Annotated in this window: 52 protein-coding genes, 1 tRNA gene, 1 other RNA gene and 6 pseudogenes (2 of these 60 cut by a window edge); 35 read left to right on the forward strand and 25 right to left on the reverse strand. The window is 66.6% G+C overall.

Annotation, left to right across the window (positions count from 1 at the left end):
* Positions 1-835, reverse strand: the start of a protein-coding gene (aceE, locus tag G6N59_RS25090; RefSeq protein WP_235678697.1) for a pyruvate dehydrogenase (acetyl-transferring), homodimeric type. 1310 nt of this gene lie to the left of the window's left edge; the window shows 835 of its 2145 coding nt (coding positions 1-835); it begins with the start codon at positions 833-835; its stop codon lies beyond the left edge, outside the window.
* A complete protein-coding gene (locus G6N59_RS31260; protein ID WP_235678698.1) occupies positions 835-1476 on the reverse strand; it encodes a pyruvate dehydrogenase E1 component-related protein in 642 nt (213 codons plus the stop codon). The genes aceE and G6N59_RS31260 overlap by 1 nt, the downstream gene beginning before the upstream one ends.
* Before the next feature lie 116 nt (positions 1477-1592).
* On the opposite strand from G6N59_RS31260, the gene G6N59_RS25095 reads away from it, so the two are divergent.
* The 4 genes from G6N59_RS25095 to G6N59_RS25110 all read left to right on the forward strand — a co-directional run bounded on the left by G6N59_RS25095 (position 1593) and on the right by G6N59_RS25110 (position 3375).
* Positions 1593-2168, forward strand: a complete 576-nt coding sequence (locus G6N59_RS25095; protein ID WP_138229611.1) for an Rv2240c family protein — start codon at positions 1593-1595, stop codon at positions 2166-2168.
* Positions 2169-2286: 118 nt separating this feature from the next.
* A complete protein-coding gene (locus tag G6N59_RS25100) occupies positions 2287-2709 on the forward strand; it encodes a DUF3052 domain-containing protein (protein WP_138229612.1) in 423 nt (140 codons plus the stop codon).
* A gap of 97 nt (positions 2710-2806) precedes the next feature.
* Positions 2807-3259 (forward strand): peroxiredoxin, encoded by a 453-nt coding sequence (locus G6N59_RS25105; RefSeq protein WP_163911718.1) that lies wholly within the window; start codon positions 2807-2809, stop codon positions 3257-3259.
* 41 nt (positions 3260-3300) lie between these two features.
* A tRNA-Val gene (locus G6N59_RS25110) sits at positions 3301-3375 on the forward strand.
* Positions 3376-3607: 232 nt separating this feature from the next.
* Here G6N59_RS25110 and G6N59_RS25115 read toward each other — a convergent pair.
* The 8 genes and pseudogenes from G6N59_RS25115 to G6N59_RS25150 form a co-directional block, all read right to left on the reverse strand.
* Complete coding sequence (locus tag G6N59_RS25115) at positions 3608-4483, reverse strand: TIGR03560 family F420-dependent LLM class oxidoreductase (RefSeq protein WP_163911722.1); 876 nt, start codon at positions 4481-4483, stop codon at positions 3608-3610.
* A 58-nt stretch (positions 4484-4541) separates the two neighbouring features.
* Positions 4542-4977, reverse strand: a pseudogene (locus G6N59_RS25120) (MarR family winged helix-turn-helix transcriptional regulator).
* 126 nt (positions 4978-5103) lie between these two features.
* Complete coding sequence (locus G6N59_RS25125) at positions 5104-5442, reverse strand: nitrile hydratase subunit beta (RefSeq protein WP_138229616.1); 339 nt, start codon at positions 5440-5442, stop codon at positions 5104-5106.
* Positions 5439-5534: pseudogene (locus G6N59_RS31265) on the reverse strand (thiocyanate hydrolase subunit gamma); the annotation flags it as partial. The pseudogene G6N59_RS31265 and the gene G6N59_RS25125, both read right to left, overlap by 4 nt.
* A 59-nt stretch (positions 5535-5593) precedes the next feature.
* Positions 5594-6827 (reverse strand): annotated as a pseudogene (locus tag G6N59_RS25135) (IS256 family transposase).
* A gap of 133 nt (positions 6828-6960) precedes the next feature.
* Positions 6961-7407, reverse strand: a pseudogene (locus tag G6N59_RS25140) (nitrile hydratase subunit alpha); the annotation flags it as partial.
* A 30-nt stretch (positions 7408-7437) separates the two neighbouring features.
* Positions 7438-8273: pseudogene (locus tag G6N59_RS25145) on the reverse strand (SH3-like domain-containing protein).
* A gap of 221 nt (positions 8274-8494) precedes the next feature.
* Positions 8495-9277 (reverse strand): cupin domain-containing protein, encoded by a 783-nt coding sequence (locus tag G6N59_RS25150; protein WP_138229619.1) that lies wholly within the window; start codon positions 9275-9277, stop codon positions 8495-8497.
* 192 nt (positions 9278-9469) lie between these two features.
* Here G6N59_RS25150 and G6N59_RS25155 point away from each other — a divergent pair, with 192 nt between their 5' ends.
* The gene (locus G6N59_RS25155) at positions 9470-10189 is read left to right on the forward strand and encodes a DUF5666 domain-containing protein (protein ID WP_138229620.1); all 720 of its coding nucleotides are present in this window, start codon (positions 9470-9472) and stop codon (positions 10187-10189) included.
* 1 nt (position 10190) lies between these two features.
* On the opposite strand, the gene G6N59_RS25160 is transcribed toward G6N59_RS25155, so the two are convergent.
* Both G6N59_RS25160 and G6N59_RS25165 read right to left on the reverse strand, forming a co-directional pair.
* Complete coding sequence (locus tag G6N59_RS25160; protein ID WP_163911725.1) at positions 10191-10616, reverse strand: VOC family protein; 426 nt, start codon at positions 10614-10616, stop codon at positions 10191-10193.
* A complete protein-coding gene (locus tag G6N59_RS25165) occupies positions 10613-11440 on the reverse strand; it encodes an oxygenase MpaB family protein (protein ID WP_138229622.1) in 828 nt (275 codons plus the stop codon). Before G6N59_RS25165 ends, G6N59_RS25160 begins: the two co-directional genes overlap by 4 nt.
* 37 nt (positions 11441-11477) lie before the next feature.
* Between G6N59_RS25165 and G6N59_RS25170 the strand changes: the two genes are divergently transcribed.
* The gene (locus G6N59_RS25170; protein WP_138229623.1) at positions 11478-12422 is read left to right on the forward strand and encodes a cobalamin biosynthesis protein; all 945 of its coding nucleotides are present in this window, start codon (positions 11478-11480) and stop codon (positions 12420-12422) included.
* On the opposite strand, the pseudogene G6N59_RS25175 reads toward G6N59_RS25170, so the two are convergent.
* The 4 genes and pseudogenes from G6N59_RS25175 to G6N59_RS25190 form a co-directional block, all read right to left on the reverse strand.
* A pseudogene (locus tag G6N59_RS25175) lies at positions 12423-13458 on the reverse strand (ABC transporter ATP-binding protein). It lies immediately after the preceding gene.
* A gap of 295 nt (positions 13459-13753) precedes the next feature.
* Entirely contained in the window at positions 13754-14599 is an 846-nt protein-coding gene (locus G6N59_RS25180; RefSeq protein WP_138229625.1) for an SURF1 family cytochrome oxidase biogenesis protein, read from the reverse strand.
* A complete protein-coding gene (locus G6N59_RS25185; RefSeq protein ID WP_275938276.1) occupies positions 14599-15123 on the reverse strand; it encodes a low molecular weight protein-tyrosine-phosphatase in 525 nt (174 codons plus the stop codon). The genes G6N59_RS25180 and G6N59_RS25185 overlap by 1 nt, the downstream gene beginning before the upstream one ends.
* A complete protein-coding gene (locus tag G6N59_RS25190) occupies positions 15116-15769 on the reverse strand; it encodes an HAD-IA family hydrolase (protein ID WP_138229627.1) in 654 nt (217 codons plus the stop codon). Before G6N59_RS25190 ends, G6N59_RS25185 begins: the two co-directional genes overlap by 8 nt.
* 55 nt (positions 15770-15824) lie before the next feature.
* Between G6N59_RS25190 and cobC the strand changes: the two genes are divergently transcribed.
* Genes cobC through G6N59_RS25210 form a run of 4 tightly spaced genes read left to right on the forward strand, consistent with a single transcriptional unit; the run spans position 15825 to position 19822 of the window.
* Positions 15825-16835, forward strand: coding sequence for an Rv2231c family histidinol phosphate aminotransferase CobC (cobC, locus tag G6N59_RS25195; RefSeq protein ID WP_138229628.1), 1011 nt, complete (start codon positions 15825-15827; stop codon positions 16833-16835).
* A complete protein-coding gene (locus tag G6N59_RS25200) occupies positions 16832-17956 on the forward strand; it encodes a Nif3-like dinuclear metal center hexameric protein (protein ID WP_138229629.1) in 1125 nt (374 codons plus the stop codon). The genes cobC and G6N59_RS25200 overlap by 4 nt, the downstream gene beginning before the upstream one ends.
* A gap of 11 nt (positions 17957-17967) precedes the next feature.
* Positions 17968-18720 carry a zinc ribbon domain-containing protein gene (locus G6N59_RS25205; RefSeq protein ID WP_138229696.1) on the forward strand — a complete coding sequence of 251 codons (753 nt, stop codon included), beginning with the start codon at positions 17968-17970 and terminating at the stop codon, positions 18718-18720.
* Between the two features lie 10 nt (positions 18721-18730).
* Positions 18731-19822, forward strand: a complete 1092-nt coding sequence (locus tag G6N59_RS25210; RefSeq protein WP_138229630.1) for a bifunctional RNase H/acid phosphatase — start codon at positions 18731-18733, stop codon at positions 19820-19822.
* Positions 19823-20179: 357 nt separating this feature from the next.
* On the opposite strand, the gene G6N59_RS25215 is transcribed toward G6N59_RS25210, so the two are convergent.
* Entirely contained in the window at positions 20180-20377 is a 198-nt protein-coding gene (locus tag G6N59_RS25215; RefSeq protein WP_163911728.1) for a hypothetical protein, read from the reverse strand.
* Between G6N59_RS25215 and G6N59_RS25220 the strand changes: the two genes are divergently transcribed.
* The 14 genes from G6N59_RS25220 to G6N59_RS25285 all read left to right on the forward strand — a co-directional run bounded on the left by G6N59_RS25220 (position 20360) and on the right by G6N59_RS25285 (position 34291).
* The gene (locus tag G6N59_RS25220) at positions 20360-21178 is read left to right on the forward strand and encodes a LuxR C-terminal-related transcriptional regulator (protein ID WP_163911732.1); all 819 of its coding nucleotides are present in this window, start codon (positions 20360-20362) and stop codon (positions 21176-21178) included. The genes G6N59_RS25215 and G6N59_RS25220 overlap by 18 nt on opposite strands.
* Positions 21175-22245, forward strand: coding sequence for a response regulator transcription factor (locus G6N59_RS25225; protein ID WP_138229632.1), 1071 nt, complete (start codon positions 21175-21177; stop codon positions 22243-22245). The genes G6N59_RS25220 and G6N59_RS25225 overlap by 4 nt, the downstream gene beginning before the upstream one ends.
* Before the next feature lie 347 nt (positions 22246-22592).
* Positions 22593-23366 carry an MlaE family ABC transporter permease gene (locus G6N59_RS25230; protein ID WP_138229633.1) on the forward strand — a complete coding sequence of 258 codons (774 nt, stop codon included), beginning with the start codon at positions 22593-22595 and terminating at the stop codon, positions 23364-23366.
* Positions 23367-23373: 7 nt separating this feature from the next.
* Positions 23374-24228, forward strand: coding sequence for an ABC transporter permease (locus G6N59_RS25235; RefSeq protein WP_138229634.1), 855 nt, complete (start codon positions 23374-23376; stop codon positions 24226-24228).
* A 3-nt stretch (positions 24229-24231) separates the two neighbouring features.
* Entirely contained in the window at positions 24232-25674 is a 1443-nt protein-coding gene (locus tag G6N59_RS25240) for an MCE family protein (protein ID WP_138229635.1), read from the forward strand.
* Between the two features lie 39 nt (positions 25675-25713).
* Complete coding sequence (locus tag G6N59_RS25245) at positions 25714-26739, forward strand: MCE family protein (protein WP_138229636.1); 1026 nt, start codon at positions 25714-25716, stop codon at positions 26737-26739.
* Positions 26736-28088: an MCE family protein gene (locus G6N59_RS25250; protein ID WP_138229637.1), complete on the forward strand. Its 1353-nt coding sequence runs from the start codon at positions 26736-26738 to the stop codon at positions 28086-28088. The genes G6N59_RS25245 and G6N59_RS25250 overlap by 4 nt, the downstream gene beginning before the upstream one ends.
* A complete protein-coding gene (locus G6N59_RS25255) occupies positions 28085-29398 on the forward strand; it encodes an MCE family protein (RefSeq protein WP_138229638.1) in 1314 nt (437 codons plus the stop codon). Before G6N59_RS25250 ends, G6N59_RS25255 begins: the two co-directional genes overlap by 4 nt.
* Positions 29395-30549 (forward strand): MCE family protein, encoded by a 1155-nt coding sequence (locus G6N59_RS25260; protein WP_138229639.1) that lies wholly within the window; start codon positions 29395-29397, stop codon positions 30547-30549. The genes G6N59_RS25255 and G6N59_RS25260 overlap by 4 nt, the downstream gene beginning before the upstream one ends.
* Positions 30550-32001 (forward strand): MCE family protein, encoded by a 1452-nt coding sequence (locus G6N59_RS25265; RefSeq protein ID WP_138229640.1) that lies wholly within the window; start codon positions 30550-30552, stop codon positions 31999-32001. It abuts the gene before it with no gap.
* Positions 31965-32603, forward strand: a complete 639-nt coding sequence (locus G6N59_RS25270) for an Rv1363c family protein (RefSeq protein WP_138229641.1) — start codon at positions 31965-31967, stop codon at positions 32601-32603. Before G6N59_RS25265 ends, G6N59_RS25270 begins: the two co-directional genes overlap by 37 nt.
* Entirely contained in the window at positions 32600-33241 is a 642-nt protein-coding gene (locus tag G6N59_RS25275; RefSeq protein ID WP_138229642.1) for a hypothetical protein, read from the forward strand. Before G6N59_RS25270 ends, G6N59_RS25275 begins: the two co-directional genes overlap by 4 nt.
* A 5-nt stretch (positions 33242-33246) precedes the next feature.
* Positions 33247-33612, forward strand: a complete 366-nt coding sequence (locus G6N59_RS25280) for a DUF732 domain-containing protein (RefSeq protein WP_138229643.1) — start codon at positions 33247-33249, stop codon at positions 33610-33612.
* 16 nt (positions 33613-33628) lie between these two features.
* A complete protein-coding gene (locus G6N59_RS25285) occupies positions 33629-34291 on the forward strand; it encodes a CAP domain-containing protein (protein ID WP_179970234.1) in 663 nt (220 codons plus the stop codon).
* Positions 34292-34297: 6 nt separating this feature from the next.
* Here G6N59_RS25285 and G6N59_RS25290 read toward each other — a convergent pair whose 3' ends face one another.
* The 3 genes from G6N59_RS25290 to G6N59_RS25300 are packed head-to-tail and all read right to left on the reverse strand — an operon-like array spanning position 34298 to position 37242.
* Positions 34298-35122, reverse strand: coding sequence for a carbohydrate ABC transporter permease (locus tag G6N59_RS25290; RefSeq protein ID WP_197907892.1), 825 nt, complete (start codon positions 35120-35122; stop codon positions 34298-34300).
* A complete protein-coding gene (locus tag G6N59_RS25295; protein ID WP_197907893.1) occupies positions 35119-36003 on the reverse strand; it encodes a carbohydrate ABC transporter permease in 885 nt (294 codons plus the stop codon). Before G6N59_RS25295 ends, G6N59_RS25290 begins: the two co-directional genes overlap by 4 nt.
* Entirely contained in the window at positions 36004-37242 is a 1239-nt protein-coding gene (locus G6N59_RS25300) for an extracellular solute-binding protein (RefSeq protein ID WP_138229645.1), read from the reverse strand.
* A 623-nt stretch (positions 37243-37865) separates the two neighbouring features.
* On the opposite strand from G6N59_RS25300, the gene G6N59_RS25310 reads away from it, so the two are divergent.
* Entirely contained in the window at positions 37866-39107 is a 1242-nt protein-coding gene (locus G6N59_RS25310) for an HNH endonuclease (protein ID WP_138229647.1), read from the forward strand.
* A gap of 142 nt (positions 39108-39249) precedes the next feature.
* On the opposite strand, the gene G6N59_RS25315 is transcribed toward G6N59_RS25310, so the two are convergent.
* Complete coding sequence (locus G6N59_RS25315) at positions 39250-39828, reverse strand: helix-turn-helix domain-containing protein (protein WP_138229648.1); 579 nt, start codon at positions 39826-39828, stop codon at positions 39250-39252.
* Positions 39829-39875: 47 nt separating this feature from the next.
* On the opposite strand from G6N59_RS25315, the gene G6N59_RS25320 reads away from it, so the two are divergent.
* The 4 genes from G6N59_RS25320 (at position 39876) to rnpB (ending at position 42253) form a co-directional block, all read left to right on the forward strand.
* The gene (locus tag G6N59_RS25320) at positions 39876-40841 is read left to right on the forward strand and encodes an NAD(P)/FAD-dependent oxidoreductase (protein ID WP_138229649.1); all 966 of its coding nucleotides are present in this window, start codon (positions 39876-39878) and stop codon (positions 40839-40841) included.
* Position 40842: 1 nt separating this feature from the next.
* On the forward strand, positions 40843-41472 hold the full coding sequence (locus G6N59_RS25325) for a class I SAM-dependent methyltransferase (RefSeq protein WP_138229650.1): 630 nt from the start codon (positions 40843-40845) through the stop codon (positions 41470-41472).
* 14 nt (positions 41473-41486) lie between these two features.
* A complete protein-coding gene (locus G6N59_RS25330) occupies positions 41487-41837 on the forward strand; it encodes a hypothetical protein (RefSeq protein ID WP_138229651.1) in 351 nt (116 codons plus the stop codon).
* Positions 41838-41863: 26 nt separating this feature from the next.
* An RNA gene (gene rnpB, locus G6N59_RS25335) (RNase P RNA component class A) lies at positions 41864-42253 on the forward strand.
* A gap of 5 nt (positions 42254-42258) precedes the next feature.
* Here the strand turns inward: rnpB and G6N59_RS25340 are convergent.
* Positions 42259-43755, reverse strand: a complete 1497-nt coding sequence (locus G6N59_RS25340) for a CYTH and CHAD domain-containing protein (RefSeq protein ID WP_170212372.1) — start codon at positions 43753-43755, stop codon at positions 42259-42261.
* Between the two features lie 97 nt (positions 43756-43852).
* Here G6N59_RS25340 and G6N59_RS25345 point away from each other — a divergent pair, with 97 nt between their 5' ends.
* A complete protein-coding gene (locus G6N59_RS25345) occupies positions 43853-44632 on the forward strand; it encodes an enoyl-CoA hydratase/isomerase family protein (protein ID WP_138229653.1) in 780 nt (259 codons plus the stop codon).
* Between the two features lie 61 nt (positions 44633-44693).
* On the opposite strand, the gene panB is transcribed toward G6N59_RS25345, so the two are convergent.
* Complete coding sequence (gene panB, locus G6N59_RS25350) at positions 44694-45539, reverse strand: 3-methyl-2-oxobutanoate hydroxymethyltransferase (RefSeq protein ID WP_138229654.1); 846 nt, start codon at positions 45537-45539, stop codon at positions 44694-44696.
* A 161-nt stretch (positions 45540-45700) separates the two neighbouring features.
* Here panB and G6N59_RS25355 point away from each other — a divergent pair, with 161 nt between their 5' ends.
* From G6N59_RS25355 to G6N59_RS25365, 3 genes are all read left to right on the forward strand, one after another.
* Complete coding sequence (locus G6N59_RS25355) at positions 45701-47104, forward strand: WS/DGAT/MGAT family O-acyltransferase (RefSeq protein ID WP_138229655.1); 1404 nt, start codon at positions 45701-45703, stop codon at positions 47102-47104.
* Between the two features lie 58 nt (positions 47105-47162).
* The gene (locus G6N59_RS25360) at positions 47163-48689 is read left to right on the forward strand and encodes an alpha/beta hydrolase (RefSeq protein ID WP_138229656.1); all 1527 of its coding nucleotides are present in this window, start codon (positions 47163-47165) and stop codon (positions 48687-48689) included.
* 108 nt (positions 48690-48797) lie between these two features.
* Complete coding sequence (locus G6N59_RS25365; protein WP_407665784.1) at positions 48798-50339, forward strand: alpha/beta hydrolase; 1542 nt, start codon at positions 48798-48800, stop codon at positions 50337-50339.
* A gap of 19 nt (positions 50340-50358) precedes the next feature.
* Here the strand turns inward: G6N59_RS25365 and hsaA are convergent, their stop codons facing one another.
* The gene (gene hsaA / locus G6N59_RS25370) at positions 50359-51561 is read right to left on the reverse strand and encodes a 3-hydroxy-9,10-secoandrosta-1,3,5(10)-triene-9,17-dione monooxygenase oxygenase subunit (protein WP_138229658.1); all 1203 of its coding nucleotides are present in this window, start codon (positions 51559-51561) and stop codon (positions 50359-50361) included.
* Complete coding sequence (locus G6N59_RS25375) at positions 51558-52751, reverse strand: 3-ketosteroid-9-alpha-monooxygenase, oxygenase component (protein ID WP_138229659.1); 1194 nt, start codon at positions 52749-52751, stop codon at positions 51558-51560. The genes hsaA and G6N59_RS25375 overlap by 4 nt, the downstream gene beginning before the upstream one ends.
* Before the next feature lie 299 nt (positions 52752-53050).
* Here G6N59_RS25375 and glnA point away from each other — a divergent pair, with 299 nt between their 5' ends.
* Positions 53051-54394: a type I glutamate--ammonia ligase gene (gene glnA, locus G6N59_RS25380; RefSeq protein ID WP_138229660.1), complete on the forward strand. Its 1344-nt coding sequence runs from the start codon at positions 53051-53053 to the stop codon at positions 54392-54394.
* Between the two features lie 28 nt (positions 54395-54422).
* Positions 54423-56812: the 5' portion of a bifunctional [glutamine synthetase] adenylyltransferase/[glutamine synthetase]-adenylyl-L-tyrosine phosphorylase gene (locus G6N59_RS25385; RefSeq protein ID WP_138229661.1), read on the forward strand. It continues 577 nt past the right edge of the window; only the first 2390 of its 2967 coding nucleotides appear in the window; it begins with the start codon at positions 54423-54425; the stop codon falls past the right edge of the window.

Consider the following 56812-nt stretch of genomic DNA (forward strand, 5'->3'; position numbering starts at 1 on the left):
CGAGCGCCCGGCGCCGGTCGAGCATGTACCGGATTTCCGGCGACTCGGAGCCCGGGTGGTAGTACGGCGGCAGGTACGGGTTCTCCTCGAGCTGGGCGTCGGTGATCGGCACCCGGGTGGCGTCGCGGAACTTCTTGAGGTCGTCGAGCGCCAGCTTCTTCATCTGGTGCGTCGCGTTGCGGCCCTCGAAGTGGCTGCCCAGGGTGTAGCCCTTGATGGTCTTGGCCAAAATGATCGTCGGCTGGCCCTTGTGCTCCAAGGCCGCGCGGTAGGCGGCGTACAGCTTGCGGTAGTCGTGGCCGCCGCGCTTGAGGTTCCAGATCTCCTGGTCGGTCATCGATTCGACCAGGGCCTTGCGCGGGTCGCGGCCGAAGAAGTGGTCGCGGACGTACGCGCCGTCGTTGGCCTTGTAGGTCTGGTAATCACCGTCTGGCGTGACGTTCATCAGGTTGACCAGGGCGCCGTCCTTGTCGGCGTGTAGCAGGGCGTCCCATTCGCGGCCCCACACCACCTTGATGACGTTCCAGCCGGCACCGCGGAAGAACGACTCCAGCTCCTGGATGATCTTGCCGTTACCGCGGACCGGGCCGTCGAGGCGCTGCAGGTTGCAGTTGACCACGAACGTCAGGTTGTCCAGCGCCTCGTTGGCGGCGACCTGGATCAGGCCGCGGCTCGGCTCGTCCATCTCGCCGTCGCCGAGGAAGGCCCACACATGCTGATCGCTGGTGTCCTTGAGGCCGCGGTCGTGCAGGTAGTGGTTGAAGCGCGCCTGGTAGATGGCGTTCATGGGCCCCAAACCCATTGACACCGTGGGGAATTCCCAGAAGTCGGGCATCAGTCGCGGGTGCGGGTACGACGGCAGGCCGCCGCCCAGCCCGGCATGCGAGTGCTCTGGCGGAAGCCGTCCAAGCGGTGTTCGTCGATCCGGCCCTCGAGGAAGGCGCGGGCGTAGATGCCGGGGGAGGCGTGGCCCTGGATGAAGATCTGGTCGCCGCCGCCGGGGTGGTTCTTGCCGCGGAAGAAGTGGTTGAACCCGACCTCGTACAGCGAGGCGGAGGACGCATAGGTCGAAATATGGCCGCCCACACCGACTCCCGGCCGCTGCGCGCGGTGCACCATGATGGCGGCGTTCCAGCGGATCCAGCGGCGGAAGCGGCGCTCCACCTCTTCGTCACCGGGGAACCACGGCTCCAGGTCGGTGGGGATGGTGTTGACGTAGTCGGTGGATGTCAATGCGGGAATCGACACGCGCATCTCGCGCGAGCGCTCCAACAGCCGCAGCATCAGGTAGCGGGCGCGCGCGGGCCCCGACCGTGCCAGCAGGTCGTCGAACGATTCCAGCCACTCGGCGGTCTCGTCAGGGTCGATGTCGGGTAGGTACGACGCGACGCCATCACGGATCACCCGGACCCGGTCGGGTTCGGCTGAGGTACTGGAGTTTTGAGCCAGGTCTTGGCGCACGAACTCAGTGGTCAACTGCCACTCCTTGGTATTCGATTTTGGGGATGCTTTTGGCACTACCCATCGTCCCCCCATCGTTCCGCAGATTAGGCGTTGGGGTGGGCTACCGGCGAGTACGCGTTCGGATGGCCGTGATTGACCTATTCACCCTGTACGGTCAGCTGATGATGACCAGCGCGGCAAGTGCCTCGCGGCTTCGCGCAGCCGCTCTTTCGTTCGGGGGCATGGCGGTCTCCGCCATGGTGATCGTCGGCTGCAGTAAGGCCGTCGACGGCAGCTCCACGGTCGATCAACCCGGTGCAGCGGCGTACCGGACCTCGGTGTCGCTGTCGGCGGCAGCATCGGCCAGTTCGAGTTCGTCGAGCGCCTCGGTGGCGGCAACCGAGGCTGCCTGCAAGGTGTTCGTCGACACCGGCAAGCCGTCGATGGAAGCGGTGAATGCCTACGTCGACGCCGAGAACGCCGGCGGTACCGACACCGCCAAGCAGCAGGCCGCCATCGACGCGCTGCACCGCGCGGCCGACTCGGTGACCAAGAGCGCGGCCACCGTGCAGTCGCCGGCCCTCAAGGCTGCGCTGGCCGGCTGGGCGGCGGCGGCTCAGACGCTGGCGACGGCAATCAGCACCAATGCGTCGACCTCTGACTTCAACGCGGCGGTCGACTCGTTCAATACGGCCAAGTCGGCGACCGAGACGGCATGCTCGTAGGGCACGCACTGATCTTGTCGACCAAAGATGTGTCTTGCGTCGATTGAATCGTCGCCTCGTGCGACTATTGGGTTTCATACACACAGGCTGCAAACCAGCAGGTTAGAGGAGGACACCGGTGGCCGCGGCGGACGCGCCGAACTACGCCCAGAGACTGGGCATTCATAAAGATCAGATCGTCCAAGAGCTGGGCTGGGACGAGGACTCCGACGATGACATCCGCGCTGACATCGAAGATGCCTGCGGTGACGAGCTGCTCGATGAGGATTCCGACGAAGTCGTAGACGTCGTGCTGCTCTGGTGGCGCGATGACGACGGCGACCTGGTGGACCGCTTGATGGACGCGATCACCCCGCTGGCCGAGGACGGTGTGATCTGGGTGGTCACCCCGAAGACGGGCAAGAGTGGTCACGTCCAGCCCGCCGAGATCGCCGAGTCGGCGCCGACGGCCGGGCTGGTGGTCACCTCGTCGGCCAACCTCGGGGACTGGATCGCCAGCCGGTTGGTGCAGCCGAAGTCGAAGGCTGCGGGCCGGCACTAGTGCGGTTAGGTTTGCTTCCGCAGGTTTGGTGTGCCGCGAGCCTGACCGGGTGGCGGAATTTCGGCCCCTTGCTCGCCATGTCGTCAGGTTCGCGACTGTGATCGACGTCGGGTCCGTTGCTCCGGACTTCACCCTGAAAGACCAGCACGGCCGGGCAGTGACGCTGTCGGCGTTGCGTGGCCGGTCCGTGCTGCTGGTCTTCTTCCCGCTGGCGTTCACCCCGGTGTGCGGGGAGCTCGGCGAGATTCAGGAGAACCTGGACCGGTACCGCAATTCGTCGGTGGAGACGCTGGCCATCTCGGTCGGCCCGTCGGCCACCCACAAGGTGTGGGCCCGGGAATCGGGCTTCGAGTTTCCGATCCTGTCGGACTTCTGGCCGCACGGCGCGGTGTCCCAGCTCTACGGGGTTTTCAACGCCGATGCCGGGTATCCCGACCGGGGGACATTCCTGGTCGATCGCGATGGCATCGTGCGGTTCGCCGAGTGCACGTCACCGGGCGAGGCGCGGGACCAGTCGGTCTGGGTTTCGGCGCTGAACGCGCTGGAGTGATTTTCCCTGACCCGCCATCGGCGTGTAGCGTGCCCGAGGCGGGGCGCGTAGCTCAGTGGTAGAGCTCTGGTTTTACACACCAGCGGTCGGCGGTTCGATACCGTCCGCGCCCACCAAGTAAGTACTGCTAAACGGCTTGCAGCCGAGAGCAAGGCCGAATTTCGAAATCACCGTTGTGCCAAGAATGTGCCGCAAGATTTTCGAATGGCAGAGCCTCAACAGGTATGGCCTATCCCGACACTGAGGTTCGACATGCCAGCTTGGGCGGCAGGTTCCCGGCCGCCACATTCGAATGATTGTCAACGAGTTCGCGGCTGGCGGTCGGCTCGCGCCGATGTGGAGACGTCGCTAGCCCAGTGACGTCAATCGGGGGATGACCTCCTCGCCGATGCGGGCCATGTAGCCAACGGGATCCGGGATTCCAGTGAAGATGCCGATGTTGACCATGTCGATGCCAAGTGCGGCATAGCTTTCCATGTCGCGCATGAACGCAGCGGGATCGGTGAAGGGTTCGGTGTGGTGGCCGAGGCCCAAGGTCATGCGAATCTCACGCGGATCACGCCCAGTGGCGTCGCAATGCCGACGAAGGACGTCGATCTTGTGCTTCAACACCTCGGCGTCCTCAGTGACGCTATTCCACACATCGGCGTACTGGGCAACGAGACGCAACGTCTTCTTCTCACCGTCCCCGCCGATGACGATGGGCGGACGCCGGATCGGTTGGGGTTGGCAAATCGTCTCCGCGAGCTGGTAATGCCGACCTCGGTAGGGTCCGTCGTCGGCGCTCCACATTTGTGCGCAGATCTGGAGGGTTTCTTCGAGCATTTCGAATCGTCGCGCCAGCGGGGATAGGCACACCGAGCCCCAGATGTTCGCGCTCGTACCACGCCGCGCCAATGCCGAACATGGAACGTCCTGCGAGAGCACATCCAATGTGGCAACGATCTTGGCGAGAATTCCTGGATACCGGTAGGTCACGCCGGTCACCAACAAGCTGAGGTCGATCGTCTCGGTCTGTGCGGCCAGGAAGCCCAGCGATGTGTATCCCTCCAGGAAGGGATTCTCCGCCGGAGCGTCGACGGCCTCCATCTGAAAGAAGTGATCGGCGAGAGTGAACATCGTCGCGCCGGCCTGTTCGGCGGTCCTGGCCACGGCCGCCAGTGTTGGGCCCAGCTTCTCCGGTGCGCCGGGCAGGAAGTCGACGAAATGTATCCCTGTTTCCATGACTACTCTTGTCCCTGTCTTCGTTGTCGGTACTCGGCTGCGGCCCATGGGGCACGTGTCAGATCCGGTCCCCCAGGCGTTCGATCAGCGGCGCTGCTCGCGCAAGCACGCGCAACTCCGTGTCGGTGAACTCCTCGGCCAGAATTTTGGCGAACAGCCGTGCCCGCGCATCGCGCTTGTGCCGCACCAATTCGACACCGGATGCGGTTAACGACATGACTACTCGCCGGCCGTCATTGGGATCAGGTTGACGCTGCACCAGTCCCCGCGACTCAAGGTCACCTAGCGTGACCCTCATCGCCTGCGGACTGATCTGCTCGACCCGCGCCAACTCCGCTGCCGAGGCCGGGCCGCCGCGGTCCAGTCGCGAGTGCCGCGCGTTCGGGCACGGTGAGCTCACCCGGCGCCTGCAAATGCCTGACTCGACGTGTGATCAGCGCGATCCCGCTGAACAACGCCGCGCCGAGCTCGTCGGCATTCAAGTCCTGAACCATATACGCAACGTAAGTTGCGCAATTTCGGTTGTCAAGTTTCTATGATTTGGCCGGTCAGGGGAATCGAAGGCTTCCGCGAGTTCCGGCAACCAAGAACATTCGCGTCAAGCTGTCCTGATCAGCGCGTCAGGCCTCCAGCCTGGCTCGGACATTCGCGAGTCGTTCCTGAAGTTCGGCTTCGCTGATGACCCCACGGCTGACGAGCGAGTGCGCGAGTGAGACGAGTTGGCTCTCCGGGTAGGGCAGGCCGGCGTACAGGGTTGCCGAGAGGGCGTCTTCGTCGTCGCGGCGTTCTTTGAAGCCGAGCACTTCCGTGTCACACGCCGAATGGTCGAGTGCGTCGCATAGGCCGTCGAGGCTGGTTTTCCATGGGGGAACCGGGTTTTCCACGCCCCATTTGGCGGCTATGCGGGACCAGACCTGGTCACGGGTCACGATGTCCCGCAGCGGCGCGATCTCGCTCATCCGGCCGTCCCCGGGTGCCTGGCCGGGCGGGTATTCACGATCACGTTGGTTGTCACGCCCGGCTTGGGGAGCGCCACACCGATCAGGCAGTCGGGTCAAGTCCAGGGACGTGGTGTATGACGTCGTCGTGTGATTCTTCGAGGTAGTTGGGTCAGGCGGGCAGTGCCGCGGGGGTAGCCTCCTGTTCGGTTGGGGTGTCGTTGACGGTGCGTGATTTGCTCAGAACGTCGAGGCCGAGGTAGCGCCGCGACTCGGCCCATTCGTCGTGTTGTTCGGCCAGCACTGCTCCGACGAGACGGATCAGGGCCGCGCGGTCGGGGAAGATGCCCACGACGTCGGTGCGCCGGCGGATCTCCTTGTTGAGTCGTTCCTGGGGATTGTTGCTCCAGATCTGGCGCCAGATCTGCTTGGGGAACGCGGTGAACGCCAGCAGATCCGGCCGCGCCGCTTCGAGGTGATCGGCGACATTGGGCAGCTTGTCGGACAATGCGTCGATGATCCGATCATATTGAGCAGCAACGGATTCAGCGTCAGGTTGGTCGAACACCGAGTGCAGCAGGGTGCGCACCCAGGGCCACGAACTCTTGGGAGTGACGGACATCAGGTTGGTCGTGTAGTGGGTTCTGCAGCGCTGCCACGCCGCTCCGGGCAGGGTGGCCCCGATGGCGGCGACCAGCCCGGCGTGGGCGTCGCTGGTGACCAGTTTGACCCCGGACAGGCCGCGGGCGGTCAACGACCGCCAGAACGTCAACCAGCCCGCCCCGTCCTCAGCGGTCGTGACATCGATTCCCAGGATCTCGCGGTAGCCCTCGGCGTTGACCCCGACGGCGATCAGGGCGTGCACGTTGACCACCCGGCCGGCTTCACGCACCTTGAGCACCAGAGCGTCCGCAGCGACGAACGTATACGGGCCGGCATCGAGCGGCCGGGTCCGGAACGCCTCCACGGCGGCGTCGAGTTCCTGGCCATCACCGACACCTGCGACTTCGACAACGACGTGATGCCCAGGGTCTCGACCAGCTTGTCCATCCGCCGCGTCGAGACACCAAGCAGGTAACACGTCGCCACCACCGTGGTCAGGGCCCGCTCGGCGCGTTTACGGCGCTCCAGCAGCCAGTCCGGGAAGTAGGATCCTTGCCGCAGCTTCGGGATCGCAAGATCCAAAGTCCCTGCACGGGTGTCGAATTGACGGTGTCGGTAGCCGTTGCGGGAATTGGTGCGCTCAGCCGAGCGTTCGCCGTAGCCGGCACCGCATAGGGCGTCGGCTTCGGCGCCCATCAGGTGTGGATGAACGTGGCCAGCAGCTCGCGCAGCACGTCGGGATGGGCAGTGGTGAGTCGTTCGGCCAGCACAGTGGGCAGATCGATATTGTGGGCAGTGGTCATCGCGTCGATTCCTTTGCTCGAGTGACTTTGGACGGTCTCTCGAAGAATCACGCGATGACCTTCAATCACTCGGCTACGACACGCCGGTACCGCTGATCAGGTCCGACTCGTACACCACCTTGATGGACGCAACCCGCCGGTAGTTGGGCGTGCGATACCACTCCGGCGAATTTCCGAGAATCGGCCGGGGGTAGCACGAGCACAACGCGCAGACGATGACGTGATGCACCGTCGGCGTATCGGCGAGGATCTGGAACGCGACGAAATCGCTTGGCGTGCCGAAGCCGGTGGGCTCCAGCCAGTCGACACCGACGGCCTTGCTGGCGGCCAGTGAATCGTTGATGGCGAGTTCCTTGAACTCGGGATCCAGCCAGGCGCGCGCGACCAGCCGGGCGGCGGGTGTCGGCCCGATCTGTTCGGCGAATTCGGTGAAGCGCCGATGCTCCTCGGCGGTGAAAATGCCCTTCTCGATACACAATTCGCGCAGCGCGATCTCGAGCACCTCGAAGTCGGTGATCTCGTCGACCATGGGCTTCACCGTGCGGTCGTGGTCGTGGTCATGATCGTGGTGATCCGACATGCAAATCCTTTCTGGCAACAGTGGATTGAGTTAGGTGGCGGCTTCCAGCCAGCGTTCGGGGATTTCGGTACGCAAGGTGTCTGTCGTCGTCCCGGTGTAGTCGTGCCACAACTCCGACTGGTTGAACTCGACGACGTAGAACCACTCGGGGGGCGCATCAGGAATGTCCCAGGTCTCATCCTCGGGTGCGGGACTCTCGTAGGCCAGGACGGCGATCGTGCCCGTCGCGCCGCGTGCGTATTCGGGCGTGCGGGTGTAGAAGATCACCGGTAGCTCTCGCACCGTCACCTTGTCGCCGACCGTGAACTTCGGCGCCCCGGCCTTGCCGGCGTAGATCTGCGGATCGCCGATGCCGACGGCGTCGATGTGGTGCTTGTTGCGTTTGACGTTCGAACCGTCACCAACCGACTTGGGTTGGGCGTCCAGCGTCTTCCCCTCGAGCCCGCCCTCGTACCGGCCCTTGACCTCGGCCATGCGCTCCATGAGCTCGCCGAGGCTGATGTGGTGTTTCTCGATCAGCACCCGGGCGACCGACAGCAACCACCGGCCGTAATAGGGGCCCAGGTACTCCGCGCGGCCGACGTCGACATTGCCGATGCGACGACGCTCCTCAGACAGCCAGATTCCGCGCCAGGCCAGCACCTCGCAGATCACGTACGTCAGGTGTTCCCACAGCTCGTATTGCTTGTTGACGTACTCCATGGGTGCATCGGGCTCGCCGCCCACGTCGTGGACCGGCTTCAGATAGCCGCGATGCGGGCGGAATCCAGCATGTCGGGGTAGGGGGCGTCCGGGAGTTCCGGATAGGACGATTTCAGTCGGGACACCAAGCCCAGTTGGGCTGCGCGCTCGGCCGCTGTGCTCATGGCAGCTCCTCGTGTTGTGCAGACGCAACAAACTCACGCGAGGGCCGACTAGGCATCAACACATGCTGCGGATCGAACGCACCCCCGCGTCCTCGCTCACATGACTACGCAACCGACCTTAAGCCTGCTGTCGCCGTTCGGGGTCGCTTTGGTTGAATCAGGAAAAATCGTTGCCGCACAGCGATATTCACGCCGGGCGCCATCGGTGGACACGGTCTGTTCTAGTTGACCGGGGTATTGGCGGGGCTGCCTTGCGGCCACATCGTCATCACCAAGGCGTGCGAGGTCTCCGTCGTCGCTGCGTTGCGCAGCTGATACACGGCCCCGCCCGGCAGGTAGCCCGCCCCCCCGGCAGTGATGGCTGTATCGGTCCCACCCGATTGGTGGAGCACGTCGGATCCGTCGAGGACGTAGATCAGCGTCGGGCCGGTCTGCTTTACCTCAGGCGACTGACCTGCGCCGTGCAGGGTGAACTTGTCCAGGCGCATCTCGTAGTGGCCGCCCTCGGTGAGGGGTGGGAGATCGGCGGAGTTGAGCACCGTCCGGGCCGTCGGGCTGGGCAGGGGTTTGTCGCGGGTTGCGGCCGGGCGCACACCGAGGAACAGCCAGTTGTTCGGCGTGTTGCCAGGGTTGGAATGGCTGTGATGGACGAACGGCGGGGCGAAGAGCGCTTCGCCGGGCTGCACCGACAGGTGGGTCCCGTCGTCCAGGTTCACCTGCGTCGTCCCCGATATCACGTACACGAAGCCGGACGGGTGCGCATGCCCACCGGCCGGAGCGTTCTCGCCGGCCGCCTGCGGAAAGTCGACGACGCTGGCGTACAGCGGCGTCGTGGGGGTGTAGTCCGGGTGGCCGGGATCGGCGTACTCGACGTTGGCGAACACCCCGTCTGCGAGCGTCGTGGTTTCGAAGGCCGGGGCGACGGGGGTGCCTCCCGTGCTGCTGCACCCGGTGACGACGAGGGCGGTGACGGCAGCCGTCACGTTCAGCGCGCGAACGGACATCGGTAAACCTCTCGGCGGTGCGACCTCACTTCGGCGGTGCGAAAAACTCTAGCGCGGTGCGGACGGGATCGAGGCCGGTCCGGAATTCGCCGAACTGGCCGGTTCGATCGGCATGGAGCGCGTGGCGCCGCGCCTAGCATCTTCACATCAATCTCTGAGCTGATTCATTGCCCCGGCAGCCACTGTGGACTCATGCCCACTACATCCCGTGCCCGGCGCTACGCCGTTGCCACCGTCACCGGTTTCGCCGCGCTTTCCCTGGCGGCCTGCGGATCATCGAGTACCCCGTCGGCCACCTCCTCGACCGCCGGCAGTTCGTCGCCGTCATCCGCCAGCCCGGCACCTGGCGGTAAGGACCGAGTGTCGGGCCTGGTCAACTCGGTGTCGGGCGGCACCGTATCGGTGACCGGCAAGGACGGGCCGGGCACCGTCAACATCATGTCGTCGACGCGTATCACTCAAGTAGGCCCCGGCCAGCTGACCGACGTCACGGCCGGCGAGTGCATCGCCGTCCGTCCGATCAAGAGCGGCAACGACACCGGTTCCGCCGTCACGGCCGCCGGTGTCCTCGTCGGCCAACCGCGCAACGCGCAATGCGGTCAGAAGGGTGATCAGAAGAGCGACAAACACGAACACGGCATCAACGGCACGGTCGCGTCGGTCAACGGCAACACGATCGTGGTCACTGCGGCCGACAACAGCCAAACCACGGTGACGGTGACACCGGATACCCACTACACCAAGAGCGCCGACGCAGACGCGAAGGTGATCGCGGCCGGGATGTGTCTGGGCGCGCGCGGTACCAAGGACGGCAACGGCGTACTGCAGGCCACGTTCGCGATGGTGCGGCCGGCGGTCAACGGAGCGTGTGGCGGCGGTGGTGGCGGGGGCGGCGACCACCAGCACCACTGACTCACTCCGGCGGCGCGAAGAACTCCAGGGCGATGCCGTCGGGGTCGCGGAAGCTCAGGCCGGAGCCGTAGGGGGCGTCGACCACGCCGCCGTGCGTGATGCCGAGTTCCTCGAGCCGGGTGGCCCAGTTGACCAGGTCGGCCCGCGAGGCGCAGCCGAAGCCGACGTGGTCGAGCCCGGCCCGGAACTCGCTGAACCGGCCGGGCTCGATGGCACGGTCGTGGTGGTGGATGCCGAACAGCGTGCCGCCGTCGAGCGCCCACACCAGATGTCGGTAGCCCGCGTCGGTGTGCTCGTCGAGCACCGGGTCGGCGCCGATCAGAGCGCGGTACCAGGGACCGCTGACCGCCATGTCGCTGACGGTGACCGCGACATGGTTCAGAGCTGAACGCCATGAGATGCCTCCTGATCGTGAATGTTGCGTCATACCACCGGTTTTCCGCGCCGCGCGCGGGCGCGCATGTCCCACAGGTACAGCTGGTAGCCGAACAGCCACACGTCGCGCGGGATCACCCGGTCGGCCAGCCGCAGCGCCGTGATCAGCCGGTCGAACCAGCGCTGATGCATGGGTGTCCACGCCAGCTTCATGTGGGCGCGGAACTCCGCGGGCAGGAAGCCCGTCGTCGCGAACAGGTTGAAGGAACCAGCCAGCTGCCGCAGCGGGGTGGGCAGGAACGCCAGTGACGCCACACCGTGCAGGTGTTCGCGGACGCGTTCGTCGATCTGCAGCTCGTCGAGCGTACGTTTCCAGTACTCGTCGAAGGTGACGCGGTCGGCCGGCCACATGCCCTCGTGCACCTGCAGCGTGGTGCCCAGAGTGCGGGCGTCCTGATAGATGGCATCGGCAGCGTCGGGGCTGAGCGGTCCGTAGAGGAACTCGTGCTGGTCGACGTAGTAGCGGTAGAGGCACGAGGCCACCCACAGCTGCAGCTTCGGGTCGAACGCGTGGTACCGGACCGGGCTGGACGCCGTCGACCGCACCCGGGCGTGCACCCGGTCCACCTCGTGTCGGATCAGCGCCCGGTCGTCGTCGGTGCCGTACACCGCGGCTGCGAGATAGGTGCCTGTGGTGCGGGCGCGTTTGAACGGGTGCTTGTAGACGTTTCCGCTGTCGACGGGGCTTTCCAGCACGCCGTAGCCCACCCCGGGCAGGGCCAACTGCATGATCACGTTGGCCGCCGGCGCCAGTGCCGCCGCGGGGTTGATGAGGTCGACAACCCGCCTGGGATGCCGAGGTGGACCGAGCCGCATGATCGGAGAGTAAACACCCTGTGAGACGCTGCCCGGCGTGTTTGACAGAAGCGACCCGCGGGCGGTCGGCTTGGCGCTCGGCTACCTGGCCGACGTGTGCTGGGCCGATCCGCGCCGCGGCCATCCGGTAGCGCTGTTCGGATCGGCGGCCGCCGCCCTGGAACGGCGTACCTACAGCGACAACCGGCCGGCCGGAGCCGGTCATACCGCGGCACTACTGGTGGGGCTGGGGGCACTGGGCTTCGGTCTGGAGCGCGCCGCCCGGGGTCCGGTCGCGAAGACATTGGTCACCGCCGCGGCGACCTACACGGTGCTGGGTGGGACGTCGTTAGCGCGTACCGGCGCGGACATGGCGGCGCGGCTGGAGCGCGGCGATGTGGCGGCGGCCCGTGAACTGCTGCCGTCGCTGTGCGGCCGGGATCCGTCGGCACTCGACGCGGACGGACTGGCGCGGGCCGCGCTGGAATCGGTGGCGGAGAACACCTCTGACGCGCAGGTCGCTCCGATCCTGTGGGGCGCCGTCGCTGGGGTACCCGGACTGTTGGTGTACCGCGGCGCCAACACCCTGGACGCGATGATCGGGCACCTCAACCCGCGCTATCGCCGGTTCGGTTGGGCGGCAGCTCGATTCGACGACGTCCTGAACTATGTGCCGGCCCGCGTGACGGGGCTGTGTGTGATGGTGGCGTCCCGTCAACCCGGCGCGGCCTGGCGCGCCTGGCGCAGTGACGCACACAAGCACCCGAGCCCCAATGCCGGTGTGGCGGAAGCGTCATTCGCCGGCGCCCTCGGCGTGCAGCTCGGGGGGCCCACGCAGTACGCGCACCGACTGGAGATGCGGCCGACGCTGGGCGATGGGCCGGCGCCGGCCGCGGCGGATCTGAAAAGCGCGGTGCGGCTGACTCGCCGGGTTCAGGCGCTGGCGGCGGCCGTTGCGGTAGGCCTCAATGTTGCTTGCGTTTTCCGTGCGCGAATCGGATGACTACATCAGGCCCAAGGGATCTACGCGGTCACCCGGCGCGTCGGCACCCGGAGACATAGCAGCCTTGTCCAGCTCCCTCCGGATGACGGCCTGGGCGGCCGGGGGCAGGGTGTGCAGGATCGAACGCACCCGAGCCTGACGACGCGCCACCGCCCGACGCACCGGCATCCCCGGGGTCACCTCGATCTGCGGCGGCACCCCCTCGATCTCCTCGACACCACCATCGGGATGACCCGCATCGACCTCCGCCTGCTCCGCGACCGCGGTCGCGCTGTCCTTCTCCTCGGACATCCCGATCGGGCCGATACGACGACCGCAGAGGAACTGTTTGACCGCCGGCTCCTCACTGGTCAGCAGCACCTCGCGGGGCCCGAACATGACCAGGTGCTTGCGGTAGAACATGCCGATGTTGTCCGGCACCGTACGCACCACATTGATGTTGTGCGTCACGATCAGGACCGTGGCGTCGATCTGGGCGTTGATGTCGATCAACAACTGCGACAGATAGGCGGTACGCACCGGGTCCAGACCCGAGTCCGGCTCGTCGACCTGGATGATCTGCGGGTCCAACACCAGGGCGCGAGCCAGGCCGGCACGCTTGCGCATACCACCGGAAATCTCACCCGGGAACTTGTTCCCGTCGTCGGGCATACCCACGATCGCGAGCTTTTCCATGACGATCTTGCGGATCTCGGACTCGGACTTCTTAGTGTGCTCGCGCAGCGGGAAGGCCGTGTTGTCGTAGATGGTCATCGAGCCGAACAGCGCGCCGTCCTGGAACATCACCCCGAACAGCCGGCGGATCTCGTAGAGCTCCCGATCCGAACACTCGAGGACGTTGGTGCCGTCGATCACGATCGAGCCGCGCTCCGGGCGCAGCAAACCGATCAACGACTTCAAGAACACCGACTTACCGGTACCGGACGGGCCCAGCAGCACACTGACCTCACCGGCGGGAATGGTCAGCGTGACGTCTTCCCACGGTTGCGGAACCAAAGGACATACTCAGCCCGGACACATCAATTTGGAGACCCATGGTGATCGCCTCCCAAAGAGCGTCGTCGAGATGTCGTGCACCAGCGGAACCGCGCGCCGTGGCGCGACAGGTCCTACGTGCGACTGGCTGTTCAAGCCGTCTCCGCCCGATCGGGCAAAGATGGCCGGTGCCGCCGACTTCGCGATCTCGCGGACGCCGCGACCGGTACCGCCGAGCTCACGAATGCGCCCAGCGATTGTCCAGCCGATAACTTCGGAATTTACGCTCAGGAAATCCCTGGTGCGCTGCTTTCGCAGTTTGTGGTCTGGTCTACCGCGCCCCGGGTCCGGGAAAGCTAGCGCCGCCGGCCGTAGCGGTCGGCGAGTTTCTCCTCGGCCGTGCGCGGTGTGGCGGGCTCGTCGGGATCAGGACCGCCGGATGTTTCTGGGCCGGAACCGGATTGGGCCTTCTCCAGCCTGCGCTGCCGGATCTCGGCCACCACGAAGTAGCCCAGGCCGATGGGCGCCACGATCCCGAACGCAATCCATTGGATGCCGTACGACAGGAACGGACCCGCATCCAGATGGGGAAGCGCGATCACGCCGAGACCGCCCGGCTGGCCGTCCACCAGCTGCAGGTAATCGCCGGTCAGCGGGACCCCGGTCACCTGTGAGATCTGGGTCAGGTTGATCGAGTACACCTGCCGGATGCCGTTCTGCGTGAACGGCTCCTTACCCGCCATGAGCGGTTCGGAGTCCCGCAGCCGCCCGATGATCGTGACGGTGCCCGGCGGCGGCGCCGCGAAAGGTGGCACCCCTTCGCCGGCCTTGATGTACCCGCGGTTGACGAGCACCGTGGGGCCGCCGTCGACCGCGAACGGCGTCAGCACCTCGTAGGACGGGTCACCGTCGTCGGTCCGCAGTCGGACCAGCACCTCGCCCTCCGGGCGGTAGTGGCCCGTGGCCGTCAGCCGTCGCCACTGCGCGTCCGGTGCCGACGAATCCTGGTGCGGCAGAACCGAAGTCAGGGGCACGGGTTCGGTGTTCAGTGACGACGCGATCTGGTTGTTCTCCCGGGAGGTACGGGTGTTCTTACCCAGCTGCCACGGCGCGAGCACGGTGAAACACAGATAGGCGAACGCGATCACCACGACGAACAGCGCCAGCCACTGCGGCCGGAAGAGAAACGCGAAGCGGCGCATCAGTCGCCTCGTTCCGCCAGCTGCTTGTCGACCCAGTCGTGCAGACCCGGCAGCGAGGCCTCGATCACCACGAAGGTCTCCTCGAAGTCGTCGATGCTGCCGTAGTACGGGTCCTCGACGTCGAGCGCGTGGGCGCCCGAACGTGGGTCGAACGAGCGCATCATGCGGACCCGGTCCGGGTCGGCGCCCAGATCACCCAGGATGCGGGTGTGGTTGCGCCCCATGGCGACGACCATGTCGGCGGCCAAATGGTCGGCATCGATGGCCGCGGCGGCGTGCGCGGTGGGGTAGCCGTGCGCGCGCAGCACCCGCTCGGCCCGGCTGTCGGCAGGGTCACCCGCATGCCAGCCGCCGGTGCCGGCGCTGGTCACCCGGACCAGGTGGGCCAGCCCGCGCTCGCTGATCTGGTGGGCGAACATCTTCTCGGCCATCGGGGACCGGCAGATGTTGCCCGAACAGATGAACGTCACGTGCACGGACTGGGTCTGAATCCCGGGTCGCTCCGCTCCTGCGCTCCTAGACACCCAGCACCTCCCGTAGCTCATCGACGGTGGCGACGCGCCGGACTGTCGAGTCCTCAGTGAAGTCGGCCGCGCCGTAACCCCAGTCGACGACGACGGTGTCGATGCCGTGATGCGCCGCGCCGTGGACGTCATGCGACCGGTCACCGACCATCAGGACCCGTTCGGGCACCGGGGCCAGCTGGGCCAGCGCGTGCGCGACGACGTCGGCCTTGGCCGAGCGGACGCCGTCGATGCTGGCGCCGGCGACGACCTCGAAGTGTTCGTCGATACCGAAGTGCTCGACGATGCGCTGTGCCGTCGGCTCGGCCTTCGACGTCGCGACGGCCAGACGTACCCCGGCGGCCCGCAGGTCGGCCAGCAGGTCTTCGATGCCGTCGAACATGCGGTTCATGGACCAGCCGCGGGTGGTGTAGTCGGCACGGTAGGCGGCGATGGCGTCGTCGGCCTTCTCGCCCAGGCCCAGCGAGCCCAGCGTCACATGCATCGGCGGGCCGACGATCTTTCTGGCCAAGTCGTCGTCGGGCAGTGCGCCACACATCTGGGCGGCGCCGATCGAGTCGAGCGCGTGGCGGAAGCTGGCGACGATGCCCGCGGCGGAGTCGGTCAGCGTCCCGTCGAGGTCGAATAGCACCAACTGCGGGGTCACGGTGTCATTGTCCCTGATGTGTCTGGGCGCCTGCGCCGCGCATTAGGGTCTACCTGTGGAACCCGGGGCGCGCTATCACGGCGATCAGGCTGTGACCCCCGGCATGCTCGACTTCGCGGTGAACGTCCGTGGCGCCGGCCCGGCCTCGTGGCTGGCCGCCCGGCTCGCCGTCCGGCTGGCGGATCTGGGTAGCTACCCGACCTCTTCAGATGTGGACGCGGCCCGCGCGGCCGTGGCGGCTCGACATGGCCGTGACCTGGGCGAAGTGGCGCTGCTCGCAGGTGGCGCCGAGGGGTTCGCGCTGCTGCCGCTGCTGCAGCCACGCCTGGCGGCGCTCATCGCGCCGTCGTTCACCGAACCCGAGGCTGTGTTCGACGCCGCGGGCGTACCGGTCACACAGGTGGTGCTGGAGGCGCCGTATCGGCTCGCCGGTGCCACGGTGCCGTCCGACGCCGACCTCGTGATTGTGGGCAATCCCACCAATCCGACCGGCGTCCTGCACCGCCGAGACGAGATCCTGGCGCTGCGGGCGCCTGGGCGCATCCTGGTTGTCGACGAGGCTTTCGCCGACGCGGTCCCCGGAGAACCGGAGTCACTGGCCGGCCAGGCGCTGTCCGACGTCGTGGTGCTGCGGAGCCTGACCAAGACCTGGTCGCTGGCCGGGCTGCGGGTCGGCTACGCGCTGGGCGCGCCCGATGTTCTGACCCGCCTGACCGCACAACGCCCGCACTGGCCGCTGGGCACCCTGCAGCTCGAGGCGCTGAAGGCCTGCAGCGAGCCGGCCGCGGTGGCGGAAGCCGAGGCTGGGGCACAGCGGCTGGCCGCGCTGCGCGCCGAGATGGCGGCGGGTTTGTCGGCGGCCGGGTTTCCCGTGGTCGAGGGCGTCGCGCCGTTCGTCCTGTTCTCGGTGCCGGATGCTGAGCTCGCCCGGAAGCACCTGGCGGAGAAGGGAATTGCGGTGCGCCGCTGCGACACGTTCTTCGGGCTGCCCGACGGCCACCTGCGCGCGGCGGTCCGCCCGGAGTGGCCGGTCCTGGTCGAGGCGCTACAGGAGGTGCTCTGGTGAGTGTGCCGTTGCGTGACGTCATCGCGGCGCTGGACCGCGCGTACCCGCCGGCGCTCGCGCACAGTTGGGACTCGGTGGGGCTGGTGTGCGGTGACCCGTTGGAGGACGTGGAATCGGTGACCGTCGCGGTCGACGCGACCGCGGCCGTGGCGGCCTCGGTGCCCGACGGCGGGCTGCTGCTGGCACACCATCCGCTGCTGCTGCGCGGGGTCGACACCGTGGCTGCCGACACCGGCAAGGGCGCGCTGATCCACTCGCTGATCCGCCGCGGCGCAGCGCTGTTCAGCGCACACACGAATGCCGACGCGGCAGCACCGGGAGTGTCGGACGCCCTGGCCGAGGCGCTGGGCCTGCAGGTCGAGGAGGTGCTCGACCCTGCCGAGGCGCGTGCTGACCTGGACAAATGGGTTCTCTTCGTGCCCCATGCGAACGCCGACGCAGTCCGGGACGCGATGTTCGCCGCCGGTGGCGGGCAGATCGGCGACTACTCGCACTGCAGCTGGGCCACCATGGGTGTCGGCCAGTTCCTGCCGAACGAGGGCGCGACGCCGGCCATCGGCATCGTCGGTGCCATCGAGCAGGTGGCCGAAGACCGGGTCGAGGTGATCGCGCCGTCCCGGCTGCGGCGTGCGGTGCTGACGGCGATGCGCGCGGCCCACCCGTACGAGGAGCCGGCGTTCGACGTCCTCACCTTGGCGCCACTGCCATCGGATGTCGGGATCGGCCGCATCTGCTCGTTGCCGGCGCCGGAACCGCTGTCGGCCTTCGCTTCTCGCGTTGCGCGTGGCTTGCCAACCACATCGTGGGGGGTGCGGGCCTCGGGTGATCCGGACGCGATGGTGTCGCGGGTTGCGGTCTGTGGGGGCGCGGGTGACTCGCTGCTGGACACGGTGACCCGCGCCGGCGTCGACGTCTACGTGACGTCCGATCTGCGCCACCATCCGGCCGACGAGCACCGCCGCGCATCGGACGTGGCGCTGGTCGACGTGGCGCATTGGGCCAGTGAATTTCCGTGGTGCGAGCAGGCCGCCGGGGCCTTGCGTGCACAATTCGGTGATGCGTTGCCGGTGCGGGTCAGCCAGATCCGCACCGACCCCTGGAACGTCGAGATAACCTGCTGAGAGACGTGAACATGAAAGCTGAAGTGTCGCAACAACGTTTGTTGCTCGAGGTGGCCGAAGTGGACGCCGCGCTGACCCGTTTGGCGCACCGGTCGACGCATCTGGTCGAGCAGCAGCGCTTCGACGCCGTGCAGGCCGAGCACCGCGAAGCCAACGACCGGCTGGCGGCGCTGAGCATCGCCGTCGAAGATCTGGACGCGCAGGTGGCCAAGTTCGAGTCCGAGATCGACGCGGTTCGCCAGCGCGAGACCCGTGACCAGAAGCTGATGGACAGCGGTTCGGTCGGTGCCAAGCAGGTGGCCGAGCTGCAACACGAGCTGGAGACACTGCAGCGCCGGCAGGCCGCGCTCGAGGAGCAGCAGCTGGAGATCATGGAGCGCCGCGAAGAACTTCAGGCCGAGCAGGCCGAGGAGCTCGCGCTGATCGACGCGCTGCAGGGTGATCTGACCTCGGCGCAGGTGGAGCGCGACAACGCACTCGTGTCCATCGACGAGTCCCGCAAGGTGGCGGCCGACCGCCGCGTGGCGCTGTTGGGCTCGGTGGCCCCGGAGCTCGCCGAGATGTACGAGAAGCAGCGCAAGCAGGGCGGCGCCGGCGCCGGGTTGCTGCAGGGCAGCCGGTGCGGAGCCTGCCGCATCGACCTGGATCGCGGTGAGCTGTCCCGGATTTCCGCGGCCGCTCCCGACGACGTGCTGCGTTGTCCCGAGTGTGGGGTGATTCTGGTGCGGGTCAAGGACTTCCGCGCCGGGACCGGAGATCTGTGAGCGCGGGTCTGTGAAAGTTCTGGTCGAAGCCGACGGCGGATCGCGCGGCAATCCGGGGCCCGCCGGCTATGGCGCTGTGGTGTTTTCGGCCGACCGGTCCGAGGTGCTGGCCGAGAGCAGCGCCTCCATCGGAGTGGCGACCAACAACATCGCCGAGTACCGCGGCCTGATCGCGGGTCTGGAAGCCGCGGCGGAGTTGGGGGCCGATGACGTTGCGGTGTCCATGGATTCGAAGCTGGTGGTCGAGCAGATGTCCGGCCGCTGGCGGGTCAAGCATCCGGACCTGATCGTGTTGAACCGGGAGGCGGTGGCGTTGGCCCGGCGGTTCGGGCGGGTGAGCTACACGTGGATTCCGCGAGCGCAGAATTCACATGCCGACCGGCTGGCCAACGAGGCCATGGATGCGGCCGCGGGGCCGCCGGCGACATCGGGTCCCGAACCGAAAGCCGCTGCGGCACAACCGTCGCCACCGGGCTGGACCGGTGCCGTTGGCGCGCCGACGCGGTTCCTGCTGCTCCGGCACGGGCAGACCGAACTGTCGGTGCATCGCCGGTACTCGGGCCGGGGAAACCCTCCGCTGACCGACGTGGGTCGTGAGCAGGCCGCATCGGCCGCCGCGTATATCGCTGGTATCGAAGGAGTCTCAGCGGTGATCAGCTCACCGCTGCAGCGGGCGCTGGACACCGCGAAGGCGGCCGCGGATGTGCTCGGCCTTGACGTCACCGTGGACGAGGACCTGATCGAGACCGACTTCGGTGCCTGGGAAGGCCTGACATTCGGCGAGGCGGCGAAACGGGATCCAGAGTTGCACGGCCGCTGGCTGGGGGACACCAGCGTGGCTCCGCCTGGAGGTGAGAGCTTCGACGCGGTGACCCACCGGATTCGGCGGGCCCGCAACCGAATCATCGCCGAGCACGGCGCGACGACGGTACTCGTGGTCTCGCATGTCACTCCGATCAAGACAATCCTGCGGCAGGCGCTCGATGCCGGCCCGGGGATTCTGTACCGGCTGCACCTGGACCTGGCGTCGCTGAGCATCGCCGAATTCTTCGGCGACGGTGGTTCCGCGGTGCGGTTGGTGAATCAGACCGCCTATCTGTAGGCGGTCGCCCAAGCCCGGCCGTGGCCGAAAGCAGGTAGCGGAACGCGGTTTGCTGACGCACAGGTTTGTCGGGTCAGGACAGAGCCGGGCGGGCAGTTCGCTTTTTTTCGTCGGTTGCGGACATAGTTCGCGAGCTGTCGCCCGCGCAGAATCTGCGTAGCAACATTCCGAACGGTTGTTGAACGCGCATGGATCGCAGCTGGGCAGAGCTGCCGGCGCCGCCGACCCGTTGGCCATGCATGCCATGGAACATGTTGACATCGGTCATGATTCGACGTCGAGGCAGGGGAGTGAATGGTCACGGTCACCGCCGGGCGCGCCGAGGTTGCCGCAGACGCTGATCATCATGTGCACCCGTCAGGCCGCAATCATCGTGGTTCGGGGGTGCACCACCAGCTGGACCGACAGTTGGATTGCCTGCGGCGGCGCCTCGAACGGCAGCGCGCCGCCGGCGGCGCGACCGAGGATCTGTTGGCTGGGGTACAACGGCTCCGGCGGGAGCTGAATGGTAGCGAGGTTGGTCGGGGCGTCACGCGGGTGAACGCCCTCCGTCACGCCGTCGATTCCCTGCGTGGCACGTCGTCGCGGGAGACCATCAGGAGCGCGATGGCGTTGTTGTGCCGGGACTTCGGATTCACTCGGGTGATGGTCTCGACGGTCCGCGAGCACGACTGGCTGCCGCGGCATCTGCATGGCCGTGCCGCGACATCGGGTTCCTTCCAGGGCTTCCCGATCGGTGTGCCCGTCCGGTTCGAGGATTCCCAGGCCGAAGCCGCCCTGATCCATGGCCGACACGGAGTCGTCGTGTCCCGCCCGACCGCGTCGGCACGTCGCGATTACCTCGCGGCGCCGATCACCGTGGGCGGCAACGTGATCGGGATGCTGCATGTCGACTTCCCGGATGCCCCCGACACCACCGTCATGGCTCAGTTCGATCTGCTCGAAGCGTTCGCGGAATGTTTGGCAGTGCTCTACGAGCGGGCCGTTCTCGAAGAGAAGGTGTCGCGGCAGCGCGTCGAGGTCGACAAGCTCTGTGCCACAATGGATCAACTCATGACGCGACCGCTGCTGGACGGTGCGACGTCGTCAGGTGCGGGTGTCCCGGACGCTGTGGGCGCGCCGGCGAGCGATGGCGCCGCGGCGCCTGAGCTCACTGCGCGCGAGCGGGAGGTCATGTCCTACGTGGCGACTGGTGCCACCAACCGGGACATCGCGCGGTGCCTGCTGATCTCCGAGGGCACCGTGAAGTCGCACCTCAAACGCATCGCCGAGAAGTTCAACACCACCAACCGGGCGGCCGCCCTCGCGACGTACCTGGCGATGGACGCCGGCGTGGGGAGCGGACGACCACGATGACGCGCCGTGCGATGGTGACCAGACTCAACCAGATCGACGGACACCTGCGCAGCGTGCTCAACCTGCCGAAGATCAACAAGGCGACCAACCTCGAGCAGGCCATCGCGAACTCGGCGACAACGACCGAGGAGGTCCTCTTCGGTGATGACGGCGAAGGAATCACCCTCATGCCGGCCGTCGCGCAGCGCCTGTTGATGGCGTCGTTGCAAGCGCAGGTCGAGGCGCGCCTGATCAGCGGTGACGACTCCGGTGCGACGGCGAGGTCGGTGATCGACAGTATCCGGCGGTTGAAAGCGGCACCGTCGGTGCAAGCGCTCGAGCGTCAGGTATGCACCGAGCTGTGCCACACCATCGGGTTCAGCAGCGCGGTGCTCTCGTCGATAGCACCCGACAAGTTCATTCCCGTGGCATCGCACGACACGCGTGGCACGGGAAAACCCTTGCCGCGCAGCGGCTGTACCGCCGAACAGGAATGTGTCCGGTTCCGGCGGATGGTCCACGCCGGCCGCGGCGACGTGCCGGCCACCGACGGCTTCTGCGAAGCTCTGGGTGCCGCGGAGTATCTGGTCGCGCCCATCGTCGTGGAAGCCAAGGTCGTGGCGCTGGTTCACATGTCGCGCGCCCGGGGCGCCACCGCCGACGGGGACGTCGACACGCTCGGGCTGCTGCTGTCGGTGTACTCGGTCGTCTACGAGCGACTGCTGAATTCCGGGCGGGTGGAACAGCTTCGGATATCGATCGTCGGAGCCGCCGCCCGGCTGGCCGAGGAAGCCGATCGGATTGCCGGAACGGTCGTGAGCCTGGACGCCGACGACGACGGCGCCTTCGCGACGGATGCGGCGGTCGATGCGTTCACGGTGGCCTTGTCCAACCGCGAGCGGGACGTGTTCGCCAGGATGGTGCGCGGTGACTCCAATGCGGAGATCGCCCACGAGCTCGTCGTCTCGGTGGAAACGGTCAAGACGCACGTGAAGCGAATCCTGCGCAAGATCGGCGCCGCCAATCGGCTGGAGGCCATCACGCTCTACATGGATGCGCATTCCGGATTTGGCGAGCAGGCGCAGTAGTCGTCCGCTCATTTCTGTATCCGCAGTTTTCTCCGACGCCACCAATTCATTGCCGCTGCGGTGAATTACGTCGTGTTCGAAATGGTTTATCAGAACACGGATCCAGCAATTTTCTGAGTGCGATTGTTCATGCGATCCTGCGGAATTCCGGTTCCGCACGTCGAGGTGTCGGCTGGAACACATTTGTCCCCCCGATGGGGGGTACGTCACAGACATAGATCCCTCCATCCGGAGGTGTTCGGTAGATGACCAGCATTGATAGCGTCTCCACTCATGTTGGCCGCAGCGATCGCATATCGACCATATGTAGCGGATTTGGCGCAAGGGCTGGAAAGTGCGGGCGGCAAATGGTAGCGATTGCGCGGACCGCGGCTAAGCCGGTCACCTCATTGGGCGGATTCTTCGCCATGACGTTCGACACTTTCGTGCAAATGTTCCAGCCGCCGTTCGCATGGCATGAATACGTCACGCAGACATGGTTTGTCGCGCGTGTGTCGGTGCTGCCCGCATTGCTGCTCACGATGCCGTTCGCGGTGCTGCTGACATTCACCTTCAACATTCTGCTGACCGAATTCGGCGCGGCCGACTTCTCCGGCACCGGCGCCGCTATCGGTACGGTGAATCAGATCGGCCCGATCGTCACGGTTCTTGTGGTGTCGGGCGCGGGCGCGACGGCGATGTGCGCCGACCTCGGGGCCCGGACCATCCGCGAAGAACTCGACGCGCTGCGCGTGATGGGTATCAACCCCATCCGGTCCCTGGTGGTGCCGCGCGTGCTGGCCGCCACCACCGTGGCCCTGGCCCTGTCCGCCACGGTGATCCTCGTCGGCCTGACGGGCGCGTTCCTCTTCTGCACCACGGTTCAGCACGTCTCGCCAGGCGCGTTCGTCGGCGGCCTGAACCTCCTGACCGGACCAGGGGACATCATCGTCGCGCTCATCAAGGCGACGCTGTTCGGCATGGCAGCCGGCCTGATTGCTTGTTACAAGGGCACTTCCGTGCGCGGCGGTCCCGCGGGCGTCGGCAACGCGGTCAACGAGACGGTCGTGTTCACCTTCATGGTGCTGTTCGCCATCAACGTCATCGTGACAGCTGTCGCGATCCAGTACACGGTGTCGTGAGGAAGAGATGACTGTCGACGTTCCGAGCCGCAGGTTCCCGCGGTTCGACAGACTCACCAAGAGTTCGATCGCCCGCTGGAACCGCGTCGGCGAACAGGGCGCCTTCTATTCACACACCATCGGGTCAATTCCCGATGCGGTGGTCAACTACCGCGCGGAACTGCTTCGGCTCATCGCCGCAACGGGTTTGGGCACCGGCGCGCTCGTCGTCGTCGGCGGCACCGTCGCGATCGTCGGTTTCTTGACGATGACCACCGGTGCCCTGGTGGCGATTCAGGGCTACAACCAGTTCTCGTCCGTCGGCTTCGAGGCCCTCACCGGTTTCGCCTCGGCGTTCCTCAATGTCCGGATGATCGTGCCGGCGACCACCGCGGTGGCGCTGTCGGCCACCATCGGCGCCGGTGCCACCGCGCAGATCGGCGCCATGCGCATCAACGAGGAGATCGATGCGCTCGAGGTCATCGGCATTCGCAGCGTCACCTACCTCGCCTCCACGCGCGTGCTGGCCGCCGTGGTGGTGGTGATCCCGCTGTACTGCGTCGCCGTGATGATGGCGTTCTTGGCCGCACGCATGGGCACCACCACCGTCTACGGGCAGGGCGCCGGCGTGTATGACCATTACTTCAACACGTTCCTCAATCCGAATGACCTGATCTGGTCGTTCGTCCAGTGCGTCGCTATCACCATCGTGATCATGTTGGTGCACACCTACTTCGGATTCGCCGCAGCCGGCGGTCCGGCCGGGGTCGGCGAGGCAGTGGGCCGTGCGGTGCGCTTGTCCATGGTGATCGCGGCCGTCGAGATCGTGTTCATCTCACTGGCCATCTATGGCCAGTCCGGCAACTTCAACATGGCGGGTTAGTCGGTGGAAGCGCGCAAGGGCGATCGGAAGATCTCGAACTCATGGTGGGCACTGATCCTGATAACTGCCGTCGTGCTGTTCATGGTGGTGACCACGGTCATCTTCACCGGTGCGGCCAAATCCTATGTACCCGTGACGGTTATGGCCGACCGCGCGGGCCTGGTGCTGGAGACCAATGCCAAGGTGAAGATGCGCGGCGTGCTGGTGGGCCGAGTCAGCCGGATCGACGTGAACAACTCCGGAGCGACCCTGCAACTCAAGCTCGATCCGGACCAGGTCAAGTACATCCCCGCCAATATCGGTGCGCAGGTCAGTGTCACGACGGCGTTCGGCGCCAAGTTCGTCGACCTGGTGTATCCGCAGACGCCCAGTAGCGCCCGCGTGGCCGCCGGTACGGTGCTGCATTCGGCACACACCACGACCGAGATCGATACGGTCTTCGAGAACATCGTCAACCTGCTGGACATGGTGGATCCCGCCAAGCTGAACTCGGTGCTCAGTGCCGTCGCCGAAGGGGTCCGCGGCCAGGGCGAGCGCATGGGCCAGGCCACAACGGATCTCAATCAGGTGCTGACGGCGCTGAACTCGCGCTCGGACACGATTCGTGACGACTGGCGGTCGTTCAAGGCCTTCAGCGACACCTATGGTGCGGCCGCCGACAACATCGTGAAGATTCTCAACGCCGCCAGCACCACGAGCAGCACCGTCACGGGCAAGGCGAAGGCGCTCGACAGTCTGCTGATGAACGTCATCGGATTCTCCGAGGCGGGAACCGATCTGCTGGGGCCGAACGGGGACAACCTCGTCGACGCGATCAACGGGCTGGAACCCACGACGAGTCTGTTGCTGAAGTACAGCCCCGGATACACGTGCTGGTTGGAAGGCACCAAGAAGTTCCTCGACACCGGCGCCTGGGGTGTGTTCGGCGGGGCCGACGGCCGCTCGCTGATCCTCGACGCGACGCTGCTGCCGGGAAAGAACCCGTACGTGTTCCCCGACAACCTGCCGATCGTCGCGGCAAAGGGCGGGCCGGGCGGCCAGCCAGGCTGTGGTTCGCTGCCGGATGTCGCCAAGAATTTCCCTGTGCGGCAACTGATCACGAACACCGGATGGGGGACCGGGCTGGATATTCGGCCGAACCCGGGCATCGGCAGCCCCTGCTGGGGACAGTGGTTCCAGAGCACGCGCGCGGTGCCACAAGCGCCCAGCATCCGGCAGTGCCTGCCCGGCCCGGCGCCTGGCCCGATCCCGTACCCCGGGGCGCCGCCGTATGGCGCAGCGCTGTACGGACCCGGCGGGGTGCCGCTGTGGCCGGGTGTGCCGCCCGCGCCGCCGAATCCCGCTGACGCACAACCGCAATCGGCGCCGGCGCCCGTAGAGGCCCCGCCGCTGCCGGCTGAAGCCCCCGCGGCGCCCGCGTTGCCGGCAGAAGCCGGCGGGAACTGACCGTGACGATCAACCAACGACAGAGGCAGGAGGAACGCCATGGATAACTTCAGAGGCACGCTGCTGCGCCTTGGCGTCTTCCTGTCGGTCTGTCTGCTCGGCACGGTCGCCCTTTGGGCGGTGTTCGCCGACTTACGGTTCGACGAGGGGCACACCTACTTCGCCCGCTTCGTCAACGTCTCGAACATGAAGAAGGACAGCCACGTTCGCATCGCGGGCGTGGAGGTCGGCCAGGTCAAGAACGTGTCGATCAACCGCGATTCGACGGTGACCGTCGAATTCACCGCGGACAGCTCGGTCGTCCTGACCGAGGGCAGCCGCGCGGTGATCCGGTACGACAACGTCGTCGGCGATCGCTTTCTGGCGCTGGAGGAAGGTGCCGGCGGTACCAAGAAGCTCAATCCGGGCGCCACCATCCCCGTCGACCGGACCGAGCCCGCGCTGGACCTCGACGCCGTCATCGGCGGTTTCCGTCCGTTGTTCTCGGCGCTCAGCCCCGACAAGATCAACGATCTGAGTGGGCAGTTGATCCAGGCCTTGCAGGGGCAGGGACCATCGATCGGGTCGTTCCTGGCACAGGCGGCAGTGGTCACCAACACCCTGGCCGACCGCGATCAGCTGATCGGGGAGGTCGTCACCAACCTCAACACCGTGCTCAGCACTTTCGGCGGCAAGAGCGACAAGCTCGACAAGGCAGTGGTCTCCCTGTCGGAGCTCGTTGACCGTCTGGCCCAACGCAAGACGGACATCTCACAGGCGGTGGCCTACACCGACGCGGCCGCCAACTCGATCGCCGGTCTGCTGACCGAGGCCCGGCCGCCGCTGGCCAAGACCGTCCACGAGGTGGACCGGACCGCGGGCCTGGTCCTGGCCGACCACGACTACTTCGACAACTTCCTCAACACCCTGCCCGACAAGTACCGAGCGCTGTCCCGACAGGGGATCTACGGCGACTTCTTCAGTTTCTACCTCTGCGACGCGGTGCTCAAGCTCAACGGTAAAGGGGGACAACCGGTTTACGTCAAGGTGGCCGGGCAGACCTCAGGACGGTGCACGCCGAGATGAAACCCTTTGCCGAGCGAAGCCACTTCGCCCTAGGCGCCATCGGCATCAGCGCTGTGGTGGTGATCGCCACCGTGGCGCTCATGTTCCAGAAGATTCCGTTCGTCAGCGGGACGAGCACGTACTCCGGATACTTCGAAGACGCCAGTGGACTGCACACCGGTGCGCCCGTGGACATCTCGGGCTTTCCGGCGGGACGCGTCGCCAGCATCGACCTCGACGGTCCCCGCGTTCTGATCAAGTTCACCGTCGACGACAACGTCCACCTCGGGGACCGCACCGAGGCCGCGATCAAGACCAAAGGCCTGCTGGGCAGCAAGATGCTGGAAGTCGTTCCCAAGGGCGACAGCGACCTGAAGGGCACCATCCCGCTCGAGCGGACCGTATCGGCATATCAGCTGCCGGATGCGCTCGGCGACGTCACCAACGCGATCAGCGGACTCGACACCCATCAGCTGTCGGACTCGTTGTCCACTGTGTCGGAGGCTTTCGCCAACACCGCCCCGGACCTGAGGGATGCGGTGAACGGCATCGCCCGGTTCTCCAAGACGCTGGGTGATCGTGACGCGCAGTTGCGCAGCCTGCTGGACAACGCGTCGAAGGCGACGACGGTGCTGGCCAACCGCAGCGACAAAGTGGTGAGCCTGGTAAAGGACACCAATGCGCTTCTGGTGCAACTGCGTACGCAGAGCGCCGCGGTGAGCCGGCTGTGGAACAGCTTGTCGGCGGTCTCACTGCAACTCAAAGGGCTGATAGCCGAGAACCGTTCGCAACTGCGCCCCGCGCTGGACAAGCTCAACGGTGTCGTGGCGATGCTCGACAACCGCAAGGAACGGCTGCAGCAGGCCGTCAAGGGCCTCAGTCAGTACGCCCTGGCACTGGGCGACGCGGTCGGCTCGGGTCCGTTCTTCAAGGCGTACATCGTGAACCTGCTGCCGGGGCAGTTCGTGCAGCCGTTCGTCGATGCCGCCTTCTCGGACCTCGGCGTGGATCCGAATGCGAAACTGCCGTCGCAGCTTCAGGATCCGCAGACCGGTCAGCCGGGCACGCCGCCGCTTCCGGTGCCGTTCCCGCGGACGGGCCAGGGCGGCGAGCCGCGGCTGACCCTGCCGGACGCCATCACCGGCAAGCCCGGCGATACCGCCTGTGGCCCACCGGGGATCCCGTTGCCCGGCCCCGGCTGTTACCCCGCCCGGGAAACGCAGCCCGCGCCGGCGCCCGGTGGGCCGCCGCCCGGACCACCGGCGCTCGCGCCCGGACAGACCGCCATGCCGGAACCGCCCAAGACCCCGCCACTGCAGGTGTCGGATCCCGTCCAGCTACCCGCACCGACGCCAGGAGGACAGCCATGAGCAAGCTGTTCACACGTCTGCTTGTCGTCGCGGCGGCCGTGGCCCTTGTCGTCGGTGGCGGCTACTTCGCGGTGAAGGCGTTCCAGCAGGCGTCGCGCCACGAGGTGGTGGGCTACTTCCAGAACACCAATCAGCTGTTCAGCGGCGACGATGTGCTGATCCAAGGGGTGCCGGTCGGCAAGGTCGAGAAGATCGAACCGGGACCCGAGCGCGTCAAGGTCACCTTCTGGATCGACGACAAGTACAAGGTGCCGGCCGACGCCAAGGCCGTGATCCTGTCGCCACAGTTGGTGACGGGCAGGGCAATTCAGCTGATCCCGCCGTACCGGGGCGGACCGACGCTGCGTGGCGGCGCCGTGATCCCGCTGGATCGGACCGCGGTGCCCGTGGAGTGGGACCAGGTCCGAACCCAACTACAACGCGTGGCCGATCTGCTCAAGCCCGACCAGCCCGGTGGGGTCAGTACGCTCGGCGGTTTCATCAACACCGCGGCCGACAATCTGCGCGGACAGGGCGCCAGTATCAGGGAGTCGGTGATCCGCTTGTCGCAGGCCGTGTCGATCCTGGGGGACCACAGCAATGACCTGTTCTCGACGTTCAAGAACCTCTCGATCCTGGTATCCGCGCTGCAGGACAGCACCGGACTGCTGGAGCGGCTGAACGGCAACCTGGCCGAGGTGACTGGACTGGTGGCTGACGATCCGGACAAGGTCGGCCAGGCGCTGCACGACATGAGCTCCGTCGCCGATGACCTGCGCTCGTTCGTCGCGGACAACAAGGAGGCCGTGGGGACGGCGTCGGACAAGCTGGCGTCGGTGAGCACAGCGATCGTGGGCAGCCTCGATGACATCAAGCAGGTATTGCACGTGGCGCCAACGGCTTTGGCCGACTTGAACAACATCTACGAGCCGGCGGTCGGTTCCTTGACCGGCATCCTGGCGGCCAACAACTTCGCCAACCCGGTCAGCTTCATCTGCGGCGCGATCCAGGCGGCGTCGCGCCTCGGGGCGGACCAGTCGTCGAAGTTGTGCGCGCAGTACCTGGCGCCGATCGTGAAGAACCGGCAATACAACTTCCTGCCGCTGGGCGAGAACCTGATGGTGGGTACCCAAGCGCGGCCCAATGAGGTTACCTACAGCGAGGATTGGATGCGGCCCGACTACGTCCCACCGTCGCGTCCGGCGGCGCCGGCGGCACCGGTGGCGCAACAGGCTGGTGCGGCTGACGCACCGGCTCCTCAGACGGTGTCCACTGACGCCCATGCCGGGCTGGCCGGAATGATGACGCCGCCGGCAGGAGGCGGGTCATGAACCGGCTGCGTACGGCCGGGGGCTGCATGCTGGCGACCCTGGCGTTGCTCGCCTCGGCGGGCTGTTCGGATTGGCGCGGCGCCAACAGCCTGCCGCTGCCCGGCACCGAAGGCGGGGGACCGGGGGCGTTCGAAATCCAGGCGCAGATGCCGGATGTCACCAACCTGCAAGAGAATTCGCGGGTCCGGGTCTCCGATGTCACTGTCGGAACGGTCACCAAGATCGAGCGGCAGGGGTGGCACGCGCTGGTCACCATGCGACTCAACGGCGATGTGAACGCGCCGGCGAACTCGACGATCAAGCTGGGCCTGACGAGCTTGCTGGGCACGTTGCACATCGAGCTCGGGCCACCCAAAGATGGCCGGCCGCAAGGCAAATTGCACCAGGGTTCGGTCATTCCGCTGGCGAGCAGTGGCAGTTTCCCGTCGCTCGAGCAGACGCTGTCGGCGGTGTCGATGGTGCTCAATGGCGGTGGCATCGGCAATGTCCAGGACATCACCGAAGCTTTCAGCACGGCGTTCCACGGGCGCGCCGAAGACCTGCGCAGCCTGATCAAGCAGCTCGACACGTTCACCGCGAACGTCAAGGACCAGACCCCCGACATCATCGCGGCGTCGGAGAGTTTGAACACCGTCGTCGGCAAGCTCGCCGCGAGCCAGCCGGTACTCGACCGCGCCGTCGACAGTATCCCGCAAGCGCTGGCCGTGCTCAATGGCGAGCGCGAGAACCTGGTCACGGCCGCCGACAAGCTGAGCAAGTTCGCGGCGCTCGCGACAGACACCGTGGACCGGTCAAAAGAGAACGTGATCAAGGAATTACGCGACCTGGGGCCGACCCTTGAGCAGCTCGCCAATGCCGGGCCGGCCATGACGCGGGCACTGAGTTTCATCCCGACCGTGCCTTTCCCGAGCGACACCATCGAGAAGTGGCAGCGCGGTGACTACGCGAACCTCACCGCGATTGTCGATCTCACGCTCAGCCGCATCGACCAGGCGTTCTTCACCGGCACGCGCTGGGAGTGCGACCTGACCGAGCTCGAGTTGCAGTGGGGCCGCACCATCGGCCAGTTCCCGAGTCCGTGCACCGCGGGCGGGCCGAACAACCCGGGCAATCCGCTGACCATTCCGTACCGCTGGGATCAGGGGCCGTAAATGCATCTGGACAAACGCGTGAGAATTCAGCTCGCGATCTTCGCCGTCATCGCTCTTATCGCCGTGACGATGATGGGCCTGATCTATATGCAGTTGCCGGCCAAGTTGTTCGGCATCGGGCGCTACGTGGTGAAGATGGAGCTGCCCGATACCGGCGGCATCTACGCCACCGGCAACGTCACCTACCGCGGCACCGTGGTGGGCCGGGTGCAGTCCGTCGGTCTGACGCCGACCGGGGTGCAGGCCGAGTTGTCCCTCAACTCGGGCACCGACATTCCCTCCGATGTGCAGGCCGACGTGCACAGCCAGATGGCGATCGGTGAGCAGTTCGTGTCCCTGACGCCGCGCAGCGCGAATTCTCGGCCGCTCAAAGACGGTGACGTGATCCCGCTGGCACACACCTCGGTGCCGCCGGACATCAACACCGTGATCGACTCGCTGACCAAGGGCCTGCAGGCGGTGCCCAAGGACAACCTCAGGACAGTCATCGACGAATCGGCCACGGCCGTCGGCGGTTTGGGGCCGGAACTGTCGCACATCGTCAAGGGCGGCAGCCAGCTGGCCATCGACGCGCGCGCGAACCTCGACCCGCTGCTGAGTCTGATCGATCAGGCGAAGCCCGTGCTGGACTCGCAGAACAACACCTCCGGCGCCATCCAGGCGTGGGCGGCGAATCTCGCCACGGTGACCGGCGAACTCCAGGCCCAGGACAAGGCGCTGGGCACCGTCCTCGACAAGGGCGGCCCGGCGTTCGGCGAGATGGGGCAGTTGTTCAGCCGGCTGCAGCCGACATTGCCGGTCCTGCTCCAGAATCTGGTATCCATCAACAAGGTCGCGATCACCTACCAGCCGAACCTTGAACAGCTCCTGGTGCTGCTACCTCGGACAACCGAAGCGGCGCAGGGCGTTACGCTGGCGAACCGCGATACCAAACAGGCCTACAAGGGCGCGTATCTGAGCTTCAACCTGAACATCAACCTGCCGCCGCCATGCACCACCGGATACCTGCCGGCACAGCAGATGCGCAATCCCGCGCTGGAGGACTATCCCGAACTTCCGGCGGGCGATCTGTATTGCCGGACCCCGCAGGACGGCATGTTCAACGTCCGTGGCGCGAAGAACCTGCCGTGCGAGACGGTGCCCGGCAAGCGCGCCGCCACCGTCAAGCAGTGTGAGAGCAACGAGCCGTACGTACCGCTGAACGACGGCTACAACTGGAAGGGCGATCCGAACGCCACGTGGACCGGGCAGGACGTGCCGCAACTGCGGCCGGGTTCACCCCCGCCGGCTGGCGCTCCTAAGCCCCCACCGATCGCCGTCGCCGAGTACGACCCGGCTTCGGGGACCTACATAGGCCCAGACGGAAAGACCTATACCCAAGCCGATTTGGCGAACACGGCTCCGAAGGAGAAGACATGGCAGAGCATGATGACGCCGCAGCCGGGGAGCTGACCGAGGGCGGGGTCGCCGTCCTCGACCCCGATATTGGCGATGTCGATGAGGTGGGTGAGGCCACCGCCGCCGCCGACGCCGACGGCGCGGATGCGCCTGTCGACGAGCCCGCGACACCGAAGTCGGTCCGCCGGCTGGCGGGGGCGATCGGGCTGATCCTGGTGATCGCACTGAGCGCCCTCGTCGGGTGGTTGGCAGTGCGCACGCACCGCGCAACCCAGGTCGACGAGCGGCAGAGCCAGATCGTTCAGGCCGCCCGGCAGGGCGCGCTGAACCTGACGACCATCGACTGGCAGCGCGCCGATGCCGACGTCCAGCGCATTCTCGACAGCGCCACGGGGGAGTTCTACGACGACTTCGCCAAGCGCTCAGCACCTTTCATCAAGGTCGTGAAGGAAGCGAAGTCGACGTCCACGGGCTCGATAACCGAGGCCGGGCTGGAATCGGAGTCGGGCGACTCGGCTCAGGTACTGGTCGCGGTGGCCGTCAAAACCTCGAATGTCGGTGCGCCGGCGCAGGAACCGCGCGAGTGGCGGATGCGCATCGCGGTGCAGAAAGTCGGTGATGTGATGAAGGTTTCGAACGTGGAGTTTGTGCCGTGAAATGGATCAAATCTCGCGGCGACAATGCCGTAGCGGAAAAATCAGTCGAGGCAACGGCTTCGGCGAATGAGCTCACCGTCGATGCGCTCGACGAAGCGGTCGAGATCGACGCCGCACAGACCACCGACGCGGCGCCTGCCCACCCGCGGCGCCGCGTCGCGTGGGCGAGTATGGCCGTTTACGGCCTGCTGCCCGCGCTTGTTCTGGCGCTGGGCGGAGCGGCCGGTTACCTGCAGTGGAAAGACGTGTCCCTGAGCCAGTCCGACACGGCCAAAAAAGAATCCACCAAGGCCGCCACCGACGGCACCATCGCCCTGCTGTCCTACAAGCCCGAGACCGTCGACAAGGATCTGGAAGCCGCCAAGAAGTACATGACCGGCAACTTCCTGAACTCCTACACGTCGCTGACCCGCGACGTGGTGATCCCGGGTTCCAAGCAGAAGAAGATCTCCGCCGTCGCCACCGTGCCCGCGGCCGCGTGGACCAAGGCGACCCCGGACCATGCGGTGGTGATGCTGTTCGTGGACCAGACGATGATCATCGGCGGCAGCGCCCCGACCAGCACCGCGTCGAGTGTTCGAGTGACCCTCGACAAGGTCGAGGGGCGTTGGCTCATCTCGCAATTCGATCCGATGTGAGCAGCATGATCCGACGGTGGACTTGTGGGGTCCTCGCCGCTGCCGTGGTGGGTGTACCGGCGGTATGCGCGCCGGCGGTTGCCCGTGCCGATGCGACGGCGTATCTGATCGGCGTGACCGTGCGGCCCGGCTACAACTTTCCCAACGCCGATGTGGCGCTGGGCTATGGCTACGCCATCTGCGACAAGGTGGCGGCCGGTCGGCCGTTCGCTGACGTAATGGGCGACGTACGAAACGATTTCCGCACCGACGACGACTATCAGGCGTCATATCTCATTTCGCAGGCCGTGAACGAACTGTGCCCGGTACAGATCTGGCAACTGCGTAACTCTGCAGCGCACTACCAGTCGCCGCCGGGCGTTCATCCCTGATGCAAAGGAGTTCAACATGAGATGTCGGCCACGGGTGCTGTCTGTGTTGGCCGCCGTGCCCGTCAGCGCCGTCATCTGCGCGCCGCTCGCGCACGCTGACAATGGCAACACCCTCATTCCGAACAACAAGCGGCTCAACGACTCCGTCGTGTCGAACGTCTACACCGTGCAGCACCAGGCCGGGTGCACCAACGACATCGCCGTCAATCCGCAGCTGCAGCAGGCCGCCGAGCGGCAGGCCAAGGACATGATGGCCAACCGGGACCTGGACGGGGACATCGGTTCTGACGGATCCACGCCCCAGACGCGGGCCGCGGACGCGGGCTACCGCGGCGGACCGGTGGCGCAGACGGTCGCCACCAACCCGGCGCTGGCGATCAGCGGCGTCGAGCTGATCAACCAGTGGTACTACGACCCGGTCATCAAACAGATCATGGCCAACTGCGCGAACAACCAGATGGGCGTGTGGTCGGAGAACAGCCTCGACCGCACCGTCGTCGTCGCGGTCTACGGTCAGCTGCCCGAACCGCCGCACCGCGACGACAAAGAGGGCGGTACCAACAACGGCTTCGACCCGAGCCCCGACTACGACGGCAGCGACGAGATCGAGCACTTCTTCAACTGGTTCCCGTGGATCCTGCGCGGCGTGCACCCGCCGCCGGCGTACCCCGCGAATTAGCTTGGGCTACTTGATCGAGCCCGCAGTCAGTCCGCTGACCACGCGGCCCTCGATCGCCGCGAACAGCACGATGACGGGCACCGTGGCGATCACCGACCCGGCGAACAGGTGCCCCCAATCGATCGAGTACACCCCGATGTAGTTGTTGATTCCGACCGTCAGCGGCTGCCGGTCCGAGGACGCGCCCAGCGTGAGCGTCAGCGCGACGATGAACTCGTTCCAGGCCGCGATGAACGTGAAGATCGCGGCGGTGACGATTCCGGGCATCGCCAACCGGAGGCTGATGCGCACGAACGCGCCGAAACGGCTTGTGCCATCGAGCATTGCGGCCTGTTCGAGCTCGAAGGGGATCGTCGAGAAGTACGCGTTGAGGATCCAGATGGCGAACGCCAGGTTGAAGCCGGCATTGACGAGGATCAATGAGATCAGCGGTGTCGCGAAGTCGAATTTGATGAACTCGCGCTGGATGCCGACGAGCATCGCCGCGGGCTGGAACATCTGCGTGGCGAGCACCAGCAACAGGAACAGTGAGCGGCCACGGAACTTCCGCCGCGCGGTGTAGTAGGCGGCGGGCAGCGCGACGGCGAGCACGACGAGTGTCGCTCCACCTGCGACGATCAGACTTGCCGAGAGATTCCCACCGAGGCCCGTCGACCAGATGGTCGTGAAATTGTGGAAGTCGAAGCGCGAGGGCAGGTAGCCCGGCGACAGGAGTTCGTCCGCCGGTCGTAGTGCGGTGACGACCATTTCGGCGTACGGCAGCAGGAGGAACATGGCGATGGCGTAGGCCGCGAGCGCCGCGGCGAGCCGTCGAACCGGCGGCCGGGTCACCGGATCTGGTCCTTCCATCGCGTGACGCGCAGGAAGACCAGAACCATGACGACCACCAGCGCGAAGTTCAACGCGGACATCGCTGCGGACTCACCGATGTGGGCGGACTTCAGGATGAACATGAACGTCGTCGTCGTGCTGGTCTCGTACCCGGGCCCGCCGCGCGTCATCTCCCAGATGATCGGGAACGAGTTGAAGACGTTGATCACGTTGATCAGCGTCGCGACGATGATGGCCGGACGCAGCAGCGGCAGGGTGATCGACAGGTATGTGCGCCAGTGGGAGGCACCATCGACCCTGGCCGCCCGGTAGACGTCGTTCGGGATGGTCTGCAGGCCCGCAAGGATGGTGTACGTCGTGAAGGGGAGCGAGACGAAAATGGCGACCAGCATCATCGCGACGAAGGCGGATATCGGCCGGCCCAGCCAATCGGCTCTGGTCGACCCGAGGTCGACGAGGCCGAGGTCGTGCAGGAAGACGTTGATGACGCCGCTGCCAGATTCGAGTGCCCAGCGAAAGATGAGGGCGGTCATCATCACCGACGCGGCCCAGGGCGCGATGAGTGCCCACCGCGCGATCCTGCGGCCCGGGAACTGGGCGTTGAACAGCTGGGCGAGACCGAGTGACACCGCGATCGTCACAGCGACGACCACGACGACCCAGATCGCGGTGCGAAGGAGGACCCCGCTCAGAGCGGCTTCATCGGCGAGCGCTTGGTAGTTGCGGCCACCGGCGGAACCGAGGACGACGCCACTCGGGCTGACCTTTTGGAACGACGTCTGGACCATGACAACGACGGGCCAGAGCACCGTCAGCCCGATCAGCGCGCATGCCGGCCCGATCCACGCCAGCGGCGCGAGCCGTCTCAGGGTGCGCCTCACTCAGCCGGCCTCGACCGCCGACTGCTGGAGCGCGGTGAGAACCGTCTTCGGGTCATCGGTGACTGCCGTTCCGATCTCGTGCTGGATATTGGACTTGACCTCGGCCCACGTGGTGGTGTTCGGGTACTGCACCGCATTGGGCAGCGCCCTCATGAACGGGCCGAACACCGGGTCTCCGGCCAGGGAATCGGCGGCGCTCGTCGTGGCCGGCAGCAGGTGGTAGAGCTTGCCGAAGGCGATCTGATATTCGTCCTGATAGGCGAAGTCGAGGAACGCCTTGATCTGCGCCTGGTGCCCGTTGGCGTTGAATGCGGCGACGTTGTCACACACGCCGAGGGTGCTGGCCAGCGGTCCGGACCTACCGGCGATCGGCACCGACGCCCAGTCGGCGTCGGTGAGCTCGCCGCCGCCGGAGATGATCGGGATGAGTGCTGGTGAGCCGTTGATCATCCCGACCTCGCCCTGCGCGAACTGCTTCCACAGATCGGTGCGGTTCTTGGTGCCCGGGTTGGGCTCCGTCAGGCCGGCGCCGGCAAGGTCCTTGACGAACTCGAACGCCTCGACGTTCTGCGCACTGTCGATCGCCCACTTACCGTCGGCGTCCTGGTAATTGCCACCGTTGCCCAGGAACCAGAGGAGCGCCTCGGCTTGCGCTTCCTCAGGCCCGAGTGGCAAGCCGAATCCGATCTTGCCCAGCGCCTTGATCTTGGTCGCGTCGGCTTTGACGTCGTCCCACGTGCCCGGTGCCGCCGCGATGCCGGCCTCGGCGAACAGCTTCTTGTTGTAGAACAGCGTGCGTGCGCTGGTGGTGAACGGCAGACCGTACTGCTTGCCGTTGTAGGTGCCCTGCTTGGCGAACACCGGCAGCAGATTGCCGGGATTGCTCAGGACCTCGTCGGCGGAGTAGAGCAGACCGTCCTGCGCGTAGTTGGAGAAGTAGTCGCCTTCGGTGATGTCTGGGAACTGGCGGTTCTGCACCATCGTCTGGACCTGGGTGTCGAAGTCGTTCCAGCTGATGGCGGTGATGTCCACCGAGATCTTCGGGTTCTTGGCATGGAATGCATCGACGATGCCCTGCCAGTAGTTCTTGCTGGCGTTCTGGGGCCCCGTGCCATAGTCGGCGACGACGAGTTTGAGCGTGACGTTGCCATCGCTGTCCTTGGTGCTGCCGCCGCATCCGGAGAGCGCAAGTGCGACGGCCGCCCCAGCTGCTGTCGCACGCAAGATCCTGCTCTTCATGTGGTCTCCCCGTCTCCTGTGCGTCAGGCCACTGTTCGATGCTTTGGCGAATGTTAGCGGCCGGGTTGTGGGATGTATCCGGACATCGGTGACAGTTGACTCGGGGCTCGCTCGCTCGCGCGACTTTGCGAAACTGCCCGAGCGACCGGCAATCGGCGCGAAAAGTGTTCTGTGCGTCGCATTGTCGCGCGCTCGGTGCCCATCTCAACGTTCGGGGATGTCCTGAGACTTCGGCTGAATCCGAACGGTTGCTCGTTTTCGATTAGCAGCCGACGCTGCTCGGGGTGCATTTGGCGCTGGCTGGGCCGCTGGGAACTTCTTGCAACCGCTGTGCGCCGGCCCCTCGAGGAACTGCTGCTTCCACTTGGTCACCAACGTGGTGGTCCCCCCGGCGCGGCGGGCCGCTTCCGCGCCGGTCATCTCGCCAGCGAGCACCGCCAGTATCTGGCGGGTTTTCTCCTCAGCGGGGAATCTTCGTTCGTCGTGACCGCACCATCGCGCTACCCCTTCCGGCCGGGATCGTGATTTATCCACAGAGCACGATTCATCCACAATCGGCGCCTGCCAGAAAGTTTGAAGCAGTAGAACCTTGTTGTTCGAACATATGTTCGATATAGTGAAGTATGGGAACCAGGCTAGATCGCAACCCACTTCTTGACCACCTCAGCGGCGTGGTCGTCCCCGACGACCTGGCTGGGGATGACGCGTTGGAGGTGGTGCGGGTGCTTGTCGTGCTGCGCAATGTGGTTGATCATCTGGCGGCGGTGGTGGCGGGGGTGCTGGGTCGGTGTGGGGTGGCGGCCTCGCAGGGGCGGACGCCGCGGGAGTTGTTGATCGTGTTGGGGTGTGCGCCGTCGGTGGCCGAGCGGTGGGTGCGTATCGGTGCCGCGCTGCCGTTGTTGCCGACCCTGGCCGCGCATGCCGCGGATGGGGCGATCTCCGGTGAGCATGTCGACGCGATCGTCAAGGGCATCAACCACATTCAGGCCCGCGCACCGGGACCTGTCGATGACGAGCACCGGTTCGCACAGGTGACGGACTTGTTGGGCCAGTTCTTCTCCGGCGCGACCCCAGCGGACATAGGGGCGCGAGCTCGGCGTTTGGGCAACCGAGTCGCGGCCGCCGAAGGTGGGTTGCCGGCCGCTGAAGATCGGTCGGTCAACACTGTCGAGCACCGGGTGACCAGCGACGGTCGGTTGCAGGTGCGCGCGGATCTGGATGCCGAAGTGGGCGCCAAGCTGGTGGCCGCGATGGATGAGCTGTCCGCACCCCGCCCTGAACCCGACGGCAGCCCTGATGCGCGGTCGGTGGGGCGGCGCCGGGCCGATGCCCTGGAGGCGGTGCTGGATATCGCGGCCCGCGGCGGCGATATCGCGTCCGCGCCGCGCACCCAGTTGCTGCTGACGGTGCCTGCAGACACCCCGGGTCTGGCGCAGCTCGAGTTCATGGGGGCGATCAGCACCCTGACCCTGAACCGGATCTGCTGTGACACCACGGTGACGACGGTGATCGTGGACGGCGAGCAGGTGCCGCTGGAGATGGGGCGGGAGAAGCGGTTGTTCCCGGCGCATCTGCGCAAAGCGCTTTATCTGCGGGATCAATGTTGCATCAAGTGTGGTGCGCCGCCCGGGCGCACGCATGCGCACCACATCGTGCACTGGACCCACGACGGTGAAACCAGCCTGAGCAACGGGTGCCTGTTGTGCCCGGCGTGTCACGCGAATATCCATCACGACGGCTGGGACGTCGTCATGGGCCTGGACAAACACCCGTGGCTCATCCCACCGGCGACCGTCGACCCACACCGCCGACCGATCCCGGCCTACAACCGCCGCACGATGAGACTGGACCACGTGGCTGCGTAACCCGCAACCTCGAATCTTTTGCGCACCTTGACAACTCAACAGTGATAACGCCTCGGGGGCCTGCTGCTTCGGCGGCGGAACTGAAGCAGCAGGCCCGCACCCCGGCCGAACGCAACGAACTGCCATCGCCGTGTTGCTCGGCTCAGTTGCGGATGTGCAAGCGTTCGCCGTGCGGCCCGAAGATGGCGATCGCCTCCACGGGTCCGTCGACGGTGCCGAACCAGTGCGGTGTCCATGTCGAGAACTCCACGGCCTCACCGGGTTTGATGGTGAAGTCGCGATCGCCGAGCAGCAGTCGGAGGTTGCCTGACAGCACATACAGCCACTCCTGGCCGTCGTGCACGGGAAGCTCTGCGGGTGGCGTTCGACGCCGGGTGCTCACGCGGATCTTGAACGTGTGCAGACCGCCGGCCGGCCCGCCGCGGGTCAACGGCCAGTAGGTGATCCCGTCGCGGCTGTGTGACGCGCCGCGGACCCGCGGGTCCTCGGCCTCGGGGGCGCGCATCAGTTCGTCGGTGCTGATCGAGAGCGCGGCGGCGAGTCGGGGCAGGTGGTCGAGCGCGAAGCGGCGCTTGCCCGATTCCAGGCGGCTCAACGTCGAGATGTCGATATCGGCCGCGCGCGCAACATCTTCCAGAGTCATACCGCGTTGCGTGCGGAGCTCGCGCAGCCGGCGGCGGACCCGCGACTCGATGTCGTCGTCCTCGGCGTTTGCCTGCATGGCAAATCAGCTTGGCATTTTGCGCGCCGCACGGCAAGGTCGGTGTCATGCAAAACGAATGGGAATGCGCCATCGTCGGTGGCGGGGCGGCGGGACTGAGTGCGGCACTGGTGCTGGGTCGTGCGCGACGACGAACGCTGGTTGTCGACGCCGGGGAGCAGAGCAACCGCGCGGCTCACGGCATCGGGGGACTACTGGGGCACGACGGACGTCCGCCTGCCGACCTGTACGCCGACGGGCGCCGGGAGCTGGCCAAGTATCCGTCGGTGGAGTTCATCGAGGGTCAGGTCACCGGTGCGACGGCGCAGGACGGCCCGACGTTCCGGCTTGAACTCGCCGACGGGAGTGTGCACCGTGCCAAGCGACTACTGCTGGCCGGCGGTATGGAGTACGAGTACCCCGACATCCCGGGACTGCACGACCACTGGGGCCGGTCGGCGTTTCACTGCCCGTTCTGCCATGGCTGGGAAGCCCGCGATCGGGCGCTGGCGGTCCTTGCCGACGGGGACCGCGCCGCGCACATGGCGCTGCTGCTTCGGGCCTGGACCGACGACATCGTCGTCTTGACCAACGGGCCGTCGAGCCTGAACGACGACCAGAACCGCGCCCTGGCCGACGCCGGGGTGCGCGTGGACGAGCGCAAGGTGGTCGAATTCGCTTCGCGCAACGACGAATTGGCCGCCGCGGTGTTCGCGGACGGCGACGAACTCAAGCGGGAGGGCGTTCTGGTGGCCAGCGCGTTGCGGCAGCGAACCGACCTGGTGGCCCAGCTGGGGGTGCGCACCGCTCCGCCCGGGCCGGCCGTCATCGACGCTGTCGTGGTCGACCAGATCAACCGGACCTCGGTGCCCGGCGTCTTCGCCGCCGGCGACGTCTGCGCTCAGATGCCCCAGGTCGCCGCAGCGATTGCCAGTGGTTCCGGGGCCGCCGCGGCCATCGTGCAGAGTCTGGTGCACGACCAATTCGGCTTGCCCGTCATGCCCTGGCCCAACTTCGATCAGCAGGAGAATTGACATGTCCACGACTGAGACACCGCAGGAACACTGGGAAAGCCGTTACGCCGAGAAGCCCCAGATGTGGAGCGGGCGGGTCAACGCCCATCTCGCGACGGTTGCCGGCGAACTGACGCCGGGACGCGCGCTGGATCTGGGTTGCGGCGAGGGGGCCGACGCGATCTGGCTGGCCACCCAGGGCTGGCAGGTGGTCGCGGTCGACATCGCCACCAATGCCCTGGATCGGGCCGGCAGTGCGGCAGCGGCCAGGGGAGTGGCGGAGCGGATCGACTTCCAGCACCACGACCTGTCCCAGAGTTTCCCGGCGGGAAGCTTCGATCTGGTGTCGGCGCAGTTCTTGCATTCGACGGTTCATCTGGAGCGCCGGCAAATACTGAGGCAGGCGTCGGCGGCCGTCGCGCCGGGCGGCACGTTGCTGATCGTCGACCACGGTGAAGCACCGCCCTGGGCCGCCCAACACGTCCATGACCACCGCTTTCAGTCCGCGGACGAGGTTGTCGCCGAGCTCGATCTACCGGAAGAAGGCTGGCAGTCGCAGCACGTCGGTACCCTGGAACGCGAGGCAATCGGACCTACTGGCGAATCCGCCATTTTGCGGGACAATCTGATTGTCCTGCGCCGCACGCACTGATCGGAGGTCACCAGGTGGTGAAGTGCCGGCTCGACATCCGCCTGGCTGCAGAGTCGATGCTTCTGGTGACCGCGTGTCTGTGCCTCCTGCTGGGCGGCCGCCAGGCACTCGATTTCGTGACCGATGCCATGGGCAACTCGTTGGCCACCTCCGGCGACTGGTCGCTGGGCCCGGCCGCCGCGTTGCTGGTGTACGGCCCGCGGCAGGTGTGGTCGGCCTGGGCAATCACGGTGCCGGTGATCGTGGTACTCGGCATCGGCTTGGCCGTCGCGCGCACGCGCCGCGACGGGCCGCGATGGCTGAACCAGGCGTTGCTGGCCTACGGCGCGGTCGTCGTGCTGGACTCGCTGGTCGCGGCGCTCTGACCAGCTGATATGGTGGTCGGCGCGGACGAGTTGGCCGGGCGGCCGCGGGACCGAGAGGTTTCGAGGAAAGTCCGGACTTCACAGAGCAGGGTGATTGCTAACGGCAATCCGAGGTGACTCGCGGGACAGTGCCACAGAAAGCAGACCGCCGTCGCGAGACGGTAAGGGTGAAACGGTGCGGTAAGAGCGCACCAGCATTCCGGGTGACCGGAGTGGCTAGGTAAACCCCACCCGAAGCAAGGCCAAGAAGGCCGCAACCTGGTTGCGGCTGCGCAGGTGCCCGAGGGCTGCTCGCCCGAGCCTGCGGGTAGGCCGCTTGAGGTACCCGGTGACGGTGTGCCCAGATGGATGGTCGCCGCCCTGCTGCCAGTGATGGTGGCGGGGAACAGAATCCGGCTTACAGGCCAGCTCGTCCGCCCCGCTACTTCTTCACTTTTCTCATCGCCCGTGCCAGCGCATGGAGCGAAGCGTCCAGCTGCATGCGGGCGTACTCGGCCACCTCGGCCTCGTGCTGGTGCAGGACGCCGTAGGTGAAGGTGTCCTCGCCCGCAGCGTGCGCGGCCTCGGCCTGCTGCAGCAGGTGTGCGCGGCTGACGTAGCTGTCCTGGTGATCGCCCAGCAGCGTCTGGATGTCCTTGGCGCAGTCGGCCACCTTCGGCTCGCCCGTGGCGGCGGCGGTGTATCGAAGACGCTTGGCGCCCTTACGGATTCGGTGCAGTGCCTCTTCGCTGTCCTCGGCGCCGGCAGTCTCCGCGGCCTCGGCCCGGCGCACCGATTTCCGGACGCGGCGGTAGGCGCCCGTGACCGTCACCGGCTTCGCCTCGTCCTCGGCGGCGGGCGGCTGGGTGTTGTCGACGACGATGGCCTCGAGCGCATCGAGCAGCCGGAAGTAGCGCTCGGACCGCATGGCCGCGAGCGACCGGCGCAGCCCGGACTGGTAGCGCCGCTTCGAACCGTCGACCAGGCGCTCGCGCACCTGCCCGCGAACCAGCTCCGGCGCAAGCCCGTTCAACGTGTCCTCGTACCGCTGCGCGAGCACCTCGGCGTCCCGTGCCGTGCCCAGTACGCCGGCCAGCAGCTTCAGCTCGTCGAGCACCCACTCGCGGTCGCCGAGATTGCCGGTCTCCTGCAGCAGGCTGCGGATCTTGCGGATGGTGACCCGCATCTGATGCACCGAGTCGAAGGTGTCGGCGCGTACCGCACGGTCCCACTCGATCAATTCGGAGATGTGCGCCGCTATGGCGCGGTGCACCTTGTCCACCGGCACCGGTTCGGATTCTGCGGCGGCCACCACGGGGCGGGCGGCCGCCAGCACCTTGGCCAGCTTGGAGCCGTGTCCGGCCGGTTCGGCGCCGGCGTCGAACAGCCGATTGGCCAGCCGGTCCAGCACATCGGCACCCCCATCGACGTTGCCCACCAATTCGAGCTCCCACTCGCGCCAGCTCTGCAGCGATTCGCCGGCGGTGGCGGTCACGCGGTCGTCGCAGAACTCGGCGAGTTCGGAGTCGTCCGGTGCGTACAGCATGGACACCGTGCGCGCTGTCTCGATCCGCGCGACGGGCTGCAGCGGCAGGTCCCGGACGATGGCCAGCACGATGTCGCGCAACTCGTCGGGCACGCTGTCGCGGGAACCGGTGAGCGGCAGCCGGATCTCGGTGCGGGCATCGGCGCCGGCGGGCAGCTTCAGGTGCCAGCCCGCGTCCGTGCCGCCAGTGCGCCGACGCAGGGTGATCTTGTGTGCCGCCAGGTCATGGTCCGGGGTGTCGAAGTACACCGCGTCCAGGTGGGCGACCGGCAGTTGCTCGACCCGGCCGACGGCGGACAATCCGTCGAACGACGGGGACACCGTGCTGTCGACCACCGCGAACTTGCGTTCAATCTCGGTGTAGCGGGACGGTTTACGCTTGCCAGCGGCCATGTTCACCTTCATTTGCGACCCGGGACGGGCAGTACCAACGCTGCCATTAGCGTGCCACATCGCGGCGCGGCATCCGCTGCCGATAACGTCTTGAGGCGTGACCGAATTCGAGACGCTGAAGTTCGCCCAGTCCGGTGCCGTCGTGAATATCGTGCTCGACCGGCCCGAGGCGGCCAACGGCATGAACGACGCCCTGACCCGCGACCTGGCGGGGGCCGCGGCGCTGTGCGACTCCCCGGGAGTGAAGGTCGTCACCCTGACCGGCGCCGGCCGCTTCTTCTGCGCCGGCGGCGACCTCAAAGCGATGGCTGCCGCCGATGATCCGGGTGCGTTCGTCAAGGGCATCGCCGACGACCTGCACCGCGCCATGTCCACGTTCGCCCGCATGGACGCGGTCCTGATCACCGCCATCAACGGCGTCGCGGCCGGGGCGGGCTTCCCGCTCGGCGTCTCCGGCGATCTGGTGCTGGCCGCGGAGTCCGCGTCGTTCACCATGGCGTACACCAAGGCCGGCCTGAGCCCCGACGGCGGATCGTCCTACGTGCTGCCGCGGCTGATCGGCCTGCGCCGCACCCAGGAGCTGATGATCACCAACCGTGTGCTCAAAGCCGCGGAGGCCGCCGACTGGGGCCTGGTCACCCGCGTTGTGCCCGACGCCGAGCTGCCCGGCGCGCTGGACGCCCTGGCCGCCGAGGTCGCCACGCAGGCCGGTGGTTCGAACGCCGCGGTCAAGCAGCTGCTGCTGACCACCTACGGCGCCGACTACGAGACCCAGTTGGAGCGCGAAGGGCGGCTGATCGCCAAGTGTGCGTCGTCGGCCGACGGCAAAGAGGGCGTCGGCGCCTTCGTCGGCAAGCGCAAGCCGGAATTTTCCTGACCAGGGTGAGGGCTGTGCAGGCAATTTCGCGCGATTGCCCGCACCGCCCTCACAGTGGTGCTCAGTAGGAGTGTTCCTCGGCGGGGAATACGCTGGACGCCACCTCGGCGGCGTATTGCCGTGCGGCGCGGCCCAATTCGGCCCCGACGTCGCCGAAGCGCTTGACGAACTTGGCGGTCTTTCCGGCCGTCATGCCCGCCATGTCCTGCCACACCAGCACCTGCGCGTCGCAGTTGGCGCCGGCACCGATGCCGACGGTGGGGATGGTCAGCTTGCCGGTGATCTGGGTGGCCAGCTCGGCGGGCACCATCTCGAGCACCACGGCGATGGCGCCGGCCTCGGCCACGGCGATGGCGTCGTGGATGGTCTGGTCGCCCGCGTCACCACGGCCCTGAACCCGGAAGCCGCCGAGCCCGTTGACGCTCTGCGGGGTGAAGCCGATGTGGGCCACGACGGGGATGCCGGCCTGGGTCAGTGCGGCGATCTGCTCGACCATCCGCTCGCCGCCCTCCAGCTTGACCGCGTGCGCGCCGGTTTCTTTCATGAAGCGGGTCGCCGTGGCAAGAGCTTGCCGAGGCCCTTCTTCGTAGCTGCCGAACGGCAGGTCGGCGACCACCAGTGCGTGCGGGGCACCCTTGACGACCGCGCGGGCCAGCGGGATCAGCTCATCGATGGTGATGGGCAGGGTGGTGTCGTAGCCGTAGACGACGTTGGCCGCGGAGTCGCCGACCAGCAGAACAGGAATCTCGGCGTCGTCGAAAATGCGGGCCGAGGAGTAGTCGTAGGCCGTGAGCATCGCCCACTTGTGGCCTTCGGCCTTCCATTTCGCGAGGTGGTGGGTACGGATCTTGGTGCGAGGGGTCTTACAGACAGACTCCGGGGCAGCGCCGTAAACCTGATCAGACATCGTCGTCCTCAAATGAGTTGGTCGGTACGAACCTCGAGGCCCAGATCGGGTCCCCGGGACGTTTGACGGGTCAAGTCTGCCACCACCGGGCACTCAAGGTGAACGACACATGAAGTGGAATGCCTCACATTGGTTCAGGACCGCCGCCTACCATCACGCTCATGCCCGGATACCAGCGGCTCAGCGGACTCGACGCCAGCTTCCTCTACCTCGAGACCGCGGTGCAGCCCCTGCACGTGTGCGCGGTGCTGGAACTGGACGCCGCCACCATTCCGGGCGGCTACACCTTCGACAAGATGCGCCAGATGCTCAGCGAGCGCATCGCGGCCATGCCGGAGTTCCGGGAAAAGCTGGCGGACTCGCCGCTGAACCTCGACCACCCGGTGTGGGTGGAGGACGCGGATTTCGACATCGACCGGCACCTGCACCGCATCGGGCTGCCATCCCCGGGTGGCCGCGTCGAGCTGTCCGAGATCTGCGGGCACATCGCGGCGCTGCAGCTGGACCGCAGCCGCCCGCTGTGGGAGATGTGGGTGATCGAGAACATCGCCGGCACCGACGCCCACGACGGCGGCCGGCTGGCCGTGATGACCAAGATGCATCACGCGGGGATCGACGGTGTCACCGGCGCCAACCTGATGTCGCAGCTGTGCACTCTCGAACCGGACGCGCCGGCGCCCGAGCCCGTCGCGGGCAGCGGCACCGCCTCGGAACTCGAGATCGCGGTGGGCGGCGCGGTCAAGTACTTCACCCGCCCGCTCAAGCTGGCGGGCGTGCTGCCCTCGACGGCGACCACCGTCATCGACACCGTCCGCCGCGCAGCCAAGGGACTGACCATGGCGGCGCCGTTCGCCGCGCCGAAGACCGCGTTCAACGTCAACATCACCGGGCACCGCAACGTGGCGTTCGCCCAGCTGGACCTCGCGGACATCAAGACCGTCAAGAACCACTTCCATGTGAAGGTCAACGACGTGGTGCTCGCGTTGGTGTCGGGCGCGCTGCGGCGCTACCTGCTAGAGCGTGACGCGCTGCCGGAGACCACCCTCGTGGCCATGTGCCCGGTCTCGGTGCATGGCAAATCCGACCGGCCCGGCCGCAACCAGGTGTCCGGCATGTTCGCCAAGCTGGAGACCACCATCGAGGACCCGGCCGAGCGGCTTCGTGCCATCGCCGACTCGAGCACCGTTGCCAAACAACACAGTTCGGCGATCAGCGCGACGCTGCTGCAGGACTGGTCGCAGTTCGCCGCGCCGTCGGTGTTCGGGACCGCGATGCGGGTGTTCGCGGCGACCGGCCTGGCCGAGGCCAAGCCCGTGCACAACCTCGTCGTCTCCAACGTGCCCGGTCCGCAGGAGCCGCTGTACATGCTCGGCGCCGAGGTCAAGGCGATGTACCCGCTGGGCCCGCTGTTCCACGGCTCCGGATTGAACATCACGGTGATGTCCCTGAACGGCACGTTGGACGTCGGCCTGATCTCTTGCCCGGAGCTGATTCCGGACCTGTGGGACATGGCTGACGAGTTCGCCACCGCGCTGGATGAGCTGGTTGCCGCAGCCACCGTCTGATGGCGCGCGGCAACGCCCTCATCAGGTCAGACCAGCGCTCATGGCAGCATGGTCGACCATGAACCTCAGACGGGGGAGCCTCGCCCTCGCATCGGTACTGGCCATGGTCTTGGTGGATGCGACGGGTTGCAGCCAGGTGATCGACGGACGCGCGACCCGCGCGATGCCGAAGCCGGGTGCGCCCCTGCAGTGGTCGCCGTGCCAGACCACGTCACCGGACTCGCAGTCGCGCATCCCCAAGGGGGCCGAGTGCGCGATGCTGTCGGTGCCCGTCGACTACAGCAAGCCCGACGGTGACGTCGCACAGCTGGCGCTGCTGCGGATCAAGGCGACCGGCGACAAGATCGGCTCCCTCGTGATCAACCCGGGCGGGCCGGGGGAGTCGGGCGTCAGCGCCGCGGTGTCGTTGCTCAACAACATTCCGGACTCGGTGCGGCAGCGCTTCGACCTCGTCGGCTTCGACCCCCGCGGCGTCGGGTCCTCCAAACCCGCGGTGTGGTGCAACTCCGACGCCGACAACGACCGGCAGCGCGCCGATCCGCAGGTCGACTACTCGCCGGCCGGTGTGGCACACATCGAATCCGAGACCAAGGCGTTCGTGCAGCGCTGCGTCGACAAGATGGGCAAGGAGTTCCTGGAGAACGTCGGAACCGCCAATGTCGCCAAGGATCTGGATGCCATCCGGGCCGCGCTCGGCGACGACAAGCTGACCTACCTGGGTTACTCGTACGGCACCCGCATCGGCGCCCAGTACGCCGAGGACTTCCCGGACAAGGTGCGCTCGATGATCCTCGACGGCGCCGTCGACCCCAACGCCGATCCGATCGAGGCCGACATCAACCAGGCCGCCGCCTTCCAGACCGCGTTCAACAACTACGCCGCCGACTGCGCGAACAGCCCGGAGTGCCCGCTGGGCACGGACCCGACGAAGGTCAATGACGTCTACCACAGTCTGGTCGACCCGTTGGTCCAAAAGCCGGCTCCGACAAAGGATCCGCGTGGCCTGAGCTACAGCGACGCATTGGTCGGCACCATCCTGCCGCTGTACTCGCCGGCCATGTGGAAAGACCTCACCGCGGGGCTCACCGAGCTGAAGGGCGGCCACGGCGACATCATGCTGCGGCTCGCCGACGCCTACATGGGCCGGGACGCTGACGGCCACTACGACAACTCGACCGACGCCCGCGTGGCGGTCAACTGCGTCGACGAGCCGCCGATCACCGACCGCGTCAAGGTCATCGCCGAGGACAAGCGCACCCGCGAGGTGGCGCCCTTCATGAGCTACGGCCAGTTCACCGGCGACGCCCCGCTGGGCACCTGCGCGTTCTGGCCGGTGCCGCCGACGTCCAAGCCGCACGAGATTTCGGTCAAGGGTCTGGCGCCGCCCCTGGTGGTGTCGACGGTCCACGACCCGGCCACGCCGTACCAGGCGGGTGTGGACCTGGCCAAGGAACTCGGTGGCAATCTGCTGACGTTCGACGGCACCCAGCACACCGTGGTGTTCCAGGGCAACAGCTGCGTCGACGACCACGCCGGCAGTTATCTGATCAACGGGACCATGCCCGCCGCCGGCGCGAAATGCTGATTCGCGAAAAGTTGAGTGCCGCCGCAAGATAACCGTTTGGTCACCGTCTGATTGCCGGGTTGTCTCCCTCCCGGACCAAGCTTCGGCTCAGCTGCGCGCCGTGCGACCATGTGTGCCATGTTGCGGGCGGGCAGTCGGGGACGACATTGTGCGGTAGGGGTCGTCGGATTGCTGGTGGCCATCAGCGCCGCGCCGGGATCGGTCGCGCACGCGGCCCCCGAATCCCTGCAGTCCTACTACGAACAGGCGCCGGCCTGGAGTAGTTGCGAACCGTTCATCGGTGACACCACCGACCTGCCGACGGCCCGGTGCGCCAACGTCAGCGTCCCCGTCGACTACGCGAATCCGCAAGGGCCGCAAGCGAAGCTGGCCGTCATCCGGGTCCCGGCCTCGGGTCAGCGCCTGGGCGTGCTGTTGGTCAACCCCGGTGGTCCGGGCGCGTCGGCCGTCAGCACCGTCGCGGGCATGGGGGCTGTGCTGGCCGATACCGAGATCGGCCGCAGCTTCGATCTGGTCGGCTTCGATCCGCGCGGCGTGGGGCATTCGACACCGCAGCTGCGGTGCCGCAGCGACGCCGAATTCGACGCCACCCGCCGCGACCCGATGGTCGACTACAGTCCGGCCGGGGTGGCGCACATCGAGGCCGTCAACCGCCGCACGGCGCAGGACTGCCTGCAACAGATGGGCAGCAGCTTCCTGGCCAACGTCGGAACCGCCTCGGCGGCAAGGGATATGGACGTGGTGCGGGCCGCGCTCGGGGAGTCTCAGATCAACTATCTGGGCTTCTCCTACGGCACCGAGTTGGGGGCGGCCTACGCCGAACGATTCCCGGACCGCGTGCGGGCCATGGTGCTCGACGGCGCTGTCGACCCCAATGCCGATCCGGTGACCGAAAACCTGCTCCAATTGGCCGGATTCCAAACGGCTTTCAACGATTATGCGACGGACTGCGCGCAGTCGCCCGGCTGCCCGCTGGGCACCGACCCGACGCAGTTCGTCGCCCGGTACCAGCAGTTGGTCAATCCGCTCGTCGTGCGACCGGGTGCGACGTCCGATCCGCGTGGCCTGAGCTATTCCGATGCGATCACCGGCACCATCAACGCGCTGTACACGAAGAAGTACTGGAAGTTTCTGACCAGCGGGCTGCTCGGGTTGCAGCGTGGCGGCGATGCCGGCGACCTGCTGCTGCTCGCCGACGATTACCAGCATCGTGATCAGAACGGGCGCTACGCGCCGCTGCAGGACGCGTTCACCGCGATCCGGTGTGTCGATGCGCCGTTCCCGACCGATTCCGCCACGTGGGCGGCCGCGGACCTGAAGGCGCGCCAACTCGCGCCGTTCATGAGCTACGGCCAGTACACCGGCTACGCGCCGCGCGATGTGTGCGCCACGTGGCCGGTGCCCGCGACGTCCCGTCCGCACCCGCCGGCATCGCCCGGCCCGGGCAAGGTCGTCGTCGTATCCACCACGCATGACCCGGCCACGCCGTACCAGGCCGGGGTGAACCTGGCACAGGAACTGGGCGCGTCGCTGATCAGTTACGAGGGCACCCAGCACACCGTGGTGTTCAACGGCGACCGGTGCGTCGACACGGCCGTGGTGGCCTTCCTGACCCAGTCGGTACTGCCGGCGGCGGGATTGCGCTGCTGATCTACGCGCGCAGTCATCGTCAGACCATGGTGTCTGCGGGCGGAAGACCGAATTCGTTGTTGCCGAAGATCAGGTAGGCGCGCTCGGGCTCGTTGGCGGCGTGCACGCGGCCGGCGTGGGCGTCACGCCAGAACCGCTGCAGCGGGGTGCCGTTGGCCAGGGCGGTGGCGCCGGCGGCCTCGAAGAGCCGGTCGACCGACGCGATGGCGCGGCCGGTGGCGCGCACCTGGTCACGACGGGCGCGGGCCCGCAACTCGAACGGGATCTCCTTGCCCGCGACCAGCAGGGCGTACTCGTCTCCGACATTGCCGATCAGCTGACGCCAGGCGGCGTCGATGTCGCTGGCCGCCTCGGCGATCCGGACCTTGGCGAACGGGTCGTCCTTGGACTTCTCACCGGCGAACGCGGCACGGACCCGCTTGCCCTGGTGCTCGACGTGCGCCTCGTAGGCGCCGTAGGCCATCCCGACGATCGGCGCCGAGATGGTGGTGGGGTGCACGGTGCCCCACGGCATCTTGTACACCGGCGCGGTGTTGGTCAGGTAGCCGCCGGCGGTGCCGTCGTTCATCGACTTGTAGGACAGGAAGCGGTGCCGCGGCACGAACACGTCCTTGACCACGATCGTGTTGCTGCCGGTGCCACGCAGGCCGACCACGTTCCAGTCATCGACGATGCGGTAGTCGGAGCGCGGAATCAGGAAGCTACCGAAGTCGACCGGGCGGCCATCCTTCATCGCCGGACCACCGACGAAGGCCCACGTGGCATGCGCGGAGCCGGACGACCATTTCCACTCGCCGGACACCAGATAACCCCCGTCGACGACCGTTGCCGCACCCATCGGGGCGTAGGAGGAGGAGATCCGGACCGAGGTGTCCTCGCCCCAGACATCCTCCTGCGCCTGCTGATCGAACAGCGCCAGGTGCCAGTTGTGCACGGCGAGCACGCCCGCCACCCAACCGGTCGAGCCGCACGCGGAGGCCAGCCGGCGCACCGCCTCGAAGTAGCTGACCGGGTCGCACTGCAGGCCGCCCCACTGCTCAGGCTGTAGCAGCTTGAAGAAACCGGCGTCTTCGAGTGCCATCAACGATTCACCAGGGATCGCGCGGATGTCCTCGGTGAGCTGGGCACGCTCACGCAGTAGCGGTAACACCTCGTCCACGCCCGCCAGAACGGTTTCGGTGTCACGAACCGCCTGGGTCGAACCTTGCTGAAGAGTCGTCACTGAACTGCCTTCCCGATGCTGGGCTGATGGAGACCGACGTCGGCCGCGGCCGAGGTCGGTGTTTCTCGTTGACGGAGGTTCTCCGCCACTTCATTGCGCCAATATTTGTTGGCCGCAGTGGTATCCACTTCGTATTCGAAGCGGTCGGTCATGTCGGAGGTGACGTCGGCGGCGTCGACGTAGAACTGCTCATACCACCGGCGCAGCTGGTAGACCGGGCCGTCCTCCTCGACCAGCAGCGGATTCTCGATACGGGTCTTGTTCTTCCAGATCTCCACGTCCTGGAGGAACCCCTTGCTGACTCCGTCGGTGAACGCGCGCAGCAGCATTTCTGTCGCCTCATCGGTGAGGCCTTGCGGCCGGCGCACCATGATGCCCCATTGCAGGACAAAGGAATCCGAGGTGACCGGATAGTGGCAGTTGACCAGAATCGCTTCCACCGCGTATCCGCTGTAGCTGTTGTGCAGCCGGTTGATCATGAACGACGGTCCGAAGTAGGACGCCTCGGAGTCGAGGATCTGTTCGCCCGCGTAATGCGATCCGCCCAGGTTGACATCGGGCCTGCCGATCGTCTGTAGGTACTGGGACGCGACGTGACCTTCGAACACGTTCTTGAAGTAGGTCGGGAATCCGAAATGGACGTAGTAGAAGTGCGCCATGTCGACGATGTTGTCGATGATCTCTCGACAGTTCGAGCCGATGAGCTCAGTGCGCCAGGACCACCCCGTCCAGCCCTCGTCGCGAAACTCGGAAATGTCCGGGATGTCCAGATGCGACGACGGCGTAGCGCCCTCGGGGTCGTGCCAGACGAAGAGGAGACCGGCACGAACGCGTGACAGCCACACGCGGGTACGTGCGAGCCGGGGCGGACGTTTGGCATAGGGCACCTGCGCGCACCGGCCGTTGCCCGCCCACCGCCAGTCGTGGAACGGACACGCGACGGCATCGTCTTTGACCTCACCTTGAGACAGGTCGCCGCCGAGATGGCGGCAGTACGCGTCGAGCACATGCACGTCGCCGTGACTGTCGGCGAAGACCACGAGCTTCGTCCCGAAAGCACTGATCGAATGCGGCTTGCCGTCCGCGAACTCCGACAGCAGTCCCAGGCAGTGCCAGCCGCGGGCAAACCGAGTCGGGGGCGTCCCGACATCGATCTCACGTACTCCGGCGTCAGTCGAATTTCTGGTCAATTCCGTCACCTCCAGGCACTTTGCGGCTCACTAGAACACGTTCCTTAATTGAACGAGTCGTCACAGTAAGGGCAGGCGGAAGCAATGAACTAGGGACTAATGGCTCTATTTGAGGACCGTGCGCCTTCGCCGTTCTCCGCGATCCCTATCCGCCCTCGGGTCCACACCGTCCAGGGGCAACCATCCAGGAGCCGACCCGACGGACGCCGTCCCGGGAACTCCGCAGGATCCAGTCGATCCATCCCGAACAGAGTCCGCTTGGTAACACAGATTTAACAGCTGCTGCCTACGCTGCGGACATGGATCGGCAGAAGGAATTCGTGCTGCGCACGCTGGAAGAACGCGACATTCGCTTTGTCCGGCTGTGGTTCACCGACGTGCTCGGATACCTCAAGTCGGTGGCGATCGCGCCGGCCGAGCTGGAAGGCGCCTTCGAAGAGGGCATCGGCTTCGACGGTTCCGCGATCGAGGGCTTCGCCCGCGTCTCCGAGGCGGACATGGTGGCCCGCCCCGATCCGTCCACTTTCCAGGTGCTGCCGTGGACCACCAAGAGCGCCGGCAAGCACTACTCGGCCCGCATGTTCTGCGATATCACCATGCCGGACGGTTCGCCGTCCTGGGCCGACTCACGGCATGTGCTGCGTCGCCAGCTGGCCAAGGCCGGCGATCTGGGCTTCTCCTGCTACGTGCACCCGGAGATCGAGTTCTTCCTACTCGAACCCGGCCCGAACGACGGCTCGGTGCCGGTACCGGCCGACAACAGCGGCTACTTCGACCAGGCTGTGCACGACTCGGCGCCGAACTTCCGCCGGCACGCCATCGAGGCGCTCGAGTCGATGGGCATCTCGGTGGAGTTCAGCCACCACGAGGGTGCACCCGGCCAGCAGGAGATCGACCTGCGTTACGCCGACGCCCTGTCCATGGCCGACAACGTGATGACGTTCCGGTACCTGGTCAAGGAAGTCGCGATCAACGAGGGCGTGCGGGCCACGTTCATGCCCAAGCCGTTCAGCCAGTACCCGGGCTCGGCGATGCACACCCACATGAGCCTGTTCGAGGGCGACACCAACGCCTTCCACAGCGCCGAGGATCCGCTGCAGCTCTCCGGCGTCGCCAAGTCGTTCATCGCCGGCATCCTGACGCACGCCAGCGAGATCAGCGCCGTCACCAACCAGTGGGTGAACTCCTACAAGCGGCTGGTGCACGGCGGCGAGGCGCCGACCGCTGCCTCGTGGGGTGCGGCCAACCGCTCTGCCCTGGTCCGGGTCCCGATGTACACACCGCGCAAGGCGTCGTCGCGGCGTATCGAGGTCCGCAGCCCCGACTCGGCATGCAACCCGTACTTGGCCTTCGCGGTGCTGCTGGCCGCCGGTCTGCGCGGCATCGAGAAGGGCTACGAGCTCGGGCCGCAGGCCGAGGACAACGTCTGGAACCTGACGCCCGAGGAACGCATCGCGATGGGCTACAAGGAGCTGCCGTCGAGCCTGGGTGTGGCGCTTGGCGAGATGGAGAAGTCCGAACTCGTGGCCGAGGCCTTGGGAGAGCACGTGTTCGACTACTTCCTGCGCAACAAGCGCACCGAGTGGGAGAACTACCGCAGCCACGTGACACCGTTCGAGCTCAAGGAATACCTGTCGCTGTAACGGCCTGATGGTGCGCTAACGTCGGGTTGTGCCCAACCCCGCGATACAGCGCCCCACGCAGCCCAGCGTCGGCCGGCTCGGGTTGGTGGCGCCGACGGCGCGGGCGGATCTGGATCGGCTGGGCTGGAACACCGACGCTCACGTCGTGTTGTTGTGGTCGCTGTCGCGCGCTCCTGACGCCGACAGTGCGCTGCGCGCCATGGTGCGGATCGCCGACGCTCTGCAAGGCGACTGGGCGGAGCTCAGTGCCCTGTTGGTAACCGATACCTCGTTGCGTGGCAGGCTGTTCGCCGTGCTGGGGTCGTCGTTGGCCCTGGGCGATCACCTGGTGGCGCATCCTCACTCGTGGCGTCTGCTGCAGGGCGACGTCACGTTGCCGTCGCGAGCCGAGCTGCTCGACGACTTCGACCGGCTGGCGGCCGAATTGTGCAGTACGGCCGGCACCGCAGCGGCTTCGCACGTGCTGCAGACCCACTACCGTGACCGCATCCTGGTGCTGGCGGCACTGGACGTCGCGCCGACGGTCGAGAACGAACCAGTCCTGCCGTTCGTCACCGTGGGTGAGCACCTGTCCGATCTGGCCGACGCGGCACTCGGAGCGGCGCTGGTGGTCGCGACCCGGACGGTGTGCGGGGACGATCCCGGACCGCGACTCGCGGTCATCGCGATGGGCAAATGTGGTGCGCGCGAACTGAATTACGTCAGCGACGTCGATATCATCTTCGTTGCCGAAGCGGCCGATTCCGTGTCTACCCGGGTCGCCGGCGAGATGATGCGGTTCGCGGGTGAAACGTTCTTCGAGGTGGACGCGGCACTGCGGCCCGAGGGCAAGGCCGGTCAGCTGGTCCGCACCCTGGAGTCGCACGTCGCCTACTACCAGCGCTGGGCCAAAACCTGGGAGTTCCAGGCGCTTTTGAAGGCTCGGGCCGCGGTGGGCGACCCGGAGCTGGGTGAGCAGTACATCGCCGCACTGATGCCGATGGTCTGGACCGCTTGTGACCGTGAGGATTTCGTGCCCGACGTGCAGGCCATGCGCCGCCGGGTGGAGGAGCTGGTGCCCGCCGGGGTGAAGTCCCGGGAGCTGAAGCTCGGCAAGGGTGGGCTGCGGGACGTTGAGTTCGCCGTGCAGTTGCTGCAGCTGGTCCACGGCCGCAACGACGACTCGCTGCACGTGGCCTCCACGGTCGACGCGTTGGCGGCACTCGGGTTCCACGGATACATCGGCCGCGACGATGCCGCGAATCTCACTGCGTCCTACGAGTTTCTGCGGCTGCTCGAGCACCGCCTGCAGCTGCAGCGGCTCAAACGTACCCACTTGCTGCCCGAGGAGGGCGACGACGAAACGTGGCGCTGGCTCGCCCGCGCGGCACATATCCGGCCAGATGGTCAGCATGACGCGCTCGGGGTACTCCGCGAGGACCTGAAACGGCAGAACATGCGGGTGTCTCGTCTGCACGCCAAGCTCTTCTACCAGCCGCTGCTGGAAGCGGGGCCCCATTTCGGCCCGAGGCTGACCACCGCCGCGGCCGAAAGGCAGTTGGCCGCATTGGGTTACGAAGGCCCGCAGAGCGCGCTGACGCACCTGGCGGCCCTGACCACTGCCACCGGCCGCCGCGGCACCGTACAGCAGGTGCTGTTGCCGACGCTGCTGGACTGGCTGTCGGACACCCCCGACCCGGATGCCGGTCTGCTGGCATACCGGCGGATCAGTGAGGAACTGACCGACCAGCGCTGGTTCCTGTCCACCCTGCGGGACGAGAGCGCCGTCGCCAAGCGATTGATGCGCGTACTCGGGACCTCGGCCTACGTGCCGGACCTGCTGATGCGGGCGCCGGAAGTCATCCAGCAGTACGCCGATGGTCCGCACGGGCCGAAATTGCTTGAAGTGGAACCGGATACGGTGTTCCGCGCGCTGGTGGCGTCGGCCGGCCGACATCCAGACCCGGTCCGGGCCATCGCCGCGGCGCGAACCCTGCGGCGCCGGGAACTGGCGCGGGTGGCCTCGGCCGACCTGCTGGGCCTGCTGCCGGTAATCGACGTCTGCAAGGCGCTGACATCGGTCTGGGTGGCGGTGTTGCAGGCCGCGCTGGAAGTGGTGATCCGGGCCAACTCGCAGACCGATGGTCCGTTGGCACGCATCGCCGTCATCGGGATGGGGCGGCTCGGCGGCGGGGAGCTGGGCTACGGGTCGGACGCGGACGTGATGTTCGTATGCGAACCCGTCGAGGGCGCCGCAGCGGACGAGTCGGCAGCCGTGCGCTGGGCAATCAGTGTGGCTGAACAGGTGCGGACCTTGTTGGGCCAGCCCAGTAGCGATCCACCGCTCGAGGTCGACGCCGGGCTGCGTCCCGAAGGCCGAAACGGCTCGCTGGTAAGGACTTTGGCGTCGTACGAGCAGTACTACGCCCAGTGGGCGCA

The organism is Mycolicibacterium aubagnense (assembly GCF_010730955.1).
Lineage (GTDB): Bacteria > Actinomycetota > Actinomycetes > Mycobacteriales > Mycobacteriaceae > Mycobacterium > Mycobacterium aubagnense.

Excerpts from the sequence above, each read along its gene's own strand:
- G6N59_RS25280 (WP_138229643.1), top strand. The coding sequence starts at position 33,247 with ATGATCCGACGGTGGACTTGTGGGGTCCTCGCCGCTGCCGTGGTGGGT.
- G6N59_RS25300 (WP_138229645.1), bottom strand. The coding sequence starts at position 37,242 with ATGAAGAGCAGGATCTTGCGTGCGACAGCAGCTGGGGCGGCCGTCGCA.
- G6N59_RS25155 (WP_138229620.1), top strand. The coding sequence starts at position 9,470 with ATGCCCACTACATCCCGTGCCCGGCGCTACGCCGTTGCCACCGTCACC.
- G6N59_RS25225 (WP_138229632.1), top strand. The coding sequence starts at position 21,175 with ATGACGCGCCGTGCGATGGTGACCAGACTCAACCAGATCGACGGACAC.
- G6N59_RS25235 (WP_138229634.1), top strand. The coding sequence starts at position 23,374 with ATGACTGTCGACGTTCCGAGCCGCAGGTTCCCGCGGTTCGACAGACTC.
- G6N59_RS25205 (WP_138229696.1), top strand. The coding sequence starts at position 17,968 with ATGAAAGCTGAAGTGTCGCAACAACGTTTGTTGCTCGAGGTGGCCGAA.
- G6N59_RS25255 (WP_138229638.1), top strand. The coding sequence starts at position 28,085 with ATGAGCAAGCTGTTCACACGTCTGCTTGTCGTCGCGGCGGCCGTGGCC.
- G6N59_RS25260 (WP_138229639.1), top strand. The coding sequence starts at position 29,395 with ATGAACCGGCTGCGTACGGCCGGGGGCTGCATGCTGGCGACCCTGGCG.
- G6N59_RS25270 (WP_138229641.1), top strand. The coding sequence starts at position 31,965 with ATGGCAGAGCATGATGACGCCGCAGCCGGGGAGCTGACCGAGGGCGGG.
- G6N59_RS25265 (WP_138229640.1), top strand. The coding sequence starts at position 30,550 with ATGCATCTGGACAAACGCGTGAGAATTCAGCTCGCGATCTTCGCCGTC.
- G6N59_RS25180 (WP_138229625.1), bottom strand. The coding sequence starts at position 14,599 with ATGCGCCGCTTCGCGTTTCTCTTCCGGCCGCAGTGGCTGGCGCTGTTC.
- G6N59_RS25315 (WP_138229648.1), bottom strand. The coding sequence starts at position 39,828 with ATGCAGGCAAACGCCGAGGACGACGACATCGAGTCGCGGGTCCGCCGC.
- G6N59_RS25340 (WP_170212372.1), bottom strand. The coding sequence starts at position 43,755 with ATGGCCGCTGGCAAGCGTAAACCGTCCCGCTACACCGAGATTGAACGC.
- G6N59_RS25365 (WP_407665784.1), top strand. The coding sequence starts at position 48,798 with ATGTGTGCCATGTTGCGGGCGGGCAGTCGGGGACGACATTGTGCGGTA.
- G6N59_RS25285 (WP_179970234.1), top strand. The coding sequence starts at position 33,629 with ATGAGATGTCGGCCACGGGTGCTGTCTGTGTTGGCCGCCGTGCCCGTC.
- G6N59_RS25245 (WP_138229636.1), top strand. The coding sequence starts at position 25,714 with ATGGATAACTTCAGAGGCACGCTGCTGCGCCTTGGCGTCTTCCTGTCG.
- panB (WP_138229654.1), bottom strand. The coding sequence starts at position 45,539 with ATGTCTGATCAGGTTTACGGCGCTGCCCCGGAGTCTGTCTGTAAGACC.
- G6N59_RS25320 (WP_138229649.1), top strand. The coding sequence starts at position 39,876 with ATGCAAAACGAATGGGAATGCGCCATCGTCGGTGGCGGGGCGGCGGGA.
- G6N59_RS25355 (WP_138229655.1), top strand. The coding sequence starts at position 45,701 with ATGCCCGGATACCAGCGGCTCAGCGGACTCGACGCCAGCTTCCTCTAC.
- G6N59_RS25125 (WP_138229616.1), bottom strand. The coding sequence starts at position 5,442 with ATGAGCGAGATCGCGCCGCTGCGGGACATCGTGACCCGTGACCAGGTC.
- G6N59_RS25165 (WP_138229622.1), bottom strand. The coding sequence starts at position 11,440 with ATGCGGCTCGGTCCACCTCGGCATCCCAGGCGGGTTGTCGACCTCATC.
- G6N59_RS25115 (WP_163911722.1), bottom strand. The coding sequence starts at position 4,483 with ATGGAAACAGGGATACATTTCGTCGACTTCCTGCCCGGCGCACCGGAG.
- glnA (WP_138229660.1), top strand. The coding sequence starts at position 53,051 with ATGGATCGGCAGAAGGAATTCGTGCTGCGCACGCTGGAAGAACGCGAC.
- G6N59_RS25310 (WP_138229647.1), top strand. The coding sequence starts at position 37,866 with ATGGGAACCAGGCTAGATCGCAACCCACTTCTTGACCACCTCAGCGGC.
- G6N59_RS25360 (WP_138229656.1), top strand. The coding sequence starts at position 47,163 with ATGAACCTCAGACGGGGGAGCCTCGCCCTCGCATCGGTACTGGCCATG.
- G6N59_RS25160 (WP_163911725.1), bottom strand. The coding sequence starts at position 10,616 with ATGACGCAACATTCACGATCAGGAGGCATCTCATGGCGTTCAGCTCTG.
- G6N59_RS25230 (WP_138229633.1), top strand. The coding sequence starts at position 22,593 with ATGGTAGCGATTGCGCGGACCGCGGCTAAGCCGGTCACCTCATTGGGC.
- G6N59_RS25150 (WP_138229619.1), bottom strand. The coding sequence starts at position 9,277 with ATGTCCGTTCGCGCGCTGAACGTGACGGCTGCCGTCACCGCCCTCGTC.
- G6N59_RS25250 (WP_138229637.1), top strand. The coding sequence starts at position 26,736 with ATGAAACCCTTTGCCGAGCGAAGCCACTTCGCCCTAGGCGCCATCGGC.
- G6N59_RS25325 (WP_138229650.1), top strand. The coding sequence starts at position 40,843 with ATGTCCACGACTGAGACACCGCAGGAACACTGGGAAAGCCGTTACGCC.